Genomic DNA, 57,671 nt, shown 5'->3' on the forward strand with positions numbered 1-57,671 from the left:
TGCTGGTAAAAATTCATAGTCTTTTAATTTATTACTTCGCCTAATTTTTTTAAATAAACTCATATAGACTCTTCTAGCTGGAAATCTTTTTGAAGATTCCACAGGCGTGAATAGCATCCGTTTAGATCAATTAGCTCATCATGGTTACCCATTTCAGCGATCTCTCCCTTTTCTAGCACTAGAATTTTGTTACAGTGTTTTATTGTTGATAAACGATGTGCAACCGTAATGGTAGTTCTTCCCTGAGTAATAACCTTCATATTTTCTTGAATCACTCTCTGAGATTCATCATCAAGTGCACTTGTCGCCTCATCAAAAATTAAAATTGATGGTTGAGAAATAAGTGCTCGAGCAATAGCAATTCTTTGTCTCTGCCCCCCCGACAAAGAGCCCCCTCCTTCAGAAAGTACAGTATCATAACCATTTGATAGCCCTGTAATAAAATCGTGTGCACCTGCCAACTTGGCTGCTTTAACAATATATTCAAGTGAAACGAAAGGGCATCGAATGGCAATATTTTCTCGGACTGTTTTACTAAACATATAGTTTTCTTGTAAAACAACCCCTATATTTTTTCTTAAGAAATCTGTAGAAATCTCGCTTGAAGACACACCATCAAATAAAATATTTCCAGACTCTGGAATATACAGTTTTTGAATAAGTTTCGTAATTGTACTTTTCCCTGACCCTGACGACCCGACAATTCCTACCGATTCACCAGCCGAAACTGAAAAATTAATCCCTTTCAATACTGGTGATAATTGGGGCTGATATCTAAACCACACATCTTCAAAGACGATTTTTCCTCTTATCTTTTTGGTACGTTCATTTTCATTTTGACTGCTTTCTGCTGGGAGGCTTAGTACGTCACCCAAGTTATGTACTGCAACGCGTGTTTGTATAAATTGTTGCCACAGCTCAACCAACTTTGCAACGGGCTGAGTTACGTGCCCCACCATCATATTGAAAGCAATCATTTGTCCTATAGTCATTTCTAACGCCATGACCAAGCTGGACCCGACCCATATTACAATGACAGTCGAAAGCTTTTGTAAAAGTAAGACGCATTGACTGGTTAGAGTTTGTAGCTTTTGAAGGGAGTGTGATGATTGCGCGATATCTCGTGATTGGTAATCCCATTTATTCTTAAAATTTGGCTCTAGTACAAGACTTTTCAGTGTATTAACGCCTTTAACTGTCTCTGTTAAAAAAGCAGTGTTTTGGGCGCTGTAAGAAAACTGACGCTCAATCTTGCTTTTAATCGGCTTTGACGACAACCAAGCAATAATAAAATAAAATGGGAATGTGGCTAATACAAGATACGTTAACGTAGGTGAAAGGTAGAACATTACCGCGATAAAAACAAAGGTAAAAGTAATGTCTATAAAAAGGGTTAACGCTGCACTCGTTAATAGATTACGTATTGTGTCTAATTCTCGAACACGTGTTACTATCGCTCCCGTTTGCCTAGTTTTGAAATAGAGTAACGGGAGCTTCATTAGATGCTCATATAGCTTCGTGCCTAAATGAATATCAATTCTTGTACAAGTATGAGCTAATATATATTCACGCAACCCCTTTAGTATAACTTCAAACACCCCAACTATAAGCAAGGTAAACACAAGCACATCCAATGTTGATAAAGCGCTATGAATTAGTACCTTATCCATAATGACCTGAAAAAATAGGGGCAATATTAATGCTAATAGTTGGAGAAATAACGAGAAAACAACAATTTCACCCAGGAGTTTTTTATGCTTTACAAATTCTGGAATAAACCAAGAGACATCAAAGTTAAGCGATCCACTGACCACTTTAATCACTTTTCCATTCCAACGAGATGAAAGCTCTTCCCTAGAAATGACTTGTGGGTTTTCTGAATCAAACTCTTGAATAAGAGCTTGTTCTTCATTTAAGTTAGCAAGAACAGAGAATGTGCCATCCTTATTAAGGAAAGCTAGGGGAAGTAAGTCGCTAGATAATTTATTTTCTCTACAACGAGAAACTTTAACCTTCACCTTATGTACTTTAGAAAAACGCTTTACCAATTGATGAACTGATTCTTTTTCTTCCTTAAAAAAATCAGATTCGACTTCATTTCCTGATAGTTGAAACAGCACATGAATACAAGACCATGTGCTAGCGTATAACTTGCCCAATGCTGTACATTCCTATAGTAAAATTAACGCTAGCCAGATAGCCTAAACCCCTTCCTAACCAGCGTACATACTAAATATAAATCAATTAATATCTTTCTTAAGCTTTTCAATCATCTGAGTTAATTCAGCTGTGGTGTAGGGAATAACATCCTCAGCTAAATTAGTTCTTACGAAAATGCCTTCTCCGTAACTGGGTAGATAAGGTTCCCATGACTCAAGAACTTTTTTTACTGCTTGTTTGTCTGGTTGTTTAAAACCCTTATTTAAATAGTTTTTCTTCAAAGAGGAAGCAATTTCGGGTTCATGGACTTCAAGCGCTTCAATTGCGCTCCATGCACGTGTTTCATGTTTATATGAATCGAGTGTAAACAATAAATAGAATGTATATAACGTTGTTAGATCACCCATTGGCAGTACTTTCTTCAATGCTACGTCATAGTATTCATTAAATTTTTCGGCATATAGAAGCGAATAGGCAAAAAGCTTGGTACTTGAGGCTATAGACGCGATACCTTGCTCGTCAAAGTTCTTTGTAGGGTCATAAATGTTGTTGCCCATTGTACTGCTGATCAGTCTCATTAATCGGCTAGGGCTTTCGTCCGTTAGCCAATAAAAACCTTGGAGTTTACGATTAGGACCATAAGGTAAGGAATAGAGTAGATAGCTTAATACTTCTTTGCTTAGAGGAGTTTCATACAACACATGATAACCTAATAAATTGAGCTGCTTATCCCAATCATTTAACCAAACTTTTAACTTATTTTTATCATTTGGCATATTCGCAGAATATTCCGTTAAAGTAGCTCTAAGGTGCTCCAACCTCTCCAGTTTTGACATACTCCCAATACGTTCAAACTCTTGCCCGTTAAACGTATTCATACATAGATAACCACGACTAAAGTCATCCAAAGATTTGTGAAATTCAGATAAATAATTCTTTTGAATGTCTTTTAAGGCACACCATCTTATGTCTTTTGCATCTAATAGCCACTGATTATGGAGCATAATCAGCCAAGCATATTGTTCACCATATTTATTAAGCAGTTGATTGGCGCGCTTGATTCGATCTTGTGCTTTTACACCCTGTTCATAATTAGCAGATAACTTTGTAGGCTGCCATAGATAGTAAACTAGCGCAGACTTAAGCGCCCGAACATCTCCTTGGTCTGCTAAGTCGAGTATTTCGGCTACGTAGCGTTGTTTGTCTAGATCGGATAAATTTAGAGCATCAAGTTTTGGTGAACGACTATAGTGAGCTGTTTTCTGTACAGCATTTGCAGTAATTAAAATGGCGCGAGCATCAATATCGCCTTGTTTCGCTTTGTCTACTATCTGCGAATAGTCGCTGTGTACTTCGGTATAAGCCGAATAGTTACCCAGCTTGGCAAAGTGCTGATTAATTCGGTCGAATCGACCTTCATCTTTTAAATCGACATCGAGACAACCACCACTGGCGATATAATGATAGTAAGCATATAAGGAAGCATCTTTGGTATTGAGCATATGAAGATCTTCAATATATTCTTGTTTACAAGTCTCTGAAACATGCAGTACTTGAGCACTAAATGCATTAAAGGTGAACAACCCTAATACAATAAAAACTAAAAAACGCATTAAATAAATATTCCTTTAGAAATACCCCTTCTCACCAATTAGTGAGAAGGGGTAATTTATTAGAATCGGCTTGAAACTGCCAACCCAGCTAGCTGCTGATTAGCAGACATGCCAGAGCCAAAGCCTGAAATAGAACCTACTTCTCCTCCAGATGAAAACCCAGACATTGCCTGAGAAAGCCTATTTGCGTTAGGGGTAGGTACACCGCCATTTGAGCCACATCCAGGTCTTCCATCCCCTTCATTTATTCCATTCGTGGCTTTCTCTGGCTTGGGTAATGGCGCTATGGTACCGCAACTTGGTCCAAATGTGCCTCCAAAATCATTTCCACCTGTGCCAGAGCCGCCACTAAATTCACCAGTAGGTGTACCACAACTTGGTTCTCGTGGCGGCTCAAATTTTGGTGTTTCAGGAACATCGACCCCTCCCCCCGTGAAGATACCACCTGTACCAACACCGGGCTCACCGCCATCTGGAGCTACGCAGCCTGTATCTTCCGGTTTCTTCGGTTTCTTATCGTCTTCATCCTCATCTTCGCTTGTTCCACCTGTCGTGGTAGCCGGGGGAGTGGTATCGTCTGGGGGAGTGGTATCCTCTGGAGGAGTGGTGTCAGCTGGCGGAGTGGTGTTTGTATTCGACTTCACTTCACAGTTTTTGGATAGATCAATCGTTCCTTTATCAATTTCGCCTGTTTTCTTAATATTAACAGGACCAAGTGTACCTTCAAGAAATACTTCTCCTTTTATCTCTACATTACAAGCATTTTTAGCACCAAATGAAACTTCAACCCCTGCTGCTACATTGGCGCCTTTTTCTCCTGCCTGGTAGAACATTTTAGCCCCACCAGTTACAGTACCTTCGGCTCCATTGAATGTTGGATTACCTCCAGTAATACCAAAATTAAATTTAGCGTCTCCTTTCATTTCACCAGAAATACAAATTTTGTCTGGTATTGGAGTCTGTGGAATAGGAACACACAGCTCACCACTAAATCCACCTGAAAACTGCACACTTAAGTTCTCAGTGGTGGAGTTATAATCAAATTTTAAAGTAGTACCTATCCCATCATTTGACGCACCAATCCCAACACCATATGTATTCTCAAAATCTAATGATGATAAACTTACATCCGGTGCAACGGGATAAGGTGACTGATCTGAGTATGAGCTAACACCTACTAAAGGGGTATTATTTTCAAAATTTGTGTTTGAAGCAATTCCAGGACCAGAAGAGTAGATTGAGTTTCCACCAAAACCACCCGCGTTCATTCCAAATGGAGAGTCAGCAATGCCTTCTAAAGCATGTCTATTGGTAACACCGTCATAACTTCCCATTCCATAAGTCGTTCCACCAGTGATAGGATTTGAGCTACTTACATTAAGCCCACCAAAGCTGTCCGAAAGAATGCTGTCGAAATCTGTACTGCCACCTTGGTTCACGGCGCTATTTAACAAGAAATCACCCTGTGAAAACTGCGACCAGCCTGCTTCACCTAATGAGACATCATTAGCTCCCAATTGGAATGTTTGTGTTGATAGGAGCCCCCCTTGCTCCCCAAAAACCGAGATTCGCTCAAATTTTCCTTGCCCGGTGGTCAGCGTTTCAGAAAAAACGTTGGCGCTAATTCCAGCCGTTGTTACATCAAACTTTGAAACAATAACATCCGCAAATACGCCGTTTTCATTGTACGAATTCCGTACTGTTTCTATTGAAAGAGATGTTCCACTATCTTGATGATGAAGATTAATTTCCCCTACTTGATCATTAAAGAAACTATTAATTGACCCACCTTCATAAAGGCGATCATAAACATTAAGCATTTCTTGGTGAGATGATGAGCCGACTATCTCTCTACGAATATTTTCCGTTGCTGAAGCAACTTTTAAGCTTTGCTCCGACACAACAATTTTTTCGATGCTCTGAAGAATGGAGTCCGATACTGCCGAACTGTCAACTGCAACGCCGCTGGTTGCAACAGCATTTGCTACCGCTGAAGACTCTAGACTAACCGCACTTGAGTTTGCATTTAAAATTCCTGATTGCTGTAGTTCATATATTCTTCTCAGCTCGTCGTCTGATAAACCTCTAGTACTCATTATTTTCCCAACTTTAGTTGTATTTATTATTTCAATATAAAATTAAAATAGTTTATTAAATTTAGACGATATCTCTATCTCGTTTTTTTTATCATCTAAAAAGAAGAAAAAAAATTAATAACCTTCAATTTTTAAATTAATACGGCAAGGTTCATAAAACCACACTGCAACCAATTGAAAAATGTAACAAAAGACCACTTTATTGTGATTTATTTAGAGAACTTTATTCAGTTCTACCCTGGTATCAATTTTTTTAATTATCAGCTCAAAAACCGATAAAAAAATAACCACAACGTATATAAAAAGCTTTATTTACTAGCAGTCTTTCGAGTAAAAAAACAATACTCCATCAACATTGAACTCTCACTTACAATATGACGCTAAATCGCTACCCGACATAAAAAACTGTTGTACCATTATTTTCCTAATCTAAAATAAAATCAAAAATAATAGATATTAAAATGAATCCAGTTTTTATAGGCAACAGTATTTATTCAGGCACTGGAATAATATTTTATGTATTAATACTAACGTGAAAGAACATATTGATAATCATTTATTCAATGCTTACCACACTATCGCTAATAGCTCACAGAATCATTTTGCTCACCTCTACTTGAGCGACAGCAAAAAATACAACCCGTGATTATGTACCCCATAACCTAAAAGTGTCTTGGATTGGCATTTCACAACTCATTGTAACGATTGTATGCAAGAGTTGCTTAGAGTTGGACGCATTCTCCACCCCCTACCAAAGCTGACGTAGTAAGGGTAAATCACTGCAAACCATGCTAGAATCTGCGCCATTATTTGCACCGTGTTGTAGGTGCACGCTTAAATATCAATTGGATTTCTTCATGCCATTTTCCAAATTAGGACTCAGCCGTCCGATCACTACCGCTATTGCCGAGCAAGGTTACGACTCCCCGACGCCGATTCAGGAACAAGCCATTCCGGTTGCTCTGCAAGGGAAAAACATCATTGCCGCAGCGCAAACTGGAAGCGGTAAAACCGCTAGCTTCGTGCTGCCTATTTTGGAACAACTGAGCCAATCAGAAACTCAGCGTAAAAAGCGTTTCAGAGCATTAATCTTAACGCCGACTCGTGAACTCGCTGTTCAGGTTAATAAAAGCATTAAAGTGTACGCCAAACATTTAAACCTAAAATCGCTTGTGGTTTACGGCGGTGTAGATGATAAGCCTCAAAAGCAAAAGCTGATCGAAGGCATCGATATTCTAGTAGCGACACCAGGGCGTTTGCTGGGTTTGTACACGCAACGTGCCGTGCATTTTGAAGAAGCGGAAATATTGGTTCTCGACGAAGCCGATAAAATGCTCGACATGGGCTTTATCGACGACATCAACAAAATCATCGAGCGCTTGCCTGTTGATGTGCAAAACCTGCTGTTTTCTGCCACGCTTTCTCGTAAAGTTCGAGACTTGGCGAAAACCGCTGTACCGAACCCTGTCGAAATTTCTTTGCACCTGCAAAACGCTGAAAAGCCAAAGATCGACCAATGGCTAGTGACGGTAGATAAAGACAAGAAATCAGCGTTGTTGAGCCATTTGATTCAAGAGAATGACTGGGACCAAGCACTTATCTTTATAGAAACCAAGCATGGAGCGGCTAAATTAGTCTCTCAGTTAGAGAAACGTGGCATTCAAGCGGAAGCGTTCCATAGTGGTCGCAGCCAAGCCATTCGCGGGCAAGTCTTAGCGGATTTTAAATCTGGTAAAGTAAAATACTTAGTGGCGACAGGCGTTGCAGCCCGTGGGATAGACATTACCGAACTCAGCCGAGTGGTGAACTACGATTTACCCTTCCCGCCAGACGAATACGTGCACCGCATTGGTCGTACGGGTCGTGCAGGTAAATCAGGTGAAGCGATCTCTTTTGTATCCAAAGACAACTTCAAAAATCTTTGCATGATTGAGAGCCTGATGGGTGAATTGATTGTGCGTAAAGAAGTGGAAGGATTCGCACCAAGAAAAGAAGTGCCCATTTCTATTCTAAATTATGTGCCTAAGAACAAACGTAAGCCTAAAGATAAAACCTAAGAGTGCTCGCAACCTATTGTGAGATGTCTGGTAAATACCCTCCGGTACTCCCCATAACAAAACCCCATCGACTGAGCCCTCAACCGAGGGCTTCATCACGAAAAGTACTCCACGTGTGAAGTAAGCCACCTCTAGCTACTCACTCCGCTTGGCATTCAGGTAACAAATCCGTCTAAGCGCATTTTATGTTCAATGAATGCAAAAACTATGACAGGTTGAACGAACCTCACGTACATAATTATTGTTATTTCAGTTAATTACCGAAGTTTGCGAGTGATTTATAAATTAAAGGTCAGTGCGATTGTTTCTAGAGTATTGGGTTGATAGCTTGCCAGCAGAAGTATCCGATATCTATTTAAATAAGAGGTAAAAGATCTATGAAAAGCTTCACCTTGCGTCCTTTATTCGTTTCCACAGTGTTGGCAACGATGACACTCTCCGCAGCTCATGCCGCGACCACAACTTGGCCGGGTCAAGAAGTGGGCGTATTAACCTATAACCTGACCGCTGATAAGCTGATTAAAACCGGTCCGATTCGCTTAGGGCAGATGGATTTAAATATCTCTGATGCAGAGCTTGATCAAATTCGAGCCAGTGCTCCTGATCAAGCCACGGCTGACAAGCTTGTCGAGATTGCGATCCTAAAGCGAAAGGTATGGCGAGCACCTTATTCTTTCGTCATCCCAAATGAACGACCACATTGGGCGATGGCGATGGCGCACGCCGCACAGCTTTTCAAAAACGTGACTGGCATCGATGATCCTTACCACAGCGCAAACCTATACGCAGCAAAAACACTCCAAGAAAGTGCCGTCGGCGCCGACTATGACGCCAAAACCTTTACTTATCCGACACCTCCAACCTATAAAGACCAAGATCCAAATCACTCCAATTATGGTATCTGGAGCACGCTATATAACGGCAGAACCAAACACGATGGCTTCTTTCAACTAGAAGGACATATGTATTCTGCTTACGGCGAAATGATGAGGATGTTCCCTAATCGATTCTACAAAGGCATCAAACCAGATTCCGTCTATAAAGCAGTCGCACCTTACGAGATGACCTCCCCTATCTATAATGCGGTGTTTAAACCTGAACAAGGAAAAAACAGTTTTGTCCCGAGTGCCATTGGCGCGTCGTACTACAACATTTTTGCTTACTACATTTTGGCGCGATCTTCAGAGAACTTCGGCGAATTTGTCGTTGAATCAAAAGATCCACTGGCATTAACTAAGTTGATTTCTGTCGGTTACAACCGAGGATTGAGCCCTAACAGCATGGCGTTGAATCCTTTAAAACCGGATGTAAGAGCACACTGCGCATCTTTAACTGTCATTGACGAATGCTTCGACCCAGAAAACCAAGGTGGTTTCGGAACCAGTTACCTATATCAAGTACCGTACAAAGCAGTAGAGCTTAAAGACGTCGCCGAAAATAACGGCCCTGGCTACCCAGGTTACTACACCAGCCAGATTGACTGGGCAACAGTAAGCAGCTATTTGGATGCACTTGGACCACTCTATACGCCGGAAGAAATTACTTCGGCAAAAGCTTCGGCAAAAACAGCATTTGATGCGGTTGCAAAACAAGGAAGTATAGATTTTGCGAACCAATTTGGCGGTGTTCTTGATGCTATTTTGTTATCACTTCCAGTAGACACGCCATGGACACAGCTATGTAAAGCTGATGGCGGCGCGTATGACGCATTCAACCGTGATGGCACCTTTAAAGGCGTTGAGCACAGCTACCGATGCAAGCCAGAGACTGTGAGCAAACCGCTTATCTTAGGTACGCGCGTGGGCGACAGAGCACCAGTTGCAAGAGCAGGTGAAGACCAGATCATAAGCCATGTTAAAACAGTGACACTTGATGGTTCTAAGTCTTTTGACCCAGACGGTGATTCCATCACTTATTCATGGAAACAAGTCAGCGGAGCACCAGTAACTTTAACGGCACAAGGTTCGCAAGCATCGTTCTCTGCCCCTTCCGTCACGGCGACAAGCGTCCATAACTTCCAACTTACGGTCACAGGTAATGGAAAAACAGGTACCGACGAAGTAGTAGTAACCTTACGACCTAACCAAGCACCTGTTATAACTTACAAGCCAGTTAAAGATATCTTTATCGGCGATACGGTCACGATTGACGCAAGTAAAACCATTGATCCTGACGGAGACACTATCAGCTACCGCTGGACAGGGTTACCTGATGGTTCCGTGGTAAACACAACCACACCAACGATCAGCTTCAAAGTGCCAGCAGCTACTACATACACAATTGAGTTAACCGCCACCGACTCGTTAAACAATTCAGCAGTCACCTCTATTCCTGTTCTGGTTGAACTTGTCGACGCAGGTTCGACTTGGGATTCGAGCAAAGTTTACCAAAAAGGCGATATCGTTCGTCACCGCAACAAAGAGTTTACGGCTCAATGGCAAACTCAAAGCGAGGAACCAGGGGTTGCGGAAGTGTGGCTGCAATCTTACGGTCCTGAAATCACCGAATGGGATCCAAAACGCATCTATGGTAAAGGTGATCGGGTGTTATACAACGGCGCAACTTGGGAAGCGAAATGGTATGCCAATTTCGAAAATGTTCCTGGTATCGATGGCGCTTGGAAAAAAGTGTAACCAACCGCAATTACTCATTGCTAGTTAATTAAAGGAGAGCGTAAGCTCTCTTTTATTGTGACCTTTATTCCATGATCACTATTAAATAATATCATAAGCTCTCAAGTTTAAAAAAATAAAATTAAATTTAACCAAAACTAAAGAAGGAGTTAAATAATAAATTGTAAATCATGGCTTATTAAAAACTACATTCCCTCTAAGCTACACCTCCCCTTAGATCTTACTAAAAAACTCCACCTCGATGAAAAGAAAACTCAAAAGCCACTGAATTATAGTAATTTTCATCAGTAGCAGCCGACAAGCCATCGTTTCCACGACAAAAATGTGAACTGTGTTCAACCAGAAACCGAAATACAAAAATAATAATTAAATAATAAAACCTTCACTTCTTATAAAAATCTAATTCTCACTTCCTTTCTTTGCATTTCATCATCTAAAGTGTACATTTTTCTCTGATTAAAACTGAAAGAAAAAACATCATAAGATGTTTAATCAAACAATTGTGATCGAGTTAAATAATAAAACTATTTTTAGCTGATTAAATACTTAAACACGACTCGAACATTGATAAATCGCTAGGAGAAAACATGAAAAATCCGTGGCTAACAACCTGTCTATTAAGTGGTGTTGGTATTTGTACATCTGCAATTGCTAACCAAGAATTTCGTGTTCACCCATACTTACAAAACCCGACGGATAGCGGCATGACCATCATGTGGTTATCAAATAAAAAATCGCCTGGTGAAGTGACACTACAGCAACATGGTAAGAATAAAGTGTTCACCTCAACACCAAGAGAAGCCAAAGAATTACGCTATTTTCCGACAGAAATAGAGAAATATGGAAAAGAGTTAGCCAACACCCGCGCACCTTACATTCACAGTGTCACCCTATCTGGCTTGAATGCTGGAACAGAATACAATTATGCGGTTACACAAAATGGACAAACCTATAATGCCACTTTTACCACAGCACCGAGTAAAGATGGGAACGTTCGGTTTGTCGTGTATTCAGATTCAGAAACAGAGCCTGAGTCGACAGGTCGAACCCGTCGCTGGTCTGAACCATTTGGCGACTTTGACCGACAGTATATTGTTGACCAGACAATAGGCTACCAACAGAACATGAATGTGATTTCATCAAGACAACCAAATTTTATCGCCATTGCGGGGGATTTGGTTGAGTCTGGGAATGAACAACGTGATTGGGATGAATTTTGGCGACACAATGCCGGCGAGCTCGGAAATGTCGCTTCGCGTGTTCCCATCTTGCCTGCTATAGGCAACCACGAAAACTACCCAGGCCCGGATGGCGGCAAAAATGAGTACGTAGAAGATCTCTCTGCCCAAGCTATTGCTCGCTACCAAACCTATTTTGATGTACCAGACAACGGAAGCAAGCGCTCTGTATTTAAAGACAGATATTACCGAGTGGACTATGGTCCCATCACATACATCACCATAGACACGTCCGACGGCAAAGCCGACAAATCGAGCCAAGATACCAACTGGCGTTTGACAGGGATAAACGCCCCCGACTTCAATCCAGGTTCGGAACAGTATCAATGGTTAGAAAAACAACTGGCAGACGCCCAAAAAACGGCTCAATTCACTTTTGTGCAGTTTCATCATGTGCCTTATTCCGTTGGTCCACATGGATTTCCGACTGGCGACCAAGGATTTGAAAAAGGCCAAGATAACCAGTCTGGCGTGCCAGTCAGAGTCCTCACTCCGTTGTTCAAAAAATACGGTGTCGATGCCGTATTTGCGGGGCACGATGAGATGTACGAGCACTCCGTCGTAGAAGGTATTCATTTTTACGATGTCGGTATTGGCGGCGACGGGCTTCGCGGTCCCTATTTCGGTAAAGATGGTAAATACGATGTCCCGCTAGATAACCCTCACCAAGTTTTTCTCGCTCACCTTGACGCTCCGGAGACATGGGAAGGCAAAAAGCTCGTAAGTGGTGGTAAGCACTACGGTCATTTAGAAGTGAATGTTCAGAAAAGCGAGAAAGGAACGTGGTCGGCAGAAATCGCCCCTGTCTACGTATTCCCAATTATGGACAAATCCGGATTTATCCAAAGCTGGGAAAGAAGAGTGTACGACGATGTTGTTACCTTAACCAACTGAAAGAACGAGTTGTAATGCGTGCCAGCGCGCACAAGTAAGTATATCAGTCACTAACTCGATGGCTTCCTTGTCTGCGCTGGCACATTTTTTAAATCGAGAAGCCTTATTGTGCAAATGTAGGATGTTTGTTACCCCTAAATTATTCGATAAAGGATGAGTCCGATTATGAATGAGTTTGACCGCTTAGATTTTTGATAGCTTGAGTTACTCGATAACTTAAGCTGTTTGATAACTTAAGCTGTTTGATGCCAAGGCAACGTGAGCTAAAGTTAGGCTTATCCCAATAGCAGAATACGTGTAACCGCCAATGACTGACACAGCACAACGCCGCGAAGCCATTTTGAGCCACATCCAAACCCACCAGCAAGGTGATGTAAATGATTTCGCGGAGCAATTCCAAGTCTCTAAAGTCACCATACGAAACGATCTAAATTACTTAGAAAAACAAGGGTGTGTGACTCGATGTTATGGCGGGGCAAAGCTAAACCATCAATTTGCATTCGATCAACCCTTAAGCGACAAACAACAAATCAACAACCGTATTAAGTCCGAGCTCGGTGCTTACGCCGCGAACTTGATCAAGGATGGTGACACCATTTTGCTTGATTCCGGATCCACCACCGAACAAATTGCCCATCACTTAAAAGGCAAACACAATTTAACGGTGATGACCAACGCCATTAATATCGCCTACCATCTTGCCACCCAAGATGGAGTTGATGTTATGGTCACTGGTGGCGTCCTGCGTAAAAACTCTTACTCGCTCTACGGTGCGGCTGGAGAGCAACTACTTGCAAGCTACCGTTTTAACCTCTTATTTATTGGGGTAGACGGGTTTGACAAAGAAACGGGAATCAGCACGTCTCATCAAGGGGAAGCTGAGGTCAACCGAAAGATGCTTGCGTCGGCGCAGACCGTTGTCGCCATTACCGACTCATCGAAGTTCGATCGCCAAAGCTTTTGCTCGATCGCACGCCCAGAACAAATCGACATACTGATTACCGATAGCGGTATTCCGGTTGGCTACGCAGAAGCTCTCAAAGCCAAAGGCATTGAGGTGCACATCGTCACCGTCGCTTAACCGCATTATGCGGTAAAGCCTCCCCTCCCAATTCCTTTCTTCAAAAAAGTATTATTCAAACCTTTTATCTACCCTTATTGCTAAAAGTGTGATCTTACGCATGAGTCACTTCGAAATCTTGCTATGGCTCACTCTTTCATTGCCCCTTTCAGTTCTGAAATCGCAGATCAATGGTGTGATGGTATTTATTGACTGAAACATCAAAATTAAAACGAAAGTCAAACCTTTCTCTTTTCATGAACCGAAAGGGTTTTAACCCCAAAAACGAAAGACAATCACCTGTGATCGACCTTTCATTTTTGTTTCACCATGCCTGATTTAATTCACTACAACAGACACAAGAACATTTCAGCTGTCGATGAAAGAAAAGAAAGGCAACGGTAATGACAAGTACACAAAGACGACAAAAAATCATGGAGCACATTCGTTCGCACGGCTCAGGAAAGGTAGATGAGTTTGCGGATGAGTTTGATGTGTCGGCGGTAACCATTCGCCATGACCTCAATTTGTTGGAGAAAGAAGGCTGTGTTTTCCGGTGTTACGGTGGCGCAAATTTGAATCCGAATTTTGCCTTCGATCAGCCTCTTTACCGAAAAGATCAACTTAACCGCAGTACCAAGCAAAAAATTGCTCACGCTGCAGCAGCACTAGTGCAAGATGGGGAAGCCATCATTCTAGACTCGGGCTCAACCATTGGGCTAATGCCGCAATATCTCACGAATAAGCAGCATCTTGTCGTTCTAACTAACGCGCTGAATACTGCGTATCAACTCAGCAATAATGAACAAATCGACTTACACGTGGTCGGTGGCAGTTTGCGCAGAGCGTCGTGCTCATTAACTGGGCATCACGGCGAACAACAAATTCGCTCTTACCTGTTCGATAAACTGTTCTTAGGAGTCGATGGGTTCGATCTGGGCGCTGGCATCACCACACCAGACAACCTCGAAGCTCAAATCAACCGCACCATGTGTGATGTCGCAAGGCAAGTCATCGCGGTGACCGACTCCAGCAAATTCGGGCGTAAAAGCTTTTGCACGATTCGAGCCGCTAATCAAATCGACGTATTGGTCACCGACAGCAACATTCCTCACACCACTCATCAGGCACTCCTCGATATGGGTGTCGACGTCATTATCGCCGATCAAACGGTCAATTAGGAACCAGCATGAAAACTCTACAATCGCTGATTGAACAACATAAGCAAGGGCAAACCACTGGCATTTATTCCGTGTGCTCTGCTCATCCTTTGGTGTTGGAAGCCGCTATCAAACAAGCGGCTGTAGACAACCAATTGGTTTTGATTGAGGCGACGTCCAATCAAGTTAACCAGTTTGGTGGCTACACCGGCATGACACCTCTGAACTTTTCCGAACACGTGTATCAGCTTGCAGAAAAACACCGTTTCCCCGCCGAGCGCATCGTTTTAGGTGGCGACCACCTCGGCCCCAATTGCTGGCAGCACTTACCAGCACGTCAAGCCATGGAATATTCCGCGCAAATGATTCACGACTACGTGAGCGCGGGATTCAAGAAGATTCACCTTGATTGTTCTATGGCTTGTGCAGACGACAAGTCACCACTAAGTGAAGCCATAATGGCAGAACGTGCCGCACAGCTTTGTGTTGCCGCGGAAAACGCATGGAATGAAGCAGGTGGAGAACCCCCTCTGTACGTAATTGGTACAGAAGTACCCACACCCGGTGGTGCCCTTGAGTCGTTGCAAGAAGCAGGGCTAGAACTCACCAGCCCAGAAGAAGCCATAGCGACATTAGACGCCCATCACCAAGCATTTTACGATGTAGGGCTGGAGCATGTTTGGTCACGCATCATTGGTCTAGTTGTCCAGCCGGGCGTCGAGTTCGATCATCACTCAATTCATCACTACCAAAGCAGGGCGGCTCAACCTTTGAGCAAGGTAGTGGAGGATCTGCCTCACCTTGTCTTTGAAGCACATTCGACCGATTACCAAAACCCACAGGCATACCATGAACTGGTTGACGATCACTTTGCGATTCTCAAAGTCGGTCCCGCGTTAACTTTTGCATTGCGCGAAGCACTCTATGGGCTTGAACGTGCTGAACAAGAATGGTTGGGGAGCCATGAAGCTTCTCACCTGCGCGACACGGTTGAACAAGTGATGCACGAAGAACCAGACTACTGGCGTTCTCATTACTCGAGTAAAGGACATCAACAATTCCTTGATTGCAGCTACAGCTTAAGCGACCGAATTCGCTATTACTGGACACACCCTAATGTCAAAAAAGCGCAAAACGCATTATTTAGCAACCTCTCGGCACGCCCATTACCTCTGACTTTACTCAGTCAGTATTTACCGAATCAGGCAAAAGCCATCTTACAAAATCAAATTCAAAACCTACCTGCTGACATTGTCATACACAAGATCATGGAAGTGACCAAAGTCTATTCCGCCGCTTGTTATTTCAATTCAGTGACGAGTAAGGAGACAATTTAATGACGACCTACTTAGGCTACGAATCCGCTTGGCTAGACCAGCGCAATGGCATTCACACCGCTCAAGAAATTGAACATCAACCGCGTTTGTGGCGACGTTTGGCAAACGATTTAGAAAGCCAATCGAATTCAATTAACGCGTTTTTATCGCCTCTATTATCGCGTTCAGATCTTCGTATCATTCTTACAGGCGCAGGCACGTCGGCATTCATTGGTGACACTGCCATGCCTTTTGTTCAATCGAAGTTGGGCTATCAAGTGGAGTCAATTCCAACCACCGATTTGGTTTCAAACCCAGAGCAGAACATTAACCCAGAGTGCCCTACTTTACTGGTTTCCTATGCTCGGTCTGGTAACAGCCCAGAAAGCGTCGCCGCGGTCGAACTGATTGAGCAGCTCGTCCCCGAATGTTTTCATTTAATTCTGACGTGTAATGAAAATGGAGCACTTTCTCGCTACGCGGATACCTCTACCAACGCGTATTGCATGATCATGCCTGAAGGTTCTAACGATAAAAGCTTTGCCATGACGTCAAGCTTCAGCTGCATGCTGATGTCTACGCTGGCTTTATTAGGGAGCAACGATGCAGATCAATCACACACAGACATCGCCACCATTGCCAGCTTATGCGAGAAAAAAATTGAGCAATGGCAATCCGCCATCAAATCTTTGTCTGCGCTGCCGTATGAGCGATTAATTGTGCTTGGTAGCGGCGGGTTTTCAGGGCTGGCGCGAGAAGCGTCGCTAAAATCGTTGGAACTCAGTGCGGGAGCAGTCATGACAGCGTTCGACTCTTCCCTTGGGTTCCGTCATGGTCCTAAGTTCACCATTAACGATAAAGCGTTGGTTATTCAATTTTTCTCCAGCGCCAACTATACCCGCCAATACGATATTGATTTGTTCAACGAAATCCAACGAGACCAACAAGCCTTAAAGCACATTGCCCTCACTGAAAAAACGTTAGACAACGCGAATGTGTTCGAGCTTGGACAATTAGATGTGGATGAAGAATGGCTCTGCTTTCCATACATCTTGTTCTGCCAAATGTTGGCGTTTGAGAAATCACTTCAACTTGGGCTAGGGCCCGACAACCCTTGCCCAACAGGCGAAGTTAACCGAGTAGTACAAGGAGTGACTATTCATCCATTTAGCAATGACATTAAAGGGAATTAATCATGCCAAATATCGTTTTAAGTCGAATTGATGAACGCCTCGTCCACGGGCAAGTGGGCGTGCAATGGGTTGGCTTCGCCGATGCCAACATTGTGGTCGTCGTTAATGACGAAGTTGCCGAAGACACTATCCAGCAAAACCTGATGGAAATGGTGCTGGCGGACGGCATCGCCATCCGGTTCTGGACGGTGCAAAAGACACTAGACACCATCCATAAAGCCGCTGACCGCCAGCGTATCTTGTTGGTTTGCCGCACTCCTAAAGACTTCCGTCAATTGGTGGAAGGCGGCGTCCCTATTACCAGTATCAATGTTGGAAACATGCACTTTGTGGAAGGAAAAAAACAAGTATCTAAAACGGTTTCGGTCGACGCCGAAGACGTCGAGGAGTTTCATAAACTCAACGCGCTTGGAGTGAACTGCACTGTACAAGGTGTTCCTACAGAAAGCGCAACGGATCTTTTTACGCTTATTCAGTAATAAGTTTTTTAATAAATAAGGACAAACTCTCATGGAAATAGGACTCTTACAGGCGTTGATGCTCGGCATCCTTGCCTTCTTTGCTGGCCTTGATTTGTTCAATGGTCTCACTCACTTTCACCGACCAGTGGTACTTGGTCCGCTAGTGGGCTTGATTCTTGGTGACGTTCAAACCGGCATTTTGGTGGGCGGTACGCTCGAACTTATATGGATGGGCTTAGCGCCGCTCGCTGGTGCTCAGCCTCCCAATGTGATCATTGGAACCATCGTGGGCACCGCCTTTGCCATATCCACCAGCGTTGAACCGAATGTTGCCGTTGGGGTTGCGGTGCCATTTGCTGTCGCAGTTCAAATGGGGATTACCTTGCTCTTTTCCGCTATGTCGGCGGTGATGTCTAAGTGTGATGCCTTTGCTCGCGATGCCGATACTAATGGTATTGAACGCGTCAACTACTTTGCACTCGCTGTACTTGGCTCTTTCTACTTCCTCTGCGCTTTCTTACCAATTTACCTTGGCGCAGAACACGCAGGAGCCGTCGTAAGTACCCTTCCAAAAGAACTGATTGATGGTCTTGGGGTTGCAGGTGGAATCATGCCCGCCATTGGCTTCGCTGTCTTAATGAAAATAATGATGAAAAACGTATACATCCCGTATTTCATTATCGGTTTCGTTGCAGCTGCGTGGCTAGAGCTACCTATCCTCGCGATAGCGGCTGCCGCAACAGCTATGGCGATTATCGACTTTATGCGCAAGTCAGAACCCACCTCTGTAACAGCATCAACTAAGGATCTTGAAGATGGAATCTAATGTGAGCAATGAATTTGACCTCCGCACTCAAAACACTGCGGTGCAACCTGCAACAGGCGTGGCTCAGGATGAGTACGAGGATAAAGAGGTTGGCGCGGAACTGACGAAAACGGACATCAATAAAATGGTTTGGCGTTCACTGCTTTTGCAAGCGTCATTCAACTTTGAACGTATGCAAGCAGCGGGTTGGTTGTACGGTCTCATCCCCGCACTGAAAAAGATTCACACCAACAAAGCGGACCTTTCCAAAGCGATGCAAGGGCACATGGGCTTTTTCAACACCCACCCATTCTTAGTGACGTTTGTTATGGGCATAGTGCTGGCAATGGAACGTTCCAAGCAGAATATCAACAGTATTCAAAGCACTAAGATTGCGGTTGGTGCACCTATGGGGGGAATTGGTGATGCCATGTTCTGGCTAACGCTTCTGCCTATTTGTGGTGGTATCGGTGCCGACCTAGCCCTGCAAGGCTCCATTATGGGGGCAGTGTTCTTCATGGTTCTGTTCAACGTAGTCCACTTTGGCTTGCGATTCGGGCTGGCGCACTACGCGTATCGAATGGGGGTTGCTGCTATTCCCACCATTAAAGCAAACACCAAAAAAGTTGGGCACGCTGCATCCATGGTTGGGATGACCGTTATTGGCGCTTTGGTCGCAACATACGTTCGCTTATCGACTACCGCTGAAATTACCGCGGGTGATGCTGTGGTCAAACTGCAAGCTGATGTTATTGATAAGCTCATGCCTGCCTTTTTGCCTCTGCTGTATACGTTAGCCATGTATGCCTTGGTAAAACGAGGCTGGAGCCCTCTAAAACTGATTGGCATCACCGTGACACTCGGTGTCGCTGGTCGCTTTATGGGCTTTTTGTAAACTCGGCTTTTTCACAAAACATTGCTTTCACGAAACACTGTTTTTCACGAAGCACTGCTTTTCATGAAATAAAAGAGGGGCTGAATGGTCAGCCCCAAAAAAGGAATAACACATGATTGCTGTCATTTTGTCTGGTCACGGAGGGTTTGCTTCCGGTATTGCGCAAGCGATTCTTCAAATTATTGGTGACCAACCACAATTTAAATCTATCGATTTTCCAGAAGAAGCCACCACAACTCAACTAGAGGAAGCGATGCGTAAAGCCATTGGAGAGATAGACTCGGGTGACGGTATCATTTTTCTTACCGATCTCCTTGGTGGCACTCCCTTTCGCACCGCTTCACTGATTAGCCAAGAACGCAGTGACATAGAAGTCGTCACTGGCACGAATTTACAGATGGTAGCGGAAATGCTGCTCGATCGAGATGAGCTAAAACTCACGGAGTTTAGAGACCAAGCTTTGGCATGCGCTCATCGTGGTATCACATCCCTCGCCGCAGAAATGGCGCAAAAGACCAATCAAACTACGGCGGTAGAAGAAGATGGGATCTAACCAAGCTGATCGTCAGCACTTGCAGAATCGGCAATCCAAACCATGCCACGTTCAAAACACCTATCGCGCCAAACGGATACTAAATGGCGATCAATGGCTTGAGGACGCCATTATCAGCGTGGACAAACATGGAAAAATCCGCGCAATCGAGCCATTCGACGCATCCTGCCACACGTCGGTGGTCGATCTTGGTGAAGTTAGCCTGTTACCGGGGCTAATCGATTCTCATGTACATGGTGCGAAAGGATGTGACGTGATGGATGCCAGTCACAGCAGCCTAAATACCATGTCTCAGTTCTTTGCTACTCAAGGTGTTACAGCGTTTGTTGCAACAACAGTAACTGCGCCCGTCGCGAAAATTCGCGCGGCATTAGCGCAAGTCGCACAAAGTAAAAAGCAAGGGGTAGAAGGCGCAGAAATTCTCGGTGCTTACCTGGAAGGTCCCTATTTTACCGCGAAAAATAAAGGGGCACATCCCACTCAATGGTTTAGAGAGCTCTCAAACGAGGAGATCGACGACTGGATTTCTTACAGCGACAACCAACTAATCAGCTTTGCGTTGGCGCCAGAAAAGCAGGGAGCGATTGGCGCTATCCGGCACCTACGTTCACAAGGGATAAAGGTCATGCTGGGTCATACCGATGCCAGTTTTGACCAAGTACAACAAGCCCTAGATGCTGGTGCTAACGGTATTGTTCATTGCTATAACGGCATGCGAGGACTGCATCATCGTGACCCTGGGGTGGTTGGAGCCGGTCTTATCCACCCAGACTGCTATGTCGAGATGATCGCGGACGGCCATCATGTGCATCCTGCTGCTATCGCGGTAGCACACCGGTGCTGCTCGTCGCGCTTAACCTTAATCACTGATGCCATGTGTGCTGCTGGAATGCCAGATGGTGAATACACATTGGGAGAATACACCGTAACGATGAAAGGCGGTGTGGTTAAGACCGACGCAGGTGGCTTAGCAGGCAGCACGCTCACACTAAATAGCGCGGTGCACAACCTTCAGCAGTGGCTCGACTTACCGCTCGAAAAAGCATGGCTTTTGGCGTCACTGACACCCGCACAATCACTTGGTATTCAAGATCAACTCGGCACTTTGGAGATTGGCAAACGCGCGTCCATGGTGGCTTTAAATTCGGATTTTTCAATTACTCACACTTGGGTTAATGGGCGTCTCGTATTCAACACCGTTTCGACACCCAATCAGGAGGCTTTATGTATCTAATTTCTTCTCGTGAAATGCTTAAACGTGCGCAACAAGGTGGCTACGCGGTTCCTGCATTCAACATTCATAATCTCGAAACCGTACAAGTTATCGTAGAGACCGCCTCTGAAATGGGATCACCCGTTATTTTGGCAGGCACGCCGGGCACCTATGAGTATGCTGGGACCGATTATCTTGTCAGTATCTGTAAAGAAGCCGCCAACAAACACGCCATACCCTTAGTGATGCATTTAGACCACCATGAAGATCAACAAGATATCCGCAATAAGGTTGAACATGGCATTCGCTCGGTCATGATTGACGGCTCTCACTTCGTATTTGAACAGAATATCGAGATCGTGCGCTCTATTGTGCAGCTTTGCAGCCGCTATGATGCCAGTGTCGAAGCAGAACTCGGACGCCTTGGTGGTCAGGAAGATGACTTAATTGTGGACAGTGCTGATGCCCTGATGACAGACCCGTCCGCTGCGGCAGAATTCGTACGTAGAACGGGCATTGACTCTTTGGCTGTCGCTATCGGTACCGCCCATGGATTATACAAAGCCGAACCAAAACTCGACTTTGATCGGCTGGAAAAAATTCGATCAGAAGTAGATATTCCCCTAGTACTTCATGGTGCTTCCGGCATACCAGATGACGTCGTTAAGCGCTGTATTGATTTGGGTGTATGCAAAGTGAACGTAGCGACAGAATTGAAGATCGCATTCTCTGATGCGGTTAAACAGCACTTTGCTGACAACCCTAGTGCGAACGACCCACGCAAGTACATCACACCCGGAAAAGCGGCAATGAAGCAAGTGGTTATGGATAAAATTCGTATGTGCGGCAGCGAAGGAAAGCTCTAGCGAGCTTTTTACCCTATTAACAATAACATCCATCATTTTTTATAACACCATCCCCCATTAGGTGTTTTACAAGGGGACTGAACCCTCGGTCCCCTATTTTTTGACACCACAGTATTCACCTAATCCGAGACATTGCTAGCATTTCCCCATCTATAACAAAGAACAATACATAAATATCTGAGTTCTGATACTCAAAAACACTACTGGCGTCTTGAGGTTTTACCGCTTTGGTTTCATATGTTCGTCACACCAATGCCTTAACTCACCTCTATGCTGTGCCCATAACTTATGCACACAAATCGATACCCTAAGAATTTTACCCAAGGAAACAAACCGATGCCTATAAGATACTGGCTCATGCTTATCGCTGTACTTGCCTTAACAGCGTGTAAAGACAACAAAGAAATGTTCTTCGATTACGGTTCAGAATGGCACTACATGGACAGCGGTATTGAACCATCACCTAAATGGAATCAGCCAAGTTACGACGACTCGGACTGGAAGAAAGGCGAAGGCATATTTTCTTATGGCTACGATCACCCTATTGACGGCAATACTGCGCTTACCAACTACAAAGAATTGAGCTTTCCTGAGGCGACACCGAGTGCCTACTATTTCCGAAGAACCATCAAGGTAAACAACCTTTTAATACTGAAAGATGTGTACCTAAAAATGCGTGTGGATGACGCTGCCGTTATTTGGGTAAATGGCGTTGAGATCGCACGTTCTCCTCTATTAAAACGTAATCAAGCGCTTACCAATACCACGTCTCCGATGAAGTATTCAAAATATGCTGAGGAAGCCGAAAACACCTTTGTGCTGCCTTCCAAAGCTTTCGTTAAAGGCGAGAATGTCATTGCTGTCGCGGTTTATAATCAAGTCAACCATTCCACTAACGATGTTCAGTTCAATGCTTCGCTAAATAAAGAACTTAACTACCAAGGGGAGGCAGACGGTCCTTACGTTACCCAACTTTCCAATGGATCAATTCGAATCGAGACCGTAAGTCAATCAGGACTCACCAATCGCATCTATTATCAAGTGCCAGAAGAAGGGATTAAGGTAGACTTACCCGGAGAATTGGGCAGTTTTAACGTGCAGCTTAAAGAAGGCGTTACACCACCGCCTTACCAATACGATAAACCTACTCAGTTTTTTGTGACTTCCGATTTCGAAGGCAACATAGAGGCACTCGTTTACATGCTGGTTCAGGCTGGCATCATGGACGAGGAATACAATTGGACGTATGGCTCTGGGCACTTGTATCACTTAGGTGATCTGTTCGACCGGGGTGAATACGTAACTGAAAGCTTATGGCTTTTCTATCACCTTGAAAACCAAGCGCAGCGCGCTGGTGGCGACGTACATTTCATTTTGGGTAACCACGACCTAATGAATTTTTATGGCGATTTCCGCTATGTTCACCCTCGCTATTTTGAAAATGCCAGTTTGATGGGCAAAACCTTTTTAGAACTTCACGCCAAAGACACCGTGCTTGGTCAGTGGCTACGTTCGAAAAACATTATGGAAATCGCAGGTGACACGCTGTTTGTTCACGCTGGTTTTAATAACGATCTTATCTCTGCGTTAAAAGACGGTCGCTTGTTATTGAAAGACATCAATACTTATGGGCGTGAACACATGGATGCGGGTTACATCCGATATGACGATCAAGGCAAGCCGATTAAAGACGCGTATTACTTACCTTCACGACTCTACTGGGATCGCGCCGTGCCACGAGAGCAGTTATCACAGGATCAGCTAGAACAAGGACTCACCGAGTTTGGGGCTAAAGAAGTCATCATTGGGCATACCGTTTTTGAAAAGCCTTCTTATCTATACGATTACCATGTCATTGCAGCAGATGTGGATCATCAAACCAATTACAGCGTAGAAGGAAGAATTCAAGGCTTGGAATACGAGAATGGAACCTACCACCATTTCATTGCGGATAAAGCGTCTGGTATTACGCGTAAGCCTGTGGAGCTTCTAGCACCGCGCTAACCCTTTACTCTTACGCTAGTTTGCTTTAGGTAAGTACCTTTTTAGTTCCGCCCCCTCTCCATCTGAGGGGGTATCATCTTGAGGAGTTATTCCAAATATCTCTAAGCGTATCTTCCAACCTAAGCCACTGAGATTGCTCACGAGGTAAACCAAATCGTAAAGCATCGCCTTCATCGCATAATCTGACTAGAATCCCCCTTTTCGCAAGCTGTGTATGCCGCTTTTCTGCTTCTGCGCATTTCACTGTATGGAAAAGCGTTTGTCCTTCAATCTCTTGGAAAAATGCGCTGAGTAGCGTTCGCATTTTTTTGCCATCGCTCATCAACTGTTCGCGGTTGTTCTTTTGCCATTTCAGGTCCAACAACGCTTGCTTCGCGACGTAACGAGTTGGCCCGGGAACGGTCCAAGGACCTAACCTAGACTGTACTTTTGCTAGCCAATCCGCAGATGCGAACAAAAAACCCAGCCGCATTCCCGCCAACCCAAAGAACTTGCCAACGGAGCGAAAGACAAAAAGATTGCTTGGTGCCCCTTGTGGGTATAGCGTCAAGACAGACTGATCAGGCGTCATGTCCATAAACGCTTCATCCACCACCAAACAGCCGTGTTCTGGCAGAGCAGATAACCACGATTGAACAACGCTTGGCGCAAACTTGAATCCTTGCGGATTGTTTGGGTTAATCACGAGTAAAACATCGCAATTGGCAATGGACTGTTCGTCTGGTTTGCCATCGTAAAAACTCAGTTCCGCAAGCCCTTTAGCCACACATTGCTGCCACGCGTGCTGATGCTCCTTGTATCCCACTTTTGGCAGTAAAACTCGAAGCGGTTTAATGCAATAGGTCGGTAAAGTTGGAACTTTGGTCAACGCACGGTGCTCGCATAACAGAGAAGGTAACAACTGAATGCCCGCTTGGCTGCCCGCGATAGGTAAAAGGTGCGGTGATTGATAATACCGCTGCGCAGCTTCGATAAGTCCATCCTCATCTTCCGGTAAGCGGTTCCACACGTTTGTCGGTATATCGCTTACAGGGTAAGTGTATGGGCTTACGCCAGTGGATAGGTCCAGCCATTCTTCAACAGGAATGCCAAAACGAGCAGAAAATGCCAATAGTTTGCCGCCATGATGAATCATAAGTTGGCTCCTGAAAGCAGCGTGTTCCAATCCAGCATTACAAGACCGAGCAGTATGAGCACGCCACACCACAATAAGCTGGTTCGTACGACCAGTCGACAAGCTCTTGGGATGTCTTCCGGCTTCGCGAGCTCCCCAGATCCCATGTGAATTTTATTATGCATTTTTCCATGATAAATCGCAGGACCACCGATTCTGATGTTAAGTGAACCCGCACCCGACGTCATGACTGGACCGCCATTAGGGCTAGAACAAGCTTGAGCTTGTGCCTTCCAACATTCCATAGCCTGCTTGGTGTTACCAAGGATCGCATAACTGACAGCGGTAGCTTTTGCAGGTAGATACCCCATAACGTCGTCCGCTTTGGCGGCGATAAACCCAAAGCTATTAAATCGATCGTTTTTGTACCCCCACATAGCATCCAAGGTGTTGGTTAGCCTGAATAAAACAGCGCCCGGAGCGCCAAGTAATACAAACCAGAAAAGCGTACCAAAAACCGCATCGTTCCCATTTTCTAGTACCGATTCTATGGCTGCGGATGTGATTTGATACTCGGACATCTGCTCGGTTTCTCGGCTTACTATCCAACCAACTTTCTCTCTTGCTTCGGCAAGATCCCCCGCCTGCAAAGGCTGATGAATCCAACTTGCATGTTCAAGTAAACTCTTCTGACCGATACAAAGGTAGAGAATCGCCACTTGAAAGAAAAACCCCCATAACGAAGAAGATCCACTCACCCAAGAAACAATCCAAAAAACACCGCCGACAAAGGGGAAGATAACCAACAACCAAGCCAATAATCCTTTGATTTTGCTTTTTAAAGTATCTCTTGAGGCTGGAGTATTTGTCTTTTCTTCAAGCCAATAAACGACGTTGCCAAAACCGACTAAGGGATGCCATTTTTTAGGCTCTCCAAACAAGGCATCCAGCACCAGCGAACAACATATCGCTATAGCCGACATAAATACGCTGTTTACCCACCAATCCATTTAAGAAGCCTTTTTCCCTGATTCCAACTTTCCGACAATAATGTCGCCATTTTGGGGTAGCGAGAACTCCGCACCGCCGGTATACAATTGTTGCCAAGTACGAATCCACTCTCCATGCCCAACCACAATCACAGGTTGATCCGATTGTTGCCGAGTCACAGCGTAGATAAATGCTTGTATTCTTGAGTGGTAATGCTCAATAGTTTCAGGCATCTTTTTGTTTTTCCGAACGAAATCAGCCCCTACTGGTTTGCCTTCTAATTCTCCAAACGCCCTTTCCCTCAATCGTTTATCAACAACAAGGTATCCACCCAATTCATTGGCCAATATTCTGGCGGATGATAAAGAACGACCTAAATCGCTGGTATAGATAGGAAAGGGATTATTAGACTGATATTTAAAGACTTTTCGTGCTGAGTGGCGAATCTGCTGGATTCCTTTTTGGGTCAAGCGGCTGTCGCGCCACCCTTGCATAATGCCCGCTCGATTCCATTCTGTCTCTCCATGTCGAACTAGCACTATAGACCGTGTAAATTGCATATAAGAAAAAGCCTTAAAACAAAGGGATAAAAGAATTTACAGTGTAAAATTTCGAGTGATTTATTCTGGCTGAATTTGATATTTCTGATGGAAAAGACGCAAACCCCTCTGGGTAAATTCAATCGCTCTTGAATCCATATCACGCAAAGCCCATTGTTTTGACAATGCATCATCCAAAATCCATTGCCCGAGACGCCCTGCAAGATGGTTGCGCCTTTCACTCCAATCTAAGCAGGCTTTGCAAAGAGGGCGTTTACTTTTCTTCTGCTCAGCCCCATCAAACCCGATACTTTGGAAGTAGTGCAAGCCTTCCTCTGTTAGCGTTGCGTCGTCTACATTGTCGGAAACCCACCCCTTCGACACCAAATGATCAAACAGCGATACCCCTAACTCTCCTGCTAGGTGGTCGTAACATACTCGCGATCTTCGAAGCCTTTCGTTTTCAGGCCCTGTTTTAATGCCTAGCGAAGACAGTGAAACTGAAACATTAAGTAATGTTTCCAGTAGCGCCGCAATATTTTGATTTTTAAGCTGAAAGTACTTGTGACGACCTTGTTTTCGGACCGTAAGCATGTCGCCTTCCACCAGCTTCTGTAAATGGCTGCTCGCCGTTTGTGCGGTGATATCGGCTTCGAGGGCAAGCTCGGTTGCGGTAAGTGCCTTTCCACCCATCAATGCCATTAGCATTCTTGATCGAGTTTGGTCTGCGATTAGTCCCGCCACATGGGCAATGTCTGGTTCCATGAGAATAAGTCCTTTCAGTTCGATGCTCATCGAAGCATGCGTTTTCTCGGGCTCGTAGACTGTAGCAAAAGTAGTAAGGAGACAACAACCATGACCATCACTTGTTTTATTGAATACCGAATCGACCCTTTCAAAGTGAGCCTGTTTGAACAGTATGCTGAAAATTGGAGCAAGATTATTCCAGAATGTGGCGGCGATCTATTAGGGTATTTTGTGCCTCACGAAGGCAATATACTCAAACCACCTCAAGGTGCAGGATTCAGAGCTCTATCTTCTGTTTCAGTTCAAGGAAAAGAACGCAGTGGAATGACAAGTCCTTTCCAAGTTCTTTGACGATGAAATGGGACAGAAGATAAGCTCCCCCTGGGCGAGTTTGCTTGGTTTTCATGCCACGTTACCGATTCTTGATTTAGAACCACAAAATCTTCAAATCGGTGCCTTGCCTGAAAATCAAGCAATTCTCGCTGAACCTAGCGCCTTGAGGTGGTTTGAGTATAACTATTGTGCCTACGGGCTCATTAGTTTCCCTTCTTTAACCGAATATGAAGTGTACAGAAAAAGGTTAAAAGAGTCGGAATCGGGGCAATCTAATTTCTCATTTGCTAAAGACCAACGCTTTATCATTGAGGAAAAAAGAACGTTCCTTAAAGTTGTGTCGTCCACCTACAAACAAGCCCCTCGCTTTTTGGAGAGCATTGTATGATTGCCGTGATATTTGAAGTAGAACCCAAAGCGTCGGGCAAGGAAGCGTATTTCGATATCGCGGGGCAACTGAAAGAAGATCTGAATAAGATAGAAGGGTTTATTTCCGTTGAGCGGTTTCAAAGCCTAGTGACACCCAATAAATTTTTGTCGCTTTCATTTTGGCAGGATGAAGCCGCTGTAAAACGTTGGCGCACCTTGGCAACACACCGCGTTGCGCAGGATAAAGGCAGAAAAGAGTTGTTTACCCAATACCGCCTAAGGGTCGCACATGTGGTCAGAGATTACGGGCTGGAAGAACGGGCTCAAGTGCCATTAGACTAGGGATTGTTGACCTTCGCGGTTAAAATTCGTTAGAGCTCTATCTTCTGTTTCAAAAAGAGTTGCTTGAGTATCATTGTTGGAGGTTTATTATTGAGTTATGAAATCAATTAGATCAAATCCTCTATGAACCGGTTAGCACACCTCAATGGAATTCGAGCTTTTGAAGCATCGGCTCGCCACCTTAGCTTCTCGCAAGCGGCACTTGAACTTAACGTAACGCCTGCTGCTATTGGGCAGCAGGTAAAGCTACTTGAAGAGTGGCTGGGCGTGCCGTTATTTGTTCGCTCCAATTCAGGTCAATCTCGACTCCAATTGACCGAAGAAGCCAAGCTGGCGTACCCAGAAATTCAGCAAGGGTTTAGCAGTATCTTAAGTGGATTGGGCAAGTTGAACAGTAGCGTGTTTGATAACAGTTTGCGTGTTGCTGTCAGCCCTTCAATTGCCTCTAAATGGCTTTTACCAAGAATATCGGACTTCCAAACCCAGTACCCCGATTACGACTTAAGAGTGGAAACACACATAAAACCTGTCGACTACACCCGTGAAGGGATAGATGTTGGGATACGTTATGGACGCGGTCAATGGGAAGGGCTTCAAAGCCAAAAACTCATGGATGAGGAAATCTTCCCAGTCTGTTCACCTGAATTTTCGGATAAGCATGGTCTTACAGAGAGACACGCTATTAAATGGGAAAATTTACCGCTTTTGCATGATCTTTCCGTTCCTAGCGGTCAAGGTTACCCGTGTTGGGAAGAGTGGTTTAAAAAAGCGAATACACCAATGAGCAGTCCCACTAAGGGTTTAAAAATAAACAGCTTTTCGGAAGTGATCGAAGCTGCTATTCGCGGTCAGGGGATCGCATTAGGCAGGGAAGCTTTGGTTGCCCAAGACTTAAAAAGTGGCAAACTCATTCGCCCTTTCGGCACGGCGAGCTATTGCTCTTCCTACAGTTACTTCATCGTTTCACCACTCAAACAATGCAATAAGAACAAATCTAAAGACTTTCACCAGTGGTTGAGCACCCAGATTTAAAAGCTGGCTTAAAGCCAGCTTGCTGTCTTATCCCGCTAAACTTGGTCGCTTAGCCATTTTTTCTCGCCATGCCAACAAGTTATTGCAATCAGTAGGGATTGCTACTTGTGCAAAATCAGCAAACGCCAAACCATAAAACAAGGTAATGTCCGCCATGGAAAACTCCTTACCTGCAACATATGGGGTATGTAAAAGAACGCTGTCAAAATAACGCATGCCTTCGATCGCGACTTCTCTTTGCCTCTCCCCCCACTCTGGACATGGATTGATTTCCAGCTCTGGACCAAGACCATCTGTTCCGTGATGAAACCAGTTACCGACAGCATCAATGACCATCGATTCCGCACGACGCTGCATCATATGAATTTTCCCACGCTCTAGTGCACTGACTCCGGTAAGGTTTGTTCCCTCAAAATAGCTGTCGATGTACTCCGTAATTGCGGTAGATTCAGACAAAAATTCACCTTCCGCGGTTTGCATTACGGGTACGGTTCCCAATGGGTTCTTAGCGTAGAAACTTTTGGTTCTATGCTCTTTTTTCATGACGTCCACTTCGACAAATTTCACATTCGACAGTGCCTGTTTTTCAGCCAATGCTGCTCGAATTCGTGCCGGATTTGGAAAACCTGTTGTTTCGTAAACGGTAATTGTATTTTCTCTAGACATAATGATCCCTCACAGATCGATGTGATAGTTATTGGTTGTGTTACGTTAATGAGATAGGAATGAACGCGTATTAACGCCTGACAAACCCTTTGCCAATTTTTCGGTATAAGGTCGCGCCATTATCTGATCGCAGAATTAAGCTGCTGTGTGGTTTGAATCTCACCCAAGAGTGTGCGGTAAAGGCTTCGTCATTGATTTGAAGATCGCCGTCCAATACAAAATATTCTGTGACCTCATCAACAACGTCTTCGACGAGTCGACTACCCGCTGGTAAGCGAATTAACTGGGTGTCTTCATACTCCGATTTCCACAGTTGCAGTAACGCAATACCATTCGCATTGATCTGCCAGTCTGCGGTATTGGTATCCAAAATGAACGACTCATGATTTTCTGAATCTGGCATTTGTGCCAGCTTCACAAAGATCTCACATCCCTCTTTCGAATGTGGTCGATGAGTTGAGCTTACGGGGTTTCGAACGTAAACACCTTTTGGATAGTCGCCGTTTTCATCAGAAAAAACGCCACTTAAGGTAATAAATTCCTCTCCACCTGCATGAGCGTGTGATTCAAAATAGCTTTCTGGCTGATACCGAACAACAGAGGTCGCTCTGCGAACCACTTCTCCCCCAAGTCTTTCAAACATAATTCGCTCGACACCAACCATAGGCGTTGCAGCATACTTTTGTTCTTCTGCCGCTACACGGACGGTTTCGTCAAATTCCACATTAAATTCTAAATGCGGTTGAGCAGCGGTTTCGGGTCTATTTTTCATCTTTCTGCCTTCCGTTAATTTATGTATTCAATATAAGGAATGAGCGCAAAAGTGACGAACCATTAATTCTTCACAGCCAGTATAGATTTTCTTTACCGCTATTTATTCTCTTCTGCGTGTTTGCGAAGCCACGCTAAAAATTGAACCACTTTCTTAGGGACATTTTCACGAACATTGACCGCATAGTATTGTTGTTTGCACACCACACCACCATCGCCAAAAGGCGCTATCAAGGCTCCATTCGTGAGGAGGTCATTAACCAAGTGTTTCCTGCCCATCGCGACACCGGAATGATTCACTGCCGCCAACACGGAAAGATCAGAGCGATCAAAAGACATACCCGAATATTTACCGTTTTTCAGATTAATACCGTTGGCATTCGCCCATTCATCCCACTCGCTTCTACCCGAATCGGTATCCCACGCTTGATCGTCATGGAGCAGCGTGACTTGATCCAAGAGTTGAGGCTTTTCGAGCAAATCGTATTGCTCGGCATATTGAGGGGAACATACAGGGAAAACAGATTCAGACAGAATCTCTGTGCATTGTAGAGACGTGTTTTTCTTATCATCAAAATAGATGGCGACATCAATGCCATACCCTTGAAGCTGGATATTTTCGTTCCCGGTGAGAAGCTTTAGTTCTATCAATGGAAATTGCTGTTTGAAATCCGCTAGCTTCGGAACAAGCCAACACTGAGCGAAAGAGGGGCGCGAATACACGGTTAGCGTACCAGATACATCACCGTTTTTTATGTCTAAGACATCTTGATTTAAGGCGAATAACGTTTTGCGCACTGACTGGTACATGCGCTCACCTTCATCAGTTAGAGAGACTTTTCGGCTGGCTCGATGAAACAGCGCAATGCCCAGCTCGTCTTCGAGTTTAGACATTTTATGCGAAACGGCACTAGGCGTAATGGAGAGTTCTTCGGCTGCTAAAGAGAAAGAGCAATGCCTCGCCGCGGCTTCAAAAGTATGCAGCTTAGATAACTGCATACTGCTCAGGGTATGTTGTTTTGAGAATCGATCCTGCTTGGTGTACACGTCTCTCTCCATGAATCTGTATTTACTGAATCATGAAGCTAGCACAAGTCGACTCTCGATGGGATTATCGCTTGTGAATTTGCACCTTAAACCCTACCGGAGACATAGTGAACGCGAATTGCTCTACAACATCCTCCTGACTTTGCTGTGGCTCAACACGAAACGAACTAAACAAAGCATGAAAGGCCAGTTTAATCTCCATCATCGCAAGTGAGCGCCCTGGGCAAAGTCTGGCTCCAGCACCAAACGGCTGTAAGTTTGAAAACGAAGCGCCACCTTGTTCTAGCCAGCGATTTGGATCATATGTTTTTGGATCGGCAAACAATTCCGGATCGAAACCATTAGCATGAAGCATAACAAAAACAGGTGTTCCCTGTTTCACCTCAATATCGCCGATATGGGTATCTTCAATAGGTTCTAAATAAAGTTGGGGGGCGACAGGTTTTAAACGCATGGCTTCATACATAATGGCGGTAATGTAAGGGATGCGTGGCAACGGCCAGGGCAGAATATGTTCACTGCCTAAGCTTTGCAGCTCTTGGCTCAGATCTGCCTCTGAAGATTGGTCTCCACTGACTAAGTAGGACATCCATGCAAGCGTGTTTGCGGTGGTATCCTCACCAGCCAATAATAGCGTGAGCGCGTTCGCGAGAATATCGTTGTCCGTGAGTGTGGTATCTCGGTTTTGCTCGATCAGCATAATCTGGAGCATGTTTTCAGGCATGTCGTTAAGTGCGGGTTCTTGCGTCAGTTTTCGCCTTTGCTTTTCAATACACCCCGTCACGAACTGCTTTACTTTTTCTAAGCTTGCGTCAAATTGTTTGTCTTTCTTTGTTTTAAAGAATCGCCACATTGGTATCGGTGACTTACAGCGCTGATTCACAATAGGGAAAACGTCACCTAAGGCATCCGCTAAAGGCGTTTCTATTTGTTCTATGGAGTTAAAATCTTCACCAAACGCGAGCAGCGAAGTAACGTCGACCGTGTACTTTTTAAACTCGTCAACCAACTCTACTGCTTCTCCAGTTTCCGCCAGAGATTCAAAACGTTTTTTAAGCCGTTCAGTTACTACCGCAAGTTGCGGATAAAAGTGCTTCAGATGGCTAGGTTGAAACATGGGTTCCGTCAGTTTTCTTTGGTGCCGCCAGCGTTCGTCCTCTGCGGAAAAAATACCGTTCAAGCCAACTTCATCAAATACATTTTCAATGCTTTTGAGTCGACGAAACTCATCCGGTCGGGATTTAAGTACTTGCTTCACCTGAGACGGGTCCGCCAGCACCAATACGTTTTTTAGCCCTAGCCGAAGGCGGAACTGAACCCCGTATTCTTCTATCCAACCAAGCATTTGCTGATGGATATTGGGTTTCTTCAAGTAACCAACATGACCGAGTATTCCAGCGGTGGGTGGCATGGGAAGTTGCTCTATTTGCTTCATCCGTTTTTCCTGAAATAGTAATTTATTGGATTGCTAACAAATTAAAAGGCTAACAAAGTGTTAAGAGAGACAGGGTAAGCAGATGTAAGCAAAATTTCTTGGAAAATTTAGGCAAACTTGGACAACTTAGACAAAAAAGAACACGATAACTAGGTTATAAAATACCAATCCAATGAATAGAGCAGCGAAGGATTTCCACGCAGATGCATTATTCACCTCCCCTACCCAGCGATGGAAGGCAATAACAGACACATACATTCCATATATGGCAAAGATGGAAATCCAAAATTTCGCATTTTCAATGCCACCTGAAATATTTGGTTTAAGCTTACTCACATCCTCTATTACAGTTAAAAGTGAGAGGCAAAGCATCATTAACCCATATGCGTAAAACGTCAGGATCATGGTTGAACGTAGGTTGAGTTTGCGCCTTTCTAACGCACAAAGAATGAGATAATGAGTAAAAGCGATAATGGCGATGTAGGCTGCAAACCCCACGACGATGAATTCTTGCTCAATAAACCCTATGGATCGCTCACCTTTTAGTAAATAGGGCGGAATAAAAAAAACAAGCACTATAGATTCAATGAAATAGATTAGCGCGCGTTTGATGCCTATTCTCGATTCGTCAATATGATCAACAAAGGTGTGAGGATGGCGAAACATTTTATACGTCGCCGAAAATATCACGAGGTACTTAGTAAAAAAGACACTAAGAAGATCCAGAAACTCCCTTCGATTTTCACCATTCCCCATAATGTGCCTGCTCGGTTTTGCTTCACCCTCCTTTTGTTTAACATTCATCGGGGTACGCACCAAGCCCCTCAGAAAACAAATGCTTATGGTTTCATCTTTGCGACATCTTCAGCGGATGGTTTTCGGGCAATCATAAACATTGAGTCACCTCCGGGCTGCCATTCGTATTCAATGTCGAAACCCGCTTTAAGCAGTTTTTCGGTTAAGCTGTCTTTCGTCATTCGGTTCACAAAAGGAGCTAGATTGAGTGTTTGCATTAACGGAATAAGCAAGCGCCATGCAATGTTAAGTTGCCCGATAAGCGCCGTACTGGAAACGAAAATACCATTAGGTTTTAGCAAGTCGAATACTTGTGCAAGCACGGTGTCGACATCATCCATTAAGTGAAGCACATTCAGCCCGAGTACCGCATCGAAGCTTTGCTTCGTCAAATTAAGTTGGTCAAACGTCCCCTCTTTAAATTCTATATTGCTGACGCCCTCTTGTTCCGCTTTGGATTTTGCAATCTCCAACATGTTCGAGGAAATATCGATGGCAATAATACTGCTTACATAAGGGGAATGGTTGATTGCTGTTGTACCCGTTCCGCAACCAAACTCTAGAATGTTCCAGTCTTGTTCAAAGTAACTTTGCGTTACCTCCAACTTCTTTTGATATACCGCCTCATCTCTGACTGGTCTTTTGGCGTATTTGGGTGCGCTTTTATTCCAAAAGTCTTTGGCTTCTTTCACTTGTATTCCCCTTATCAAAGTGGCGATAGCGAACGTTTACTCTATTCGAATTCAAGATGCCTTAGTTGAACTGGATTCACACATACGTGATTATTCATCATTTGTTCTTTGTACAAGACAGAGATTTAATACCCTCTCAAACTCAAGATCAAAGTAAGCTCATACAAGCACCGATCTCTTAGCACACGGAGTACAAAAAGGAATGACTATCCCTAACTTATCTGAACAAATTCAACAGTTCCCGTTGCTTAAAAAACTTATCTCGCTCGAAGAAGTTTGCTGGTTTAACCCCAAAGCCACCAACTTAGAAACGGGGTTGCCTTATGTGGGCTTAGGTATAGACGATATTCAGCAAGCGAGTTACCGATTAAAAAGGTTTGCCCCATACATTAGTGAGGTGTTCCCTGAAACGAAAATCAACCAAGGCATGATTGAATCGGAATTGGTCGAAATTCCACACATGCATAAAAAGATAGAGCAGCTCTACGACACAAAAATAGCTGGGAGATTAATGCTGAAAAAAGACAGTCATCTTCCCATTTCAGGCTCTATCAAAGCACGAGGTGGAATTTATGAAGTACTGACTCATGCTGAAAAGTTGGCGATAGAAGCGGGGCTACTCAAGGAAAGTGATGATTACCGCATCATAAACTCCGACACATTCCGAGCGTTCTTCAGCCAATACAAAATAGCGGTGGGGTCGACAGGAAACCTCGGCCTATCGATAGGTATTATGAGTGCCAAGCTTGGATTTTCAGTGTCAGTTCATATGTCAGCAGACGCGCGCCAGTGGAAAAAAGACAAGCTCCGACACCATGGTGTCAATGTAGTGGAATACCAACAAGATTACGGGGTAGCCGTCGAACAAGGGCGTAAGGAAGCTGAAAAGGACCCCCACTGCTTTTTTATCGATGATGAAAATTCACAAACCCTTTTCCTTGGGTATTCCGTTGCAGGGGAAAGACTAAAACAGCAGTTAGAAAAGCAAAACATCACCGTAGATGAAGATCATCCGCTGTTTGTGTATTTACCATGTGGAGTCGGTGGCGGACCTGGCGGCGTCGCGTTTGGCTTAAAAATGGCACTCGGCGACCATATGCACTGCATTTTTGCCGAACCGACCCACTCTCCTTGTATGCTGCTTGGCGTACACACGGGTTTGCACGACCAAATATGCGTGCAAGATTTGGGGATTGATAATGTGACTGCCGCCGATGGCTTGGCGGTTGGCAGAGCTTCTGGCTTTGTTGGAAGAGCCATGGAACGTTTGCTAGACGGGTACTACACCTTATCAGACGAACATATGTATCGCTTACTGCGAGAACTGTCGTTAACGGAAGATATCCAACTAGAACCGTCAGCTTTGGCTGGTATGGCGGGTCCATTTCATGTTTGCACACACCAAGACTACTTAGACAAGTTCGGCATCGATAACACCAAATTGGACAACGCCACTCACATAGTCTGGGCAACTGGCGGAGGTATGGTACCGAAGGAAGAAATGGTCAAGTATACGAATCACCCACGATAAAATTCAATTATTCAGCAATGATACGTGAAACAAAAATCGAGCCCGAAAGCTCGATTTTTTAACTTAAAACTTTATTGAACCACGCCCCGTTTGCTCATCTCGGGGCGATGGGCTTGGTTTCTTCTCGGGTTGTTCTTTCTTAGCCTTTTTGTTGGTCGCGCTGTTTTTATTGCTAGAGCCTGACTTCTTATTACCCGAAGCTGGCTTTTTATTCTTAGGAAGACTCGCCTTACGACGTTCTTGCTTAGTGGGTTTCGCTTCTTTGGGTTCTGGTTCTGATACTGGCGCATCGCAAATGATAACGTAATATTCCTGATTGAATTCAATCAAGTCGCCATCGTAAAGCTTGCGACGCTTTCGAGTTTCTAGCTCACCATTAACGGCTACATAACCTTCTGAAATGGCGTATTTCGCTTCACCACCACCACTCACCACATTGGCAATTTTTAATACCTTGTAGAGCTCTATTGGCTGAGATGCGACCTCAACCCCTAGCGCTTCTACTTCAATCTCTTCACTCATTAACGAATCTCACTAGAAAGGACGCGACATTGTAACGATTTTTTCCGGGCATGTAGACATTAATGGCAACCAGAGCATTTATGCTCCAACAGTTTCAAAATGTCTTCAGGCTTGCTCCACAAGTGGAAGGGGTTTTCTGCCGTAAGCTCTTGCTTCGAACCGTAGCCCCACAACACGCCTGCACTCTTCAATCCATTTTTGTGTGCAGCAGTCAAATCCACGGCTCGGTCTCCAACCATCAAAGAACGCGCTGTAATAACCCCTTTCTTTTTTAAAGATTCCAATTGTTGCCACTTCTCGATTCCAACATCGCCACCATCAACGAATGCAAAGAGATCTCGAAGGCCATGCATTTCTAGAATTTGACTGGCGTAATCTGCTCGTTTAGATGTGCAAAGACCAAGTGTAAATTGTTGGGATTGATAAAGGGCTTTCAGCGTTTGGGCAATGCCAGTGTAAAGGATATTTTCTTTGTATCCGATTTCGGAATAACGTTCGCGGTATTTGTCGACGAGAGATTGTATGAGTTTGGGGTCGTTTTGCTTGGTGATGTCGTAAAAAGTGAGGTCTAACGGGGGGCCGATGTAATTGAGTAAGTGCTGCTCTGAGTAACTGGGGAAGTTGTGTGCTTGCAGCGAATAATTTATGGACCGTATGAAGCCTTGCCGGGGTTCGATTAGTGTGCCGTCCAAATCAAAAATTATGGTTTGATAATCCAATATTCCCTCCTTGCTGTCCGAATTTTTAGTGTTCATGGTACTGTTTTTGATAGCCCACAGATAGTAACGAAATTGTTAAAAAAACACCATTGAAAATTCATGTAAATTTAGTGGGGTCTTAATAGTGGCATTAATCTGGTTTGCGTTAGACTTCACTCCCATTTACAGTGAACGTTGTCAAGTTCTGATAAGCAAATAAGGAAGTGGTAATGATAAGCATGGAATTTCTTCTCACAACCCTAATCGTCGTTTTAATACCTGGGACGGGTGTGATTTTTACAATTTCCGTTGGGTTGTTTCAAGGTCGACGTGCCAGTATGGCAGCAGCCTTCGGCTGTACTTTAGGTATTATTCCAGCGCTTCTGGCATGTGTATTGGGTTTGAGTGCTATTTTGCACACCAGTGCTTTAGCGTTTCAAGTGATAAAATACGCTGGCGCCGCGTACCTACTTTACCTTGCTTGGGGGATGTGGCGTGCCAGCAACGAAGGGAAAATGACATTTTCTAAAACAGAGAATACATCATTTCGAACAGTCTCTACTCAAGCTTTCCTACTCAATATATTGAACCCCAAGTTATCGCTGTTCTTTTTAGCTTTCCTTCCACAATTCATCCCTAGCAATACTGAAGCAACGCTTTTTAGCATGTTGGTATTAGGTGGAATATTCATGCTAATGACGTTTGTGGTGTTTGTTGCCTACGGTTTGTTGGCTCATCAGGTAAGCCAATACGTGACTCAATCTAAACGCGCAATTGCGTTGATTCAAAAAGTATTTTCAGCCAGCTTTGCGGGACTAGGCGCTAAACTGGCACTAAGCGAAAACTCGCTCTGATTACCAATACCCCAGCTTAACTTACTCAACTGACCTCAAGATTTGAAACCCAATACATCCGAATCATGTGAGGTCAGTTGAATTTCTAAAATGGGCAATTGTCGCCCTTCTGGTAATGATGGATAAAGACCCACCTGCTTGGCCCCATATTTTTGATAGAAACCCACGGCATTTGGGTCTGAAACAATGACTAACTTTTCAGCTGATTTCTCACTTATTCGAGCAAACATGTCGGTCATCATTTGATCGCCAAACCCTAACCCTAGAAATCGCGGCGACACAAAGCAATCTTCTAGTTCGAAGACTTTATCTTCAGACTGGCTAAATGAATACAAGCAGCACAATAGACCATCGGGGGTCACGCCTTTATAAAAGTGACGGTGCATAAAGCACGTTTCTGTTATTGTTAATCCCGTCCGCCATAGCTCAATGAGCTCGGCGCTATACCCCCAAGATGCTTTTGAAGCAAAGATCAGAGTATTGATGTTGGGAATGTCGTTGAGTTGCGCTTTAATAAAAGAACAGCGCGCTGTTGGAGAGTCTGTCATGGAATCCGTTACTGCTGTTACCCTTGTTCATTGGGCATTGATGGCGATTTAAAGTTCAAAAGGAAGCTGCATTTGCCACACCAAGCCTCGTTCATCCGATTCTAGTTTCGCATGCCCCGCAAGAGAGGTATTGATGATATTTGCTGCGACCGTTGCACTCAAGCCAACATGCCCCGCTCGTCCACGCTTAGTGGTGAAAAATGGTCTAATTACTTCCGTCAAAACCTCGCTTTCAACACCCACGCCATTATCCCAATAAGTGATCGTAAGGTGCTGCCCCGCTCGCTGCCACGAAATATGGATATTGCGTTTCTCTTCAGTATTTGAATAGGCATGAACCAAAGAGTTTTCTATCAAGTTGTTAAACACAATCCCAAGAAGTTTCGCATCGGTTTTTAACAGCTCTTTTTCACCATCCAGCCGAACCATTACTCCCGATTCTGCCAGTTTGGCGTGGAAATGCGCGATCACTTTTTCGATCACTTTAATCAGGCTCACTTCTTCAATGTTCAATTCATTTTCCGTATCAGAAATCGATTTAAACATTTCCATCATGTCGGCAACCCGATTTAAGTTATTCAGATTGAGATCAACGCTGTCGTGGCAGAAGATGATGAAATCTTTTAGTTTTGAACTGGTGATCTTTTGATCCCTAAACTGTTGCTCAAAACTCAAAATAGTCTCTCTCATATGGGTAGAGGTGAGAATACTTGTCCCTAGCGGGGTATTAATTTCATTTGCTACCCCAACCACTAGGTTATTTAACGCGGAGGTGAGCTCTTTTTTAAGGAGTTTTTTCTGTGCTTCACGGAGTGTCAGCTGAGTCTTTACTCTCGCCAACACTTCTTGAGGGCGATACGGTTTAGAAATGTAATCCACCCCCCCTGCATCTAACGCTTCGACAATGCTTTCCACATCCGTGAATGCACTCACAAAAATAACGGGGATGTCACTGGTATCGGTGTTCTCTTTTAGGATTTTACACAATTCAATCCCAGACATACGGGGCATTTTGATGTCTGAAATGATCAAGTCGGGTTTTTGTTTTTCCACCAGCTTCAAAGCAATGTGTCCACTGGTTGCGGCACGTATACGATACTCCGGCTGCTGCATGATAAGTTGCAACATCCTTAAGTTTTCTGCCACATCATCGACAATCAAAAGTTCATACATAGATCACGTAACACCCCGTTTTTTAACTCAAGTATAGACGAGGAAAATGAGAGTTATTGAGCCAAATGAAAATTTCTGAAATCAAGTCGTTGTCTTCTTGGGAAAAGTGCACATTGTTAACTATGCTATTTAGAGTTGTGTTCCCGTAGTGACGTGGTAATTCCATGAAAATGAAAACTCTATTCAGTCTTTTGTTTTTACTTATGTTTATTGTAAATATAGGTATCATTTTCGTCGTCGATCGAACGATAGATGTTTTCGAAGAAGAAGAACAAATTCTCCAAGAACAAGCCAATCTAATAAAAATGGGAAGCGAACTTAAGCAAAGTTCTGATAATTTGACTAAATTCGCTCGCGCATATGCCCTAACTGGAGACATCAAATGGAAAGCGCTGTTTGAAAGGGTCTTGGATGTCAGAAACGGAAAGGCGCCTATTCCAGAGGGTCATGAGTTTGGCTATTGGGATGTGATCGCAACGGAACCTCATTTAAATTTCACCCTAACGCCCGGTTTCATGGGAGAAACCTTTTTACAGAGAATACACGACGCTGGAATGTCAGAAAATGAGGTCAATTCGCTTGCTGAAGCGTTATCTAAATCGGATAAACTTGTTGAATTAGAAGAGAGGGCTTTTGAACAAGTTGAGCTTGCCACCTCTCAGAGCAAACAGAACGCACTCTCTCTTTTGTATGGACAAGATTACTTTGATGAAAAGTCTAAAATCATGTCTGCCATAGAGACGGCCTATTTATCCAGCATGGACAGGCTAATCAGCGAGCAGACTTCTGCAGAAAGGCTCGTAGATCGCAATTCTCAAGTGCTGTTCGTAGGCATTCTTATCCTCGGTTTCTTTTTAGTTCTATCCTTTGTGTTGCTTTGGTTGGTTTATATCGCACCACTTGGTCGAATGCAAAACCAAGTCATCTCTAAAGTGAACGATCAAGACTACGACTTTAAACTCAGCGAACGAGTGCAAGGAGAGCTAGGCGCATTTTCCAGTGCCATCAACTCATTACTCTTCAATTTACGAAACGAGCTGAGAATAGGACAAACCGTTCAAAACTATAATGATGTGATTCGTGGTAAGGAACAGCTCGACGACGTTGTATCCGCGACCAAACAATTTCTGAACACTCACTTCTCTTTTCCACTCATCACTTTTTACCAAAATAAAAACGGTGATTTAGTCTCCATAAATAGCTTTGGCAACATCTATGACCCGACCCCTGAAAACGATACGTTTCCCTATTACTGTTTAGAAAACGGTACTCATCTGGTGGTTGAAGCAACAGATGACGCCCCATTGAAATTAGGGATGGGGGAAATGACCATGGAGCTACTCGAACTTCATGCATTTCCGATACAAGCCAACAATAAGCAGCTTGGGGTCATTCAAATAGGCACCATTAAGAAGCTAAACAAAAATACGCTTCGAATCCTTAATGAACTGGTAGAGAACTTCAGTATTGCCTTTCAATTGGGTTTGAACATAGAAATGCAGCGAGAGACAGAGCAAGAGGTCACGAGACAACTGGAGCTCAATCAGCACATTATCGACTCCATTCCTAACCCCACTTACTATCGCAATCGGTTAGGCGAATATTTGGGCGTTAACGAACAATTTTGTGAGTTTATGGGGCTGAAGGTAGATCAAGTACTTGGAAGCCATATAGAGACGCTCTTTAACGAAGACACCGTACACGTACTTAAACGTTATGAGTTGGAACTTCTGCAAGGCACAAAACGTCTAGAGTTCGAAATGGTACTCACCAATGGTAATGAAGAAGAACGAGATCTGATCGTTTATGAAGCGCCGTTTTATGACCAGAACAATGGAATTATGGGTATCGTTGGTACCTTTATGGACGTGACTGAGACAAAACAACTAGAACGAGAATTAATAGAATCAAAAGACTCTGCGGACAAGCTCAGTAAGATAAAAGGCGACTTCTTAGCGAACATGAGCCACGAGATCCGAACGCCAATGAATGCGATTATGGGGATGACTCACCTTGTTCTTTCGTCCAGTTTGGAAGAGCAACAACGTGTTTACGTGGAGAAAATCGACTATGCCAGCAAACAGCTTCTGGGCATCATCAACGACATTCTAGATTTTTCGAAAGTCGAAGCGGGCAAACTTCAAATTGAGAATACGGCTTTCAATCTCGATAAAGTTCTCGATAACTTAGCGAACGTATTGTCCGTGAAATCTGAAGACAAGGGTATAGAACTCATTTTTAATGTCTCACCCAATATTCCAAATCATTTAACGGGCGACTCGTTGAGGTTGGGCCAAGTGCTCATCAATCTAGCGGGTAACGCTGTCAAGTTTACCGATAATGGTGAGGTGATCATCAGCGTTTCAGAGGAATCCCGGACTGGCAACCTTGTGGTTTTGCGATTCACTGTAGAAGACACTGGAATCGGGATGACACCCGAGCAGATCAACAACCTTTTCCAAGCCTTTAATCAAGGCGATACTTCTACAACTCGCAAGTATGGTGGGACGGGGCTGGGGCTGTCGATATCCCAGCAATTAATTCAACTCATGGGCGGCGAGATTATGGTGAGTAGCCAATATGGCAAAGGCTCACATTTTTGGTTTGAATTGGAGCTGGAAATCAGCGAAGAGGCAGAATCTAAAGAACGCTATCTCATTACCCAGCATAAAAATGCATTGGTCATCGACGATAATGATACTGCAAGGCTTATCGTTGCAAGTATGCTGAACGACATGATGTTTGATGTAGACGTCGCATCGAACGCAAAAGATGCTTATCAGATGCTTGAACACGAGAAAAAGCAATATGATTTACTTTTAGTGGACTGGCAAATGCCGGAGATTGATGGAATACAAGCTATTGAACACATTACTGAGAACCAACTTTGCCCCAATGCAAAAACGATTCTGATCACGGCCTACGGCAATCAACTCGATTTTAACAACCAATATAGTCACCTTATCGATGGGCTTGTCTTGAAACCAGTTAACCCCTCCAACTTGCTTGATACCATCGTAGACGCACTAGGAAGCTACATTGCTGAAGACGTACAACAAGCGTCTACTGACTCCCCAACTAAACACAATATTTCAGGCACCCGAATACTATTGGTAGAAGACAACATCACGAACCAAGAAATTGCCTCAACCATACTCGAAAATGAAGGTGCGACAGTCAGCATCGCGAACCATGGCTTAGAAGCACTCGATTTATTAGACAAGAACACATTTGACGTCGTGTTAATGGACATGCAAATGCCCGTTATGGACGGACTCACTGCCACCAAAGAAATTCGGAAACAATACGATGAGTTCACGTTGCCAGTACTCGCCATGACAGCGAACGCCATGCGCGAAGATGTGGAAGCTTGTCTCAATGTCGGAATGAATGCTCACATAGCCAAACCCATTCATGTTCCTGGGCTTTTGGCCAAAATTGCCGAATTCGCGCAAAACTTATCAAATAAGAAACCCGAGGCAAGCCAACCAAAGCCAGCCTTAAATGGCCATGCTAAAAAACCGGAGAATAACGTGAACACAGAACATACTTTTCCAGAGGTCGAAGGCATCGATCTTAAAACCGGTTTACATCGGTTGTCAGGCAATGCTGAAATCTATTTCTCGACGTTAAAGCGCTTCTTTAAGTCGCAAGTAAACGACATGGAAGAGTTATTGACTATGGCTAACGAGCAAGAATTAGAAAAAGCCAAAGACAAGCTGCACGCGATAAAAGGGGCATCGGCAAACCTTTCTGTCGATTTCCTTTATCAGCAATCCTCTCGAATGGAAAAAGAGATAAAGAACGGGCAGCCGATTTCTACGGATGATGTGAAGAAAATGATGTCTTTCGTGGAGATGGTTAATTCTCAAATTCACGAAGCAGAAGAAAAACCACAAAATAAAATCGCCATCGATAGCAGTTTCCATAAGCTAATCGAACAGCTCAACACCGCGTTGCTAGAAGCGGATACAGAAGCTCTTACCATTATTGAAGAATTGCAAAAGTACAACCTTGGGGATACCTCACCCCTTAACGAGATGAGCGAGTTACTGGATAACTTCCAGTTTGACCAAGCAGCGGATATGTTGGCAAGGCTTAAACAATCAATTTAACCTCAGCTTCACGGTCACAAGCTGAGGTTAGCTAACTTTATTGAACTGTTCGACTTAGTACTTTCGGTGTGGTGCTTTTGGTTTAGTGAGTTGTTCGTTTTTTCGGAAGCTCGCTACTTTCAGAGTTGGATTTGGAGTCTTTAACTATGAATTCAAAGTTAGAAACGTGCTTTCTAAGTACTGTGGACAACTTACTTAAGCTAATCGGCTTTGAAACAAACCCATCCATCCCGACTTCAAAACATCTCTTTTTCTCTTCCGCAAGTACGTTGGCAGTCAATGCGACAATAGGCACCCTTAAGTTAGATTCATTCTCCATTTTTCGAATAGAAAATGTGGCTTCAAACCCATCCATTACCGGCATCTGACAGTCCATGAGAACCAAATCATAATGCTCTACTGCGCACTTTGATACCGCGACTCGTCCATTCTCTGCCACGCTAACATCAACCCCTAAACGTTCCAGCATCTTTTTCATGACAACTTGATTGGAAACTTGGTCTTCCACCAGCAAAACTCTCAAAAGCGATTTCACAGTGGGTTTTCTTACAAGCAAATGTGGAGGGGGCGTCAATGGTTCTTTCTCGAATACAGACTTTACGTTACGTTCAAGATCATCAACATCATAAGGTCTTGCTAGGCAGATATCGACACCATGTTTGATGGCTTCTTTGTGATCAAATTCGGATGAGGATATCATCATGATTGAGGGTGCTTTATCCCCTAGCCCTTCTTTTATTTGTTTAACAAAATCAAAACTGTCGAGATACGCTAAATCATGATCTATCACTAAAAGCTGATAGGCCAACCCTTTCTTAAGTGCCGTTTTCAACATTGTAGTAACGTAGCTAATATCTTGGCAGCATGTCGACTCCCAGCCCATTTTGTCCAATTGAATAGACGTAATTCTCATATTCAGGCAATAGTCGTCGAGTAGCAGCGCTCTTGGTTTATCGAGTTCGTCATCAATCATCACAGACTGCTCTAAGGAATGCGAGAATCGTAACGTAAACGAAAAATGAGTCCCAACCCCAGGCTCACTATCCAGCCTTAAATGCCCACCCATAAGATGTATTAGATTTCGTGTTACGCCTAAACGCACCCCTGTGGTATTTCGTTCATTGCTATCGCTGGAAATATTTTGTTCAAATATTTCTTCTTGCTGAGGCTGATCAATGCCAACTCCGCTGTCCTTGACTTCAAAGAGTATCGTTTCGGAATTGTCATCGTAAGAGAGGTGTTGAACATCCAAAAGAACATAGCCACTATCCGTAAATTTAATGGCATTACTCAATAAATTTCGCAGCACTTGTCGAATTCGACTTTTATCACCAAGTAATCTTGGATTAATACTGGAATCTAACGTGCATTGGAAGAGAAGATCTTTTTCCGTTGCTTTGGCACGGAACATCGCATCAATGTCGTCCACCAATTCATTGATGCTAAAATCCTTTTTAACAATATCCAACTGGCCAGTTTCCAACTGGGATATATCATGAATATCGCCCACCAAATCCTGTAAATTGGCGGTAGCGCTTTGGATAAGAGCAGAAAACTCCTTCAGTTCTTCTTTACTGGGTTCGTCTTTCAATAGTGAAACCATTCCAACGTAGCTATTTAACGAATTCCTAATTTCATGGCTCATCGTCGACATTAAGTCACTTTTCCGTGCCTTCGCAATTTCAGCTTGCTGACATGCATTAGATAGTTGAAGAAAGGTCTCTCGAATTCGAACCACTGCATTATTGTATCGCTCATTAAACTGCGACAGTTCATCTTGGAACCAGCGTGATTGAAAGTGAATTTTGTTTGGAAGGTTGTTCTCGTCGATTTCCCCAACTCGGCGAGACATTTCGCGAATTGGTTTGATGATTGAATTTAATAGAGTGATGTAACCAATCAATACCACCAATAGCGCCAGTAAGCTTTGCGTCGCAAACTCCTGATACGAAAACCTGTCTTGCCATTCGATTTGATTTGGCGAAACTAACGCTAGGCTTAACGTTTTATCAGAGTGCCCTTCTTCGAGCCCCCAATGCGATACCACTGAATTTTGCGAAGATAATTGACCAAGCTGAATATCGTTTGATCCTGACATGGCTATTTTTACGCCATCGACCTCTGCAAAGCGATATAGCTCTTTGACCACGGCCTCAAGCTGAAGCTGATCTTTCACCTTTAGATAACGCTGGATCTTGGGAACAAAATACGTATCAACAGAAGCTACAATCGCTTCCGCCCTTTCAGAATTTTTCTGTTGATCCCAATAGGCATTTGACAGCGTCGACAAAACAGCAAATAGGCTGCCTAACAAGCACAACAAGAGCAATATCTGACGGGACAGACTTAACCTAGCTTTCCAACTTAATACGCTACTTAATATAGTCATAAGAATAACCTTGTAACGTCTATTTTTATTCCTTAAGCATAGCTGGAAAAATCCAACTTAATAGAAACTCAGTTGCTTATTAGCACTTTTTTAATTAGCTCAGAAAATTTTCATTTCTAATCAATAATTTGCCGAGTCTAATAAATCATGTTGCCTACGAATATTTTCTAGAAAGCCCTCTAACGTCACAATAATGAATACTAAGTTAAAGCCAATTCACAGAATATACACCTGGATAAAACATCAATAAGTAAATTTTAAAACATAAATAACTCAATTAACCTAGACAATAAAACTGCAATCTATAAGATCGCATCACCGAAACGAAGAGTTCGGATATTTATAGGACACAATCAGGGTAAATGGGTACTTCTACACCTGACTTAGGCTAAAACTTATTACATTACAGGAAAGATTATGAACAACTCTTCCGTGTTATCACGGTTAGCAAACGGAAATCTTGTCTTACAGATACTCTTAGGTATTTCTTTTGGTGTTGCACTCGCCTTGACCTCGCCAGAAACCGCAATAAAAGCGAGTATGCTAGGTGATCTTTTTGTTGGTGCACTTAAAGCGGTTGCCCCCATTTTAGTTTTCATTCTTGTCGCCGCCTCCATCGCCAACCAAAAGAAAAATCAACACACAAATATGAAGCCCGTTATTGTGCTCTACCTTTTGGGTACATTCTTTGCGGCTTTAACCGCCGTGGTGATGAGCTTTGTTTTTCCTACGACGCTAACATTAGTCGCAGGGGCAGAAGGGGCAACACCTCCACAAGGCATAGCGGAAGTTCTGCACACTCTTTTGTTTAAGCTGGTAGACAACCCAGTCAGCGCACTGATGAATGCGAACTACATCGGCATTTTGGCGTGGGCAATTGCTTTGGGGCTAGTATTACACCATGCGTCAGACACGACTAAGGCTGTCTTTGAAGATTTAAGCCATGGTGTTTCTCAGATCGTTCGCTTTGTTATCAGGCTTGCTCCGTTTGGTATTTTCGGGCTCGTGGCATCGACGTTTGCAACTACTGGCTTCGACGCTCTGTTCGGCTATGCACAGTTACTGGCAGTATTGTTGGGCTCAATGTTCATTATGGCGCTGATCATTAACCCAGCCATTGTTTACGCCAAAACGAAACAAAACCCCTATCCTCTCGTTCTTACCTGCTTGCGAGAAAGTGGTGTAACGGCTTTCTTTACACGTTCAAGTGCAGCCAATATTCCGGTCAATATGAATTTGTGTTCCAAGCTTAAGCTGCACGAAGACACGTACTCTGTCTCTATCCCTTTAGGGGCGACCATTAACATGGGTGGCGCAGCCATTACTATCACAGTCCTTACACTGGCCGCAGTACATACCATGGGTATTCAGATTGATGTAATGACAGCCTTGCTTCTATCAATTGTCGCCGCCGTATCAGCGTGTGGTGCATCTGGTGTGGCGGGCGGATCTTTACTGCTGATTCCTTTAGCTTGTGGGTTATTTGGGATTCCAAATGACGTTGCGATGCAAGTCGTTGCCGTTGGGTTCATCATCGGTGTGATTCAAGACTCCGCTGAAACGGCTTTGAACAGTTCAACCGATGTGGTGTTCACGGCCGCTGTCTGTAAGTCTATGGATAAAAATTCGTGATAAAAAAATGCCCCGCTTTAATCGCGGGGCATTTTCAAAGAGACTATCACTAGGATCTGTTTGCGCTAACTCATTGCTTGGGTGAAATCGGAAGATTTGCTGGGTTGTTCTGTCTTTTCTTGCTCTAGCGTTCTTACCACAAACTCATCGCCATGAATCTCTGGGAAATATTCATCGCGCTTGTACATTTTATTTAATGCCTTGATGATCGAATGCCTTTTGATTTTTCCTTCTTCTAGTCTTGCTAAAATCGGTTTAGTTAGCCCTTGAAGACCGACAATGGCATCGATACCAATCACATTGCCAATTTCATCACGACGTTTCTTGGCTTTCGAAAAGCCTGAGTGGGCGGAAAGAAAAAACCAAATGTAAGCAAGAGCATTACCTTGAGTATCGGTATCAGCCCAAAGCTCACCAGCATAAAATTGCGCTCGCCCACTGCCTGTTTCGGCTGCTCGCTCGAGCCAATAAGTAGCACGAGTATGATTTTGTTCAACGCCTTGTCCTTCAGCATAATGCCGCCCCAAACGAATCATTCCTTCGATTGAACCATTATTTGCCGCTTTATAACTCCATTCTGCTGCTAAGGCAGAGTTAGGGGAAGGGTTCGATTCCGCAACGTACCAATCACTCATGTACAACTGAGCATCAATATTCCCTTCTTCGGCAACCTCTTGGATTAAATCAATGCCTTTTTGTAAATCTTGATCAATACCGTGACCTTTTAACAAACATAGACCCACTTCAAACTGAGCTTGTTTGTCGCCACCTCTGGCTTCTATCACTTTACCCCAATACTTTCCTTTAAGGTTCATAACGTGATTATCACTAAAGCGGTTACACAGGCGAACAACGCTGTACATGGCTATTTCATTGTCTGCATTTGCAGCCCGTTCATACCAATGTAAAGCTTCTCTCGGGTTCCCTAATTCAGCTTCTTTCGCTAAGAATAGCTGGGTTGGAATGTGACCCGTTTCTGCTTTGTAAACGCGCTCTTGATGATCTTTTGCTTTGGAGGCTTCCATTGCCTTTTTATATGCGGCTTCACGAGCAACTTTATCTCGTTCTTCAGCACGCTTTTTGCTGCTGATTGTCATCATACCGACCCCGACTAAGATGAGACAGATAACGGAAGCGCCAATGGCAATGGTCATTACATTCATAGGAAACTGCTGGTGGTGAATACAGGCTGTATTGTACCGTTTTTGAGGGGGTATTTTTAGGGGGAATTGTGTTAAAAGGTGTCGTAACAACAAATTTAACTATGTAGCTCAAAAAAATCAGCCAGTTACTTAACCTCTCAAATATCCAATATCAAACAATCGAACGCTGTTTTAACATTTTGCGTTAAGGTATTACGTCGATTTACACTCAAACTGACCCATACCAAACGAGAGCATGTTCAAGATTACACCTCGCATATGATGTGAAATGGAAATATTCCTTCTCTAAAAAAGAATGCTCAGTAAGGTTGACGTACGGTCATTAAAAATCATACTTAAACCATTACTCAAAATCATGCATATAAACATTTACGTCAAGTCCTGTCCATTCGACATGTCGAAATGCAACATGCTGAAGTCTGAATGACCAAAACCTGAATAAGCAGTACATGAATAAACTTAAGCATATCGGAGCTGTTGTACTGCTCAGATAATTGAACTTGAAGAATAAAAATACAGTTAGCCATGGATAAAAAACGAGCACGCCCATTTCCACTCGGAGCGACACTAGACTCGACAGGTTGCAATTTTGCCGTTCACGCCCCCAGTGAAACGGATATTCGTCTTGCCTTGTTCGATAAAAACAATGAATTTGTCAGCTATACCCTTCAAAGCTTTGGGCATGGTGTTAAAGCCATTTACCTAGAGGGTATTGAGCCAGGGCAACATTATGGTTTTATCGTGCCATTTGGAGAATCCGAAATATTAATCTCTGATCCTTATGCCAAAGCACTCAGTAAGCCTCTTCACTACGTGCCACCGTATACGCCTGAAAAAAGCTGGGTGTTAGCCAAAAGTGTCGTTACGTCGTCGGAATTTGACTGGCAAGGTATTGAACCGCCAAGACGTGCTCTTGAAGATATGATTTTGTTCGAAACGCATGTCAAAGGCTTAACTAAGCTACACCCCGAAATCCCTAGGGCGCAAAGAGGAACTTATCACGCGTTAGCAAACGAAGAAATGCTCGCGTTTTACGAAAAGCAGGGCATTAATACTATTCAGCTACTTCCTATCGCTGCCTGTATGCACGAGCCACATTTGCTTGAAAAAGGAATGGCAAACTATTGGGGTTATAACCCATTCGTCTTTATGGCTCCAGATCCAAGATACGCAGAGGCAGACGCAGTTAAGGAACTGAAAACAGCCATTAGAGAGCTTCATCGCAATGGAATAGAAGTCATTTTGGATGTGGTATACAACCATACTGCCGAAGGTGGCGCTGACGGTCCTGAGTTTAATCTTAAAAAGCTCGATCCTTTACACTACCTAGTTCACGACGAGCATTTCTCAAACTATACAGGGTGTGGAAACACTTTAGACCTAACACATCAACCCACTCTCAACTTAGTCATGGACACACTAAGATATTGGGTGCAGGAGTACCATATTGACGGCTTCCGATTCGATCTGGCCGCCACACTCGGGAGAAACCGTGAACACTTCAACCATAAAGCGTCTTTTTTTCAAGCCGTAAGACAAGACCCTTCTCTTCGTGAAACGAAGTTAATTGCCGAACCTTGGGATATTGGTCCAAATGGGTACCAAGTAGGCGGCTTTCCTGATGGTTGGAATGAATGTAACGACAAGTTCCGAGACATTAGCCGTAGTTTCTGGCGGGGCGACCAAGGCTATCTTAAAGAGTTTGCCACTCGGCTAATGGGCTCTAGAGACATATACTCTGCAAGCCGCTGGCCTGAGAAGCTTACGATCAATTACGTCACCTACCATGACGGCTTCACGCTACAAGATTTGGTGTCTTATAAGCACAAGAATAATCTTAAAAATGGCGAATGCAATCGCGACGGACATGGGGACAATCGAAGCTCAAACTACGGTGTGGAAGGCGACACAAACAACATGCTCATAAAAGCTATGAGAGAAAAACAAAAGCGGAATTTCATGGCTAGCTTACTGTTTAGTTTTGGTGTCCCTCATATTCTAACGGCTGATCTTCTGTCTCACTCTCAAAATGGCAATAACAATGCCTACTGCCAGGATAATGAACTTAGTTGGCTAAACTGGGAGCTGTCTGAACGGCAGAAACACTTCAAAGATTGGCTCGCGACGCTTGTCTCAGCAAGAAATAAATACATGCTCCCATTTGTACGTGCATTTAGTGGGGATTCACGAAACGACAACCGAGTTACATGGCTTCGAACTGATAGCGAGGTCATGTCTCATGATGATTGGAACATTGTCAGCGCGATCGCACTTCACATGGGAATAGGTGAAGATGGTCGTGAGCTTTTGTACCTCATTAATCAATCAAGCGTCCCTGCAAGGTACAAGTTGCCGGCATCTAAGGATCAGCACTGGCAAATCATATGCGATACCTCTTTGAATCATAAGCTTGATGAAGAAGTACATGGTGAGCAGCTGGTCACGCCTATGACACTCATGATTCTACACAATTAACGTTATATCGTACCCAAGCCATTCTTTCGGAAATTACCACCGTATTTCCACTTGGGTACGCCTAATTCATTTAATTTATAAATTAGCTCACTTCATTTACAGAACAAATAACCGCTCTCGCCATATACATCCAGTCGATATGCATTGATACACGCTTAATTTAGGTCTAAGATGACGAATACAAAAATGGGATCTACTTCCAAATTTTAATAAAAAACAACGTCTATGGCTTTACCAAAAATATTAATAAAATTCATTCGTCCATTTATCGTCTTACTGATAACTGGAATGTTATATACGGCATATCAAGAACTTAAGGAGACAGAAACCCAAGCATACCGACAATCACAGGCAAATATTCGAACTGCAAGTTCGCTAATACATGCTCATTTAGAATCAACGGTGAGTAAGTTCTACATATTAGAACAGACATGGCTTGAAAAAGGCTTTGGATCTTATCAGGAAATGGTTCAGCAGATCTTGCTAGAGACACCCATCTACTCCGATATTATTCTTCATTCCGAATCAAAAGATAACTACCGTTCTTATCGTGGAACTTCTTTAACAAAAAGCTCAGTTAAAAACTTAAGGTGGAAAAGGCTGCATAGCTACGGTGACAAGTTTTACGTTTCTTCTATCTATGAAAAAGAGCCTGGTCATTGGGTTTTTGCCGTCAAACACTCCAATCCTAAACTGCTTTTTAATATGTGGATTGAATTCGACCTCTTTTACACGACACAGCATTTTAAAGATCTCAAAACCTTAGAAAGCGGCTACGTCTTTGTTGTCGACGCCAGTGAAAAGCGGTTGGTATTTCACCCAGATCCACAACGTGTTGGAACCCGTTCAATCAGCTACAGCGCGGGTATTGAAGAGCAAGTAGACAATGGCGTTCGGTTTGGAACCATTGAATACTATTATAAGAATGACAATAAAATTTCCGTATTTGATGCTGACAACGATTTAGGTTGGGTATTTGTTTCTGGTACAGGGCAAGCCGACATTCTCGCGAGCTCTTATCAAATTAGCCTTACAGCAATCATGTTTTGTTCTTTATTGTTTTTAACGGTGGCGGTGAACTACATTACATTGCAGTTAAACCAAGAGCTCGAAAAATTAAATAGAGCGCCGGATCTTTTGACGTTCAAAAACCAACTCAAAACCATATTTCGGCGGTTCTTTAGCCACAACGGACTTCAGCTTTGCCTATATGACCAGCAGCAACATACCTTTTCCACGATCGATTATCACGGGAATTTAAACGCGATATTGCAGAACAAGCATTTAGCGGACAAGCTAACCCACCAAAAAAACCTGAGCTACACATTAGGAAAGCATGGTGATGAACTGGCTCAAACGTTAAAAATACGTTCGCGCCATTACACTATCCCACTCATAGTTCGGGAAAAATTACTCGGTGTTGTTTATCTTTCTTGCGCTATTCCTACTTATCGCACCCTAATACTTCTTGTTAGAGATTTTGCTCAAGTTTCCTTATCTAACTTATTTCTTAACCATCAGCTCAAAAACAAAGATGGCATGACTCAATTAGACAATAAACAATATTTTTATTCTCGTCTTAACCAGTCCGTTGAGCATTCCAATCGATACCTAGCGTTTATCGACATTGATGACTTTAAAGCGATCAATGATAAAAATGGACATCTTTGCGGCGATCAGATCATCACTGAAGTGGCAAAAACAATGAGCTCACTGTTTCCTGCTCCAACAGTTATCAGCGTTGCTCGGTTCGGAGGTGAAGAGTTTTGTATATTGTTTGATGCAACGACTTCACAAGAGGCCTTTGAACGAATAGAACATCTGAGAGATGAAATAGAAAATATTGATTTTATATATGAAGATAAAGAATTGAAGGTAACGGTCAGTATTGGACTGACTAAAACAGAGCAAGACCAACACTCATCATTAAAGAGAGCTGATCTTGCATTGTGCCGAGCAAAAAATGCAGGGAAAAACCAAGTAGTGATGAAAGCCGCTTAACGTTATAGCGTGGCTACGCGTGGAGAAAGGAAAACTTCTCCTAGCATGCACCGCACACTACCACCACCAATAGTCTCGATGGTTCCTACATCAAATGGAAGCAGTTTGCCGTGTTGAGCGAGCTGCTTTCTTTGAGCTTCGCTGAATGCATTGAATGCAGACTGAGACATGGCAATTAACTTATCACCATTAACCGATTGTAATTCCAAAATATTGCCACAGAACTGGTTCATTTGTTCGATGCTAATACTGATTACTTGACGGTCTTTTGCTAGCGATTTCAGTACGAAGCGTCTTTCGTACTCTGGGATTACTTCATCACAAATCACACAAAATGATTCGCCCACCGCCATCATCACGTTGGTGTGATAAATTGGGTGACCTGTTTCTGGTAGTGCTGTTTGAAAACTGATCACTCGGTCGTAACCAATTTGCTTGGCGTAATCTTCGAGAACTTCTCGATCACAACGCTGGGATAAAGCAGCATAAAGAGTTCGGTTAACATGATCTTTTACCATCACTCCCGTACTTTCCAAATACGCTTCTTTATTTGTATAACTTAAAAGGCTGTCGTTTGTAGAACGGACGTTTCTACCCGCTTTTTCAAGCGCCTGTACAAGTGCTTCTGTTCTTACTTCGTGTCTTCGGTTTTCACACGCCATAGGAAAAGTAAAAAACTCGCCATTTCGCGTCGTACTGAACCAGTTATTAGGAAAAACGGCATCAGGTGTTTCAATCATCGACTCAGGGTAATCAAACTCGACAACTTGAATACCATTCTGGCGTAATGTTTTTGCCATCAATTTGAATTCTGACATCGCTTTTTCACGAATAACTTCTGTTGATTCGTCTACTGCGTGTTGAAATTCATTATCCGCTGCTGTTTGCGCATTAAACGCAAATTCTTTTGGTGGGACCATAACAACACAGTTTGCATTCTGGACACCTTGCTCACTGTACAACAGAGAGTCGACATTTTGATTAGGAGAATTAAACATGTTTTCCCTGACAACTTTGATTGGAACACCTTTGAATTGTAAACACAATGTTAACCATTATTTCACTGTAATGACCTCATTTTGAGAAATTGGAAGCCAACAATTAACTGCAATAATCCAATTTTACCGCAAATATAACTGAACACTCATCAAGATCACATATTAAACTAACAAGATTCACATACCCGACATATTAATCCAATAATCTAGAAATAGTCGAACAGTTACACTTTGTTTTAATGCTTAGTTAAAACAAAGCATTAAGCTAGTTCCTCCCAAAATACTATGACCGAGTAACGATATTGATTAATAACAAATTAATTTCACAATCACTAAAATATCAATGCATTAAGTTGATTACATTTCACTAATGTTGGTGTAGAGTAAACGGCTCGGATATTCTCTTGTGTACAGAGAACGTCAGGTTTTTCCTTAGCTACTTCAAGCCTTTACCTTGAGAACTCTTTAGTAGTTAAGGTTCGAATAGAAGAGCTCCTCTCCTCTTTGAATCGATCACCTTAAATTTAAACAAATTAATCAGTTGCGCTAATAAGCCCACTGCCCAATGTTGGCAGCGGGACGTATTCTATTAGGAAGGATATATGTTCAAACTGTTCGAAAGCTTTACGAAGGCTTTTCCCAAGGATGAGCCCGAACAACCACCAAAAGGCATTTTCGCTTTTTGTCGTCATTATACGAGAGGGTACGAAATCCCACTGGTCATCATGGCCATTTTCGCCACCTTAGTTGCCGTTATTGAAGTCTCTCTATTCGGCTTTATGGGGCAACTTGTCGATCTACTCAGTCAAAGTAACCCAGAGACCTTTTGGCAGGAAAACAAAGACACCTTACTTTGGTTTGGCTTTTTGCTGCTCGTTGCTATGCCTATTCTTGTCTTGGTGTATTCGTTACTTATTCACCAAACCATGTTGGGTAACTACCCAATGTCCATTCGTTGGCTAGCCCACCGATATCTGCTGAAACAAAGCCTCTCTTTCTATCAGGACGATTTTGCAGGTCGCGTAGCAACGAAGGTGATGCAAACATCGCTAGCCGTAAGAGAAACCGTAATGAAAACGTGCGATGTTTTTGTTTACGTTTTGGTTTACTTCACATCGATAGTGGTCATTCTTGCACAAGCTGACTGGCGGTTAATGATCCCAATGCTGGCTTGGTTAACGGCATACGTGAGTATTCAAATCTACTTTGTTCCGCGCTTAAAGAAAGTCGCTGCAGAACAAGCTGATGCGCGTTCTACGATGACAGGTAGAATTGTTGACAGCTATACAAACATCGCCACGGTGAAGCTATTTTCACACAGCAAGCGGGAAACCGAGTATGCCGAAGAAGGTATGAAAGGGTTCTTGGACACGGTACACCGTCAAATGCGCTTGGTAACAGGCTTCGATGTGTGTGTTGAGATCTCTAACTACATCATGGTATTTGCTGTAGCCAGCATGTCTATATTCCTTTGGATGGATAATGCCATCAGTGTTGGTGCGATAGCCATTGCTATAGCACTGGCGTTGCGCATCAATGGTATGTCGATGTGGATCATGTGGGAAGTGACGGCGTTGTTTGAAAACATGGGTACGGTAGTCGATGGTGCTAATACGCTATCAAAACCGATAGCCATTGAAGATAAAAAAGACGCTAAAGATCTCAATGTAGAACATGGCGGCATCAGCTTTGATAATGTCAGTTTCCACTACGGTGAAAACAAAGGTGTCATCGACAACCTTAACCTCGACATAAAGCCTGGTGAAAAAGTCGGATTAGTCGGACGCTCTGGTGCAGGAAAATCAACATTGGTTAACCTTCTGCTTCGCTTCCATGATGTTGAAGGCGGCAGCATCAAGATCGATGGTCAGAACATATCAGAGGTCACTCAAGATTCACTTCGAGCTAAAATTGGCATGGTCACGCAAGACACTTCGCTTCTACATCGCTCGATTCGGGACAACATTTTATATGGCAACCCCGACGCATCTGAAGAAGACATGATCAATGCAACGAGACAAGCTCAAGCTCATGAGTTCATCGATACGTTAACCGACCCGTTTGGTAACGTTGGTTATGATGCTCAAGTCGGCGAAAGAGGTGTGAAACTGTCCGGCGGACAAAGACAGCGCATTGCTATATCACGTGTACTACTAAAAGATGCGCCTCTGCTTATTATGGACGAAGCAACGTCGGCACTCGATTCTGAGGTTGAAGCGGCAATTCAGCATAGCTTGAATGAGCTTATGGAAGGGAAAACGGTTATTGCCATTGCACACCGTCTCTCAACCATTGCGGCCATGGATCGCCTCATTGTTCTGGACAAAGGTAACATCGTTGAACAAGGTACTCACCAAGAGCTTGTTCGGTCTGGTGGTATTTATGCACAACTTTGGGCACACCAAACTGGTGGTTTCATTGCAGAAGATTGCGAATTAGAAGCCAGAGAAGAAACAAGCCAAGTGTAAGCTCACGCTAGTATC

46 protein-coding genes (1 of these 46 running past the window's edge) are annotated in these 57,671 nt (G+C 43.7%); 25 read left to right on the forward strand and 21 right to left on the reverse strand.

Going from position 1 to position 57,671, the window contains the following annotated elements:
- From CW749_RS14710 to CW749_RS14725, 4 genes are all read right to left on the reverse strand, one after another.
- Positions 1-63: the beginning of an HlyD family type I secretion periplasmic adaptor subunit gene (locus CW749_RS14710; protein WP_180958414.1), read on the reverse strand. The gene continues 1,281 nt to the left of window position 1, outside the view; only the first 63 of its 1,344 coding nucleotides appear in the window; its start codon is at positions 61-63; the stop codon falls past the left edge of the window.
- On the reverse strand, positions 60-2,159 hold the full coding sequence (locus tag CW749_RS14715; RefSeq protein ID WP_101113022.1) for a type I secretion system permease/ATPase: 2,100 nt from the start codon (positions 2,157-2,159) through the stop codon (positions 60-62). Before CW749_RS14715 ends, CW749_RS14710 begins: the two co-directional genes overlap by 4 nt.
- 81 nt (positions 2,160-2,240) lie before the next feature.
- A complete protein-coding gene (locus CW749_RS14720; protein ID WP_101113023.1) occupies positions 2,241-3,773 on the reverse strand; it encodes a hypothetical protein in 1,533 nt (510 codons plus the stop codon).
- Between the two features lie 59 nt (positions 3,774-3,832).
- Complete coding sequence (locus CW749_RS14725) at positions 3,833-5,869, reverse strand: hypothetical protein (protein ID WP_101113024.1); 2,037 nt, start codon at positions 5,867-5,869, stop codon at positions 3,833-3,835.
- An 857-nt stretch (positions 5,870-6,726) separates the two neighbouring features.
- On the opposite strand from CW749_RS14725, the gene CW749_RS14730 reads away from it, so the two are divergent.
- The 14 genes from CW749_RS14730 to CW749_RS14795 all read left to right on the forward strand — a co-directional run bounded on the left by CW749_RS14730 (position 6,727) and on the right by CW749_RS14795 (position 24,217).
- Positions 6,727-7,926, forward strand: a complete 1,200-nt coding sequence (locus CW749_RS14730; protein ID WP_101113025.1) for a DEAD/DEAH box helicase — start codon at positions 6,727-6,729, stop codon at positions 7,924-7,926.
- Positions 7,927-8,303: 377 nt separating this feature from the next.
- On the forward strand, positions 8,304-10,559 hold the full coding sequence (locus tag CW749_RS14735; protein ID WP_101113026.1) for a PKD domain-containing protein: 2,256 nt from the start codon (positions 8,304-8,306) through the stop codon (positions 10,557-10,559).
- A 587-nt stretch (positions 10,560-11,146) separates the two neighbouring features.
- Positions 11,147-12,691, forward strand: a complete 1,545-nt coding sequence (locus tag CW749_RS14740; RefSeq protein ID WP_101113027.1) for a metallophosphoesterase family protein — start codon at positions 11,147-11,149, stop codon at positions 12,689-12,691.
- Between the two features lie 307 nt (positions 12,692-12,998).
- Complete coding sequence (gene agaR, locus CW749_RS14745; protein WP_101113028.1) at positions 12,999-13,772, forward strand: transcriptional repressor AgaR; 774 nt, start codon at positions 12,999-13,001, stop codon at positions 13,770-13,772.
- Positions 13,773-14,155: 383 nt separating this feature from the next.
- Positions 14,156-14,932: a transcriptional repressor AgaR gene (gene agaR, locus CW749_RS14750; RefSeq protein ID WP_101113029.1), complete on the forward strand. Its 777-nt coding sequence runs from the start codon at positions 14,156-14,158 to the stop codon at positions 14,930-14,932.
- An 8-nt stretch (positions 14,933-14,940) separates the two neighbouring features.
- Entirely contained in the window at positions 14,941-16,248 is a 1,308-nt protein-coding gene (locus CW749_RS14755; RefSeq protein ID WP_101113030.1) for a D-tagatose-bisphosphate aldolase, class II, non-catalytic subunit, read from the forward strand.
- Positions 16,248-17,420, forward strand: a complete 1,173-nt coding sequence (locus CW749_RS14760; RefSeq protein ID WP_101113031.1) for an SIS domain-containing protein — start codon at positions 16,248-16,250, stop codon at positions 17,418-17,420. Before CW749_RS14755 ends, CW749_RS14760 begins: the two co-directional genes overlap by 1 nt.
- A gap of 2 nt (positions 17,421-17,422) precedes the next feature.
- Positions 17,423-17,899 (forward strand): PTS N-acetylgalactosamine transporter subunit IIB, encoded by a 477-nt coding sequence (gene agaV, locus CW749_RS14765; protein ID WP_101113032.1) that lies wholly within the window; start codon positions 17,423-17,425, stop codon positions 17,897-17,899.
- Between the two features lie 31 nt (positions 17,900-17,930).
- On the forward strand, positions 17,931-18,707 hold the full coding sequence (gene agaW, locus CW749_RS14770; protein ID WP_101113033.1) for a PTS N-acetylgalactosamine transporter subunit IIC: 777 nt from the start codon (positions 17,931-17,933) through the stop codon (positions 18,705-18,707).
- On the forward strand, positions 18,697-19,581 hold the full coding sequence (gene agaE, locus CW749_RS14775) for a PTS N-acetylgalactosamine transporter subunit IID (RefSeq protein WP_101113034.1): 885 nt from the start codon (positions 18,697-18,699) through the stop codon (positions 19,579-19,581). The genes agaW and agaE overlap by 11 nt, the downstream gene beginning before the upstream one ends.
- 112 nt (positions 19,582-19,693) lie before the next feature.
- Positions 19,694-20,134 (forward strand): PTS galactosamine/N-acetylgalactosamine transporter subunit IIA, encoded by a 441-nt coding sequence (agaF, locus tag CW749_RS14780; RefSeq protein ID WP_101113035.1) that lies wholly within the window; start codon positions 19,694-19,696, stop codon positions 20,132-20,134.
- Positions 20,124-21,368: an N-acetylglucosamine-6-phosphate deacetylase gene (nagA, locus tag CW749_RS14785; RefSeq protein ID WP_101113036.1), complete on the forward strand. Its 1,245-nt coding sequence runs from the start codon at positions 20,124-20,126 to the stop codon at positions 21,366-21,368. Before agaF ends, nagA begins: the two co-directional genes overlap by 11 nt.
- Entirely contained in the window at positions 21,359-22,213 is an 855-nt protein-coding gene (locus tag CW749_RS14790; protein ID WP_101113037.1) for a tagatose bisphosphate family class II aldolase, read from the forward strand. The genes nagA and CW749_RS14790 overlap by 10 nt, the downstream gene beginning before the upstream one ends.
- A 336-nt stretch (positions 22,214-22,549) precedes the next feature.
- Complete coding sequence (locus CW749_RS14795) at positions 22,550-24,217, forward strand: metallophosphoesterase (RefSeq protein ID WP_101113038.1); 1,668 nt, start codon at positions 22,550-22,552, stop codon at positions 24,215-24,217.
- Positions 24,218-24,290: 73 nt separating this feature from the next.
- Here CW749_RS14795 and CW749_RS14800 read toward each other — a convergent pair whose 3' ends face one another.
- The 4 genes from CW749_RS14800 to CW749_RS14815 are packed head-to-tail and all read right to left on the reverse strand — an operon-like array spanning position 24,291 to position 27,625.
- Positions 24,291-25,352, reverse strand: a complete 1,062-nt coding sequence (locus tag CW749_RS14800; RefSeq protein WP_101113039.1) for a threonine-phosphate decarboxylase — start codon at positions 25,350-25,352, stop codon at positions 24,291-24,293.
- Positions 25,349-26,341: an adenosylcobinamide-phosphate synthase CbiB gene (gene cbiB, locus CW749_RS14805; protein ID WP_101113040.1), complete on the reverse strand. Its 993-nt coding sequence runs from the start codon at positions 26,339-26,341 to the stop codon at positions 25,349-25,351. Before cbiB ends, CW749_RS14800 begins: the two co-directional genes overlap by 4 nt.
- Complete coding sequence (locus CW749_RS14810) at positions 26,342-26,881, reverse strand: histidine phosphatase family protein (protein WP_101113041.1); 540 nt, start codon at positions 26,879-26,881, stop codon at positions 26,342-26,344.
- Positions 26,882-26,941: 60 nt separating this feature from the next.
- Complete coding sequence (locus CW749_RS14815) at positions 26,942-27,625, reverse strand: winged helix-turn-helix domain-containing protein (protein WP_101113042.1); 684 nt, start codon at positions 27,623-27,625, stop codon at positions 26,942-26,944.
- A gap of 90 nt (positions 27,626-27,715) precedes the next feature.
- Between CW749_RS14815 and CW749_RS14820 the strand changes: the two genes are divergently transcribed.
- The 4 genes from CW749_RS14820 (at position 27,716) to CW749_RS14835 (ending at position 29,683) form a co-directional block, all read left to right on the forward strand.
- Complete coding sequence (locus tag CW749_RS14820) at positions 27,716-27,958, forward strand: NIPSNAP family protein (RefSeq protein ID WP_101113043.1); 243 nt, start codon at positions 27,716-27,718, stop codon at positions 27,956-27,958.
- A 7-nt stretch (positions 27,959-27,965) separates the two neighbouring features.
- The gene (locus CW749_RS28420; protein WP_237322453.1) at positions 27,966-28,328 is read left to right on the forward strand and encodes an NIPSNAP family protein; all 363 of its coding nucleotides are present in this window, start codon (positions 27,966-27,968) and stop codon (positions 28,326-28,328) included.
- Positions 28,325-28,651: an antibiotic biosynthesis monooxygenase gene (locus CW749_RS14830; RefSeq protein WP_101113044.1), complete on the forward strand. Its 327-nt coding sequence runs from the start codon at positions 28,325-28,327 to the stop codon at positions 28,649-28,651. Before CW749_RS28420 ends, CW749_RS14830 begins: the two co-directional genes overlap by 4 nt.
- Positions 28,652-28,774: 123 nt before the next feature.
- Positions 28,775-29,683, forward strand: a complete 909-nt coding sequence (locus CW749_RS14835) for a LysR substrate-binding domain-containing protein (protein WP_101113045.1) — start codon at positions 28,775-28,777, stop codon at positions 29,681-29,683.
- Between the two features lie 27 nt (positions 29,684-29,710).
- Here the strand turns inward: CW749_RS14835 and CW749_RS14840 are convergent, their stop codons facing one another.
- The 6 genes from CW749_RS14840 to CW749_RS14865 form a co-directional block, all read right to left on the reverse strand.
- The gene (locus CW749_RS14840) at positions 29,711-30,349 is read right to left on the reverse strand and encodes a glutathione S-transferase (RefSeq protein ID WP_101113046.1); all 639 of its coding nucleotides are present in this window, start codon (positions 30,347-30,349) and stop codon (positions 29,711-29,713) included.
- 70 nt (positions 30,350-30,419) lie between these two features.
- A complete protein-coding gene (locus CW749_RS14845) occupies positions 30,420-31,121 on the reverse strand; it encodes a cupin domain-containing protein (protein WP_101113047.1) in 702 nt (233 codons plus the stop codon).
- A gap of 98 nt (positions 31,122-31,219) precedes the next feature.
- Entirely contained in the window at positions 31,220-32,167 is a 948-nt protein-coding gene (gene dsdC, locus CW749_RS14850; protein ID WP_101113048.1) for a DNA-binding transcriptional regulator DsdC, read from the reverse strand.
- A 64-nt stretch (positions 32,168-32,231) separates the two neighbouring features.
- Positions 32,232-33,602: a cytochrome P450 gene (locus tag CW749_RS14855; protein ID WP_101113049.1), complete on the reverse strand. Its 1,371-nt coding sequence runs from the start codon at positions 33,600-33,602 to the stop codon at positions 32,232-32,234.
- 126 nt (positions 33,603-33,728) lie between these two features.
- Positions 33,729-34,406 (reverse strand): hypothetical protein, encoded by a 678-nt coding sequence (locus tag CW749_RS14860; RefSeq protein WP_101113050.1) that lies wholly within the window; start codon positions 34,404-34,406, stop codon positions 33,729-33,731.
- Between the two features lie 35 nt (positions 34,407-34,441).
- Positions 34,442-35,089 (reverse strand): class I SAM-dependent methyltransferase, encoded by a 648-nt coding sequence (locus CW749_RS14865; protein ID WP_101113051.1) that lies wholly within the window; start codon positions 35,087-35,089, stop codon positions 34,442-34,444.
- A 202-nt stretch (positions 35,090-35,291) separates the two neighbouring features.
- Here CW749_RS14865 and CW749_RS14870 point away from each other — a divergent pair, with 202 nt between their 5' ends.
- Complete coding sequence (locus CW749_RS14870) at positions 35,292-36,620, forward strand: D-serine ammonia-lyase (protein ID WP_101113052.1); 1,329 nt, start codon at positions 35,292-35,294, stop codon at positions 36,618-36,620.
- 63 nt (positions 36,621-36,683) lie between these two features.
- Here the strand turns inward: CW749_RS14870 and CW749_RS14875 are convergent, their stop codons facing one another.
- The gene (locus CW749_RS14875; RefSeq protein ID WP_101113053.1) at positions 36,684-37,142 is read right to left on the reverse strand and encodes an RNA-binding S4 domain-containing protein; all 459 of its coding nucleotides are present in this window, start codon (positions 37,140-37,142) and stop codon (positions 36,684-36,686) included.
- Positions 37,143-37,201: 59 nt separating this feature from the next.
- Positions 37,202-37,861 (reverse strand): HAD hydrolase-like protein, encoded by a 660-nt coding sequence (locus CW749_RS14880; protein WP_237322455.1) that lies wholly within the window; start codon positions 37,859-37,861, stop codon positions 37,202-37,204.
- Positions 37,862-38,070: 209 nt separating this feature from the next.
- Between CW749_RS14880 and CW749_RS14885 the strand changes: the two genes are divergently transcribed.
- Positions 38,071-38,694: a LysE family translocator gene (locus tag CW749_RS14885; RefSeq protein ID WP_101113055.1), complete on the forward strand. Its 624-nt coding sequence runs from the start codon at positions 38,071-38,073 to the stop codon at positions 38,692-38,694.
- Between the two features lie 35 nt (positions 38,695-38,729).
- Here CW749_RS14885 and CW749_RS14890 read toward each other — a convergent pair whose 3' ends face one another.
- Together CW749_RS14890 and CW749_RS14895 are read right to left on the reverse strand one after the other, a co-directional pair.
- Positions 38,730-39,242, reverse strand: coding sequence for a GNAT family N-acetyltransferase (locus CW749_RS14890; RefSeq protein WP_101113056.1), 513 nt, complete (start codon positions 39,240-39,242; stop codon positions 38,730-38,732).
- A 48-nt stretch (positions 39,243-39,290) separates the two neighbouring features.
- Positions 39,291-40,415, reverse strand: a complete 1,125-nt coding sequence (locus tag CW749_RS14895) for a response regulator (protein ID WP_101113057.1) — start codon at positions 40,413-40,415, stop codon at positions 39,291-39,293.
- A gap of 164 nt (positions 40,416-40,579) precedes the next feature.
- Here CW749_RS14895 and CW749_RS14900 point away from each other — a divergent pair, with 164 nt between their 5' ends.
- On the forward strand, positions 40,580-44,530 hold the full coding sequence (locus CW749_RS14900) for a response regulator (RefSeq protein ID WP_101113058.1): 3,951 nt from the start codon (positions 40,580-40,582) through the stop codon (positions 44,528-44,530).
- Between the two features lie 82 nt (positions 44,531-44,612).
- Here CW749_RS14900 and CW749_RS14905 read toward each other — a convergent pair whose 3' ends face one another.
- The gene (locus tag CW749_RS14905) at positions 44,613-46,919 is read right to left on the reverse strand and encodes a response regulator (protein ID WP_101113059.1); all 2,307 of its coding nucleotides are present in this window, start codon (positions 46,917-46,919) and stop codon (positions 44,613-44,615) included.
- Positions 46,920-47,336: 417 nt separating this feature from the next.
- Here CW749_RS14905 and sstT point away from each other — a divergent pair, with 417 nt between their 5' ends.
- Positions 47,337-48,551, forward strand: a complete 1,215-nt coding sequence (sstT, locus tag CW749_RS14910) for a serine/threonine transporter SstT (protein ID WP_101113060.1) — start codon at positions 47,337-47,339, stop codon at positions 48,549-48,551.
- Positions 48,552-48,616: 65 nt separating this feature from the next.
- Here sstT and CW749_RS14915 read toward each other — a convergent pair whose 3' ends face one another.
- On the reverse strand, positions 48,617-49,714 hold the full coding sequence (locus CW749_RS14915; protein ID WP_101113061.1) for a tetratricopeptide repeat protein: 1,098 nt from the start codon (positions 49,712-49,714) through the stop codon (positions 48,617-48,619).
- Positions 49,715-50,239: 525 nt separating this feature from the next.
- On the opposite strand from CW749_RS14915, the gene glgX reads away from it, so the two are divergent.
- A complete protein-coding gene (gene glgX / locus CW749_RS14920) occupies positions 50,240-52,189 on the forward strand; it encodes a glycogen debranching protein GlgX (protein WP_101113062.1) in 1,950 nt (649 codons plus the stop codon).
- A 288-nt stretch (positions 52,190-52,477) separates the two neighbouring features.
- Positions 52,478-54,190: a diguanylate cyclase gene (locus CW749_RS14925; protein ID WP_237322457.1), complete on the forward strand. Its 1,713-nt coding sequence runs from the start codon at positions 52,478-52,480 to the stop codon at positions 54,188-54,190.
- A gap of 2 nt (positions 54,191-54,192) precedes the next feature.
- On the opposite strand, the gene CW749_RS14930 is transcribed toward CW749_RS14925, so the two are convergent.
- Positions 54,193-55,188 carry an arginine deiminase-related protein gene (locus CW749_RS14930; protein WP_101113064.1) on the reverse strand — a complete coding sequence of 332 codons (996 nt, stop codon included), beginning with the start codon at positions 55,186-55,188 and terminating at the stop codon, positions 54,193-54,195.
- Between the two features lie 602 nt (positions 55,189-55,790).
- Between CW749_RS14930 and CW749_RS14935 the strand changes: the two genes are divergently transcribed.
- Entirely contained in the window at positions 55,791-57,656 is a 1,866-nt protein-coding gene (locus CW749_RS14935) for an ABC transporter ATP-binding protein (protein WP_101113065.1), read from the forward strand.
- Positions 57,657-57,671: the final 15 nt, after the last annotated feature.

The organism is Vibrio sp. vnigr-6D03 (assembly GCF_002835515.1).
Lineage (GTDB): Bacteria > Pseudomonadota > Gammaproteobacteria > Enterobacterales > Vibrionaceae > Vibrio > Vibrio penaeicida.

Bases quoted from the DNA above. Each gene is read 5' to 3' on its own strand.
- CW749_RS14890 (WP_101113056.1), bottom strand. From the start codon at position 39,242: ATGACAGACTCTCCAACAGCGCGCTGTTCTTTTATTAAAGCGCAACTC.
- CW749_RS14795 (WP_101113038.1), top strand. From the start codon at position 22,550: ATGCCTATAAGATACTGGCTCATGCTTATCGCTGTACTTGCCTTAACA.
- CW749_RS14735 (WP_101113026.1), top strand. From the start codon at position 8,304: ATGAAAAGCTTCACCTTGCGTCCTTTATTCGTTTCCACAGTGTTGGCA.
- CW749_RS14860 (WP_101113050.1), bottom strand. From the start codon at position 34,406: ATGAATGTTAAACAAAAGGAGGGTGAAGCAAAACCGAGCAGGCACATT.
- agaW (WP_101113033.1), top strand. From the start codon at position 17,931: ATGGAAATAGGACTCTTACAGGCGTTGATGCTCGGCATCCTTGCCTTC.
- agaF (WP_101113035.1), top strand. From the start codon at position 19,694: ATGATTGCTGTCATTTTGTCTGGTCACGGAGGGTTTGCTTCCGGTATT.
- CW749_RS14830 (WP_101113044.1), top strand. From the start codon at position 28,325: ATGATTGCCGTGATATTTGAAGTAGAACCCAAAGCGTCGGGCAAGGAA.
- CW749_RS14740 (WP_101113027.1), top strand. From the start codon at position 11,147: ATGAAAAATCCGTGGCTAACAACCTGTCTATTAAGTGGTGTTGGTATT.
- CW749_RS14790 (WP_101113037.1), top strand. From the start codon at position 21,359: ATGTATCTAATTTCTTCTCGTGAAATGCTTAAACGTGCGCAACAAGGT.
- glgX (WP_101113062.1), top strand. From the start codon at position 50,240: ATGGATAAAAAACGAGCACGCCCATTTCCACTCGGAGCGACACTAGAC.
- CW749_RS14840 (WP_101113046.1), bottom strand. From the start codon at position 30,349: ATGTCTAGAGAAAATACAATTACCGTTTACGAAACAACAGGTTTTCCA.
- CW749_RS14915 (WP_101113061.1), bottom strand. From the start codon at position 49,714: ATGAATGTAATGACCATTGCCATTGGCGCTTCCGTTATCTGTCTCATC.
- CW749_RS14720 (WP_101113023.1), bottom strand. From the start codon at position 3,773: ATGCGTTTTTTAGTTTTTATTGTATTAGGGTTGTTCACCTTTAATGCA.
- CW749_RS14755 (WP_101113030.1), top strand. From the start codon at position 14,941: ATGAAAACTCTACAATCGCTGATTGAACAACATAAGCAAGGGCAAACC.
- CW749_RS14810 (WP_101113041.1), bottom strand. From the start codon at position 26,881: ATGCAATTTACACGGTCTATAGTGCTAGTTCGACATGGAGAGACAGAA.
- CW749_RS14885 (WP_101113055.1), top strand. From the start codon at position 38,071: ATGATAAGCATGGAATTTCTTCTCACAACCCTAATCGTCGTTTTAATA.
- agaV (WP_101113032.1), top strand. From the start codon at position 17,423: ATGCCAAATATCGTTTTAAGTCGAATTGATGAACGCCTCGTCCACGGG.
- nagA (WP_101113036.1), top strand. From the start codon at position 20,124: ATGGGATCTAACCAAGCTGATCGTCAGCACTTGCAGAATCGGCAATCC.
- CW749_RS14925 (WP_237322457.1), top strand. From the start codon at position 52,478: ATGTTATATACGGCATATCAAGAACTTAAGGAGACAGAAACCCAAGCA.
- CW749_RS14870 (WP_101113052.1), top strand. From the start codon at position 35,292: ATGACTATCCCTAACTTATCTGAACAAATTCAACAGTTCCCGTTGCTT.
- CW749_RS14800 (WP_101113039.1), bottom strand. From the start codon at position 25,352: ATGATTCATCATGGCGGCAAACTATTGGCATTTTCTGCTCGTTTTGGC.
- agaE (WP_101113034.1), top strand. From the start codon at position 18,697: ATGGAATCTAATGTGAGCAATGAATTTGACCTCCGCACTCAAAACACT.
- CW749_RS14845 (WP_101113047.1), bottom strand. From the start codon at position 31,121: ATGAAAAATAGACCCGAAACCGCTGCTCAACCGCATTTAGAATTTAAT.
- CW749_RS14725 (WP_101113024.1), bottom strand. From the start codon at position 5,869: ATGAGTACTAGAGGTTTATCAGACGACGAGCTGAGAAGAATATATGAA.
- CW749_RS14820 (WP_101113043.1), top strand. From the start codon at position 27,716: ATGACCATCACTTGTTTTATTGAATACCGAATCGACCCTTTCAAAGTG.
- CW749_RS14905 (WP_101113059.1), bottom strand. From the start codon at position 46,919: ATGACTATATTAAGTAGCGTATTAAGTTGGAAAGCTAGGTTAAGTCTG.
- CW749_RS14815 (WP_101113042.1), bottom strand. From the start codon at position 27,625: ATGGAACCAGACATTGCCCATGTGGCGGGACTAATCGCAGACCAAACT.
- CW749_RS14875 (WP_101113053.1), bottom strand. From the start codon at position 37,142: ATGAGTGAAGAGATTGAAGTAGAAGCGCTAGGGGTTGAGGTCGCATCT.
- CW749_RS14900 (WP_101113058.1), top strand. From the start codon at position 40,580: ATGAAAATGAAAACTCTATTCAGTCTTTTGTTTTTACTTATGTTTATT.
- CW749_RS14895 (WP_101113057.1), bottom strand. From the start codon at position 40,415: ATGTATGAACTTTTGATTGTCGATGATGTGGCAGAAAACTTAAGGATG.
- cbiB (WP_101113040.1), bottom strand. From the start codon at position 26,341: ATGGATTGGTGGGTAAACAGCGTATTTATGTCGGCTATAGCGATATGT.
- agaR (WP_101113029.1), top strand. From the start codon at position 14,156: ATGACAAGTACACAAAGACGACAAAAAATCATGGAGCACATTCGTTCG.
- CW749_RS14730 (WP_101113025.1), top strand. From the start codon at position 6,727: ATGCCATTTTCCAAATTAGGACTCAGCCGTCCGATCACTACCGCTATT.
- CW749_RS14935 (WP_101113065.1), top strand. From the start codon at position 55,791: ATGTTCAAACTGTTCGAAAGCTTTACGAAGGCTTTTCCCAAGGATGAG.
- agaR (WP_101113028.1), top strand. From the start codon at position 12,999: ATGACTGACACAGCACAACGCCGCGAAGCCATTTTGAGCCACATCCAA.
- CW749_RS28420 (WP_237322453.1), top strand. From the start codon at position 27,966: ATGGGACAGAAGATAAGCTCCCCCTGGGCGAGTTTGCTTGGTTTTCAT.
- CW749_RS14855 (WP_101113049.1), bottom strand. From the start codon at position 33,602: ATGAAGCAAATAGAGCAACTTCCCATGCCACCCACCGCTGGAATACTC.
- CW749_RS14760 (WP_101113031.1), top strand. From the start codon at position 16,248: ATGACGACCTACTTAGGCTACGAATCCGCTTGGCTAGACCAGCGCAAT.
- CW749_RS14930 (WP_101113064.1), bottom strand. From the start codon at position 55,188: ATGTTTAATTCTCCTAATCAAAATGTCGACTCTCTGTTGTACAGTGAG.
- CW749_RS14835 (WP_101113045.1), top strand. From the start codon at position 28,775: ATGAACCGGTTAGCACACCTCAATGGAATTCGAGCTTTTGAAGCATCG.
- sstT (WP_101113060.1), top strand. From the start codon at position 47,337: ATGAACAACTCTTCCGTGTTATCACGGTTAGCAAACGGAAATCTTGTC.